This window comes from Pseudomonas fluorescens, assembly GCF_902497775.2.
Classification (GTDB): domain Bacteria; phylum Pseudomonadota; class Gammaproteobacteria; order Pseudomonadales; family Pseudomonadaceae; genus Aquipseudomonas; species Aquipseudomonas putida_F.
This window is the reverse complement of sequence record NZ_OZ024668.1, coordinates 2384195-2441865: the sequence shown is the minus strand read 5'-3', so window position 1 is coordinate 2441865 and position 57671 is coordinate 2384195. Positions and strand designations below refer to the sequence as shown.

Sequence of the window (57671 nt, the reverse complement as noted above, 5' to 3'; positions counted from 1 at the left end):
GCAAGTTGCACGCAGGCTTGGCCAATCTGCAAAACCTGCCGCCTGACCTCGCGGCCGTGCGCCTGCGCAAGGCCAAGATCTACCGCATGCTTGGGCAAAACGAGGCCGAGCCGTTGTATCGCAGTTTACTGGGCACTTGTCTCGCCGCCGAAGGGGAACACGGCCTGGGCCAATTGGCCGCCGCGCACACCGACACCGAGCAGGCGCTAAAGCATTTGCAGCGGGCCGCTCAACTCTCCCCCACTGACGAGAAGATTCGCAACGACCTGGGCGTGGTCTACCTCAAGCAACTGAAGCTTAAAGAGGCACGTTTTGAGTTCATCACCGCCATGGAATTGAAGCAGTCCGATCAGTTGGCGGCGGTCAATCTGGTGACCTTGCTGATTTATCAAGGTAACTGGAAGCAAGCCTCGGAATTGGTCAGTCGTATGGGCTTGAGCCCCGAACAAGTCAGCGAAGCCCAGGTACGCGCCGAAAAACTCAAAAGCTCGGCCAAGGCCGTAGCAGTGCCCAGTGATCGGGTAGCAACGGCGCTCGATCCGGCGCCATCCGGTGTCAATCCGCCAACAACGCAGAGGTAGTGATGAAACAGAACATACTCAGCTGCCTGGGACTGTTGCTTCTTCCCCTCGCAGCCCAAGCCATCGAACCCGGCCCTTCATCGCCACAACAGCAGGAAACCGAAGCCTGGTTACTGCTGCAGTCTCGCGGTCAGGTCGTTTCGCCTATCCCGCAAACAGCGGCGGCCATCGAGCGGGACCTGAGCCTGCAACGCTGGCTGGAGAGTTACAAACATGTCATCCCGCAATTCTACAAGGAATACTCCAGCTCAAATCGCAAGTAACCCATAACAGCATTGGGGCCTCTGCCCCCAGCGGGTTTGCCCGCTGGGGGCAGAGGCCCCAAGTCGCTGATGCTTACCCGCCTCTGCCTACAACTTCCCGAAGACCTTGAACACGCCAATGATTGCTGGGCCGATAGCCACCAGGAAAAAGCTCGGCCATAGGCAGAAAATCAACGGGAACATCAGTTTTGTGCCGATTTTTGCCGCTTTCTCTTCCGCCAACTGGGTACGCCGGTCACGAAACTCTTCAGCGTAGATGCGCAAGGTCGCCCCGACACTGGTACCAAAGCGAATGCTCTGCGCGAGCAAGCTGACCAGCCCGCGAATGTCTTCCAGGCCAGTCCGTTCGGCCAGGCGCTTGAGCGCTTCGGTACTGGGGATCCCCGCGCGGACTTCGGAATTGACCAGCGCCAGCTCCACGGCCAGATCGGGTTGGCTGACCGCCATTTCCTCGGATACCCGCTCGATCGCCTGGGGCAAGGCCAGGCCCGACTCGACACACACCACCATCAGGTCCAGGGCATCCGGGAAGGCGACGAGCAAACGGGTCATCCGTGCCTGTTTGCGCGCGTTGACATAAATGGACGGCAACAGCCATGCCACACCCAGCGTCACTAACAGCACGACCATACCGAGGAGTAGCGACAATTTCGGAATCAGCGGCAATGCCAGCACCGTAAGGCCCACCATGGCCAATGGCAGCAACAGGCGAATCGCCCAGTACATCTGCACCGCTGCGTGCGAACGATAGCCGGCATGGGTCAGCAGCGTTCGGGTCGCCGAAGGCTGGCCCTCCTCTACCGAAGAAAAGCGCTGGCCGACGTTCTCCAGCAACAGCTGCAGGTTGCTGGGCGTGCTTTTCCCGTAACTCTCCCCGCCATGACTGCGTTTAATCAGCAAAAGACGGCGCTGTACCGGGTCTTGCAACCCCTGCACCAGCAACACCACCGTTGCCAGCGCGAGCACTACGCTCAGGCCGATGGCCCCTGCGAACAACAGGCGCGCCAACTGCTCGTCGCCCACCACACTGTTGATCAGACTCAGCAGATAGTTCATGACCCCCTCCTTGACACCTGGCGATGTTCAAACCTGGATGCGGATAATTTTGCGGATCCAGAAAATCCCGATCAGCATCGCCACAAATGCCCCGATCACCATTTTCTGGCCCAGGGGCTCGTTGAGCAGCATGGGCAGGTAGGTCGGGCTGGACAGTACAATCGCCGCAGACAATACAAAAGGCACGGAGACCAAAATCCAACCCGACATGCGCCCTTCGGCCGACAATGTCTTGATCTTGCGTTGAAAACGAAAGCGCCCACGAATCAGGCTGCTCAACCGTTCCAGCACCTCCGTCAGGTTGCCGCCGGTTTCGCGGTGGATCAGCACCGTTGTCACCAGCATCATCACGGTCATGCTCGGCATGCGTTCGAGCAGGCCCAGCATGGCCCGACGCACATCGTTGCCGTAGTTGATGTCGGCGAACGTCAGGCCGAACTCATGGGCGACCGGCCCCTTATGCTCCTCGGCCACCAGCTGTAGGGTTTCGTTGAACGGATGACCGGCACGCAACGCCCGGCACATCGCATCCAGTGCATCGGGCAGGCCTTCCTCGAACTGGGCGAAGCGTTTGCCACGGTCGCGGGATATCTTCAGCACCGGCAGCCAGAACGCCAGGATGGCCGCAGGGACAGCCAACCACCAGAGTTGGCTGAACAGCCAAACCACGATTCCGGTTGCCACCGCCAGGACCAACCCAAGCAGCAGTACCCGGTAGGCGCGATAGTCATGCCCGGCTTGTTCAATCATCTGTGCCAGCGCCTCCATCGCCGGCAACTGCTCCAGACGGGCTTCCAACGGTGACAAGCGGCGCAGGTATTTCTGGCGCAGCACCGATTGCATGTTCGCCTGGTTGTTGGCGGTCTCCAGCAGGTTCAGACGGCTGCGGATACGTTTGCGCACCTTGCTGGCTTCTCCAAACACTGGAACCGCCAAGCCCTGACTGAGCAGAAACATGGCGGTGAACACCATGCCGAGGAACGCCAGAATAAATTCACCGGGGATTTGGCTCATGTCTATCCCTCCATCCAGTCAGGCCGAAACAGGCTGAGCGGCAGTTCGATACCGCGCCTGGCGAGCACATCGCGAAACGCCGGCACCATGCCGGTGGGGCGAAATTCGCCGAGGACTTCACCGTGCTCACCGATACCGTTGCGCACGAAGGCGAAAATCTCGGTCATGGTGATGATTTCTCCTTCCATGCCGTTGATCTCCTGGACGCTGACCAGGCGCCGTGTGCCATCCTCCTGACGCTCCAGCTGGACGACGACGCTGAGGGCCGAGGCGATCTGCTGACGCATGGCCTTGATCGGAAAGGTCGCACCGGTCATCGAGACCATGTTCTCGATCCGGCCCAGGGCGTCGCGCGCGGTGTTGGCATGGATGGTGGTGAGCGAACCGTCGTGTCCGGTGTTCATCGCCGTCAACATATCCAGCGCTTCGGCGCCACGCACCTCACCGATCACGATACGGTCAGGCCGCATACGCAGGCTGTTACGCACCAGTTCGCGCTGGCTCACCTCGCCCCTGCCCTCGATATTTGCCGGACGGGTTTCAAGGCGTACCACATGGGGCTGTTGTAATTGCAACTCGGCCGAGTCTTCGATGGTAACAATCCGCTCGTTGTGCGGGATGAAGCTGGACAGCACGTTGAGCATGGTGGTCTTGCCACTGCCGGTACCGCCCGAAATCAGCACATTCATTCGCCCACGCACGATTGCCTTGAGCATCAGGGCAATGGAGGGGGTCAGGGTGCCCATTTTCACCAGGCTTTCAGTGTTGAGCAGGTCCACGGCAAAGCGCCGGATCGACATGCTCGGCCCGTCGATGGCCAGGGGCGGGATGATGGCATTGACCCGAGAACCGTCCTTCAGCCGGGCGTCCACCAGCGGTGATGACTCATCAATGCGCCGGCCCAGGCTGGAGACGATACGGTCAATGATGTTCAACAGGTGGTGATTGTCGCGAAAATGCACATCGGTTCTCTGCAACTTGCCAAACCGCTCGACATACACCGAGTCGAACCCGTTGACCAGGATGTCGGACACGCTGTGGTCGGCCAACAGCGGTTCGAGGGGGCCAAGGCCAAGCACTTCGTCAGTGATCTGCTTGATGATCAATTGACGGCTGCTGGCACTGACCGGCGCCGAGTGCTCGTCGAGCAGGCGCAGACAGATCTCGCGGATCTGCCGCGTCGCTTCGGCAGGCTCCAGGGAATCGAGCAATGACAGGTCCATGACCTTGAGCAGCAATTGGTAGATCTTCTCCCGCCACTCGGTCTCCACCTGATTGAGCTTGGTCCGGGTTTCGTAGAGCACGTCCGGTATGGCGGCCTCCCAGGCCATGAGCACACTGACGCTGTTTTCACTGCCGGTCTGTACATCCTCTGCGTGCGCCGGAGCATTTTTGCCGGAATGCTGACGCAGGCGATTACGAAAGTCGCTGAGCATGGCTTACCCTCCGAACAAACGGCTAAAGGTACGTTTAAACAGCCCCCGCTCGCTGGCCACCACCCCGATCAGGTTCTGGTTCAGCTCACGCAAGGCTAAAGTCACGGCTGCACGTGGCGCGTGGACCTCCAGCGGTATACCGCTGTTCTGGCTTTCACTGACCACCGAATAGTCGTTGGGGAGCTTCTGCACGTCGGTGCAGCGCAGGGCCTCGGTAATGTCCTTGAGGCTGACCGGCGAGTTTTTGTTGTAGCGGTTGACCACCACCTGCAAGCGATTGCTCTGCACACCGAGGTCGTCGCGCAGGATGCGCGTCAGGCGTGTGCCGTCTTTCAGATGGCTGAGGCTCTGCTGCACCACGATGTAGATCCGGTCCGCCTGCTCCAGCGTGACGCCCGTGAGGTGGTCGATTTGCCGCGGCAAATCCACCACCACCCAGTCATAGGTACTGCGCGCCAGGCGCAACAGGCTTTCCAGTTGCTCCAGGCGAACATCCTGCGACAGGCACAGTTCACCCGTACGGCCGCTGAGGACATGCAGGGTCGGGCTGAAGTGGCTGCAGAAACCGCGCAAGGCGATGCCGTCCAGCTCGTCGACCTGCTTCAACACCTCCATGTGGCTGTGTGTCGGCAGCACGTCCAGGCAGTGGGCCACCGTGCCAAACTGCAGGTCCAGGTCCAGCAGCAGGGTTCTGCCACCGCGGATGCTGAGCTGATGAGCCAGATTGCAGGCCAACATGGTGGCGCCCGATCCGCCCTTGGCATTCATCACCGCGACCAGCTTGCCCCCTGTGCCCTGTTCGGCATGGACCTCCATCAACATACGGTTGATTGCCGCCTGCAGCTCGTCAGCCGCCACGGGCTCGGGCAAGAAGTCGCGGGCGCCGGCCTGCATCGCCAGGCGCATGCCTTCACGCTCATCCAACGGGCCGCACACCAACAATGGCGGCCGCTCTTTCAGCGGATGCTGCAGCAGGGCTGCCAGCTCTTCACGCCACAAGTGGCTGACCCGCAACAACAACAAATCAGGCATCTGCTCCAGCCCATACAGCGGGTCGGTGTGACCGTTGCTGACCAGGCGCGTGTTGACGTTCAGGTTGGGCAGGCACTGGCTCAACGCTTTCAGATGGTTCAACGCAGTCACGTCACGTCCACTGATCAATAGGCGCATGCCTGTTTTTTCAGTCACGCTGGCGACGGGAGCTTCTTTGGTATTTAGCATGGCGTAATCTCCGGGGTGACTCCCGCCTCGGGTTGCCGACCAAGGCTTTCACGCGGCACGGTCGACCTGTACACCGGCAGGGTGAACCCCCCACCGAACCCGGGGATCAACAGCTTGAAGGTGAAGTTGCTCAGTTGTAACTGGATGTAGCGAATGGCACGAAAGCCGCTGGCGCCGCTGAGGTCGCCGGGGCTTGCGACCACCGCACCGTCTTCGTCCAGGTAGACCAGGTTCAGGTTGGCCGTGGCCAGGTTGCCGATCAGACTGCTCGTACCACTGTTACTGGCCGCATTGAAAATGGCCCGACGCAAAATGACCGGGTCATGGATATCGCACACCGCCGCCAGGCGAGCACCGCGGCGAACGCTTTCATTCAGCGCGTTGACGGTGAAGTACAGCCGGCCCATTTCCAGCACGCCGAACAGCAAGATGAAAAACACCAGGCTGGTAATCGCGAACTCGACGACATACACACCGCGCATACGCTTGAGATTCATCATAAGGCCCTCATCACCACGGTAGAGGTCAACGTCAGGCCAAGCGGTACGCTCTGGCCATAGAACGCAGGTAGTGCGCTACCGATCACCGGCAAAAAGGTGTAGTTGATACTGACCTGGACGTGATCAGTGCCCACTGCCGCCACCGAGACATTTGCCGTGGTCAGCCCCGTTACCACCGCCGGGTAGCCATTGGGGTTGGCAGGCACGCCGTACACCGCAACGTTTTGGGCCTGGGTGCGAAGCGCGTCGCTCAGTTCGATCTTGCCCAAGGTTGCGTTCCAGGCCTGGCCAGCCACAAAGCGTCCGGCATCGCGACTGGCTTGCATCAGGCTGTTGTACTGGAACAACATGCGGCCGAACTCGCCGAAGGCGAACAGCATCAGCAACAGCAGTGGCAGCGTAATCACCATTTCCACCATCGCCAGCCCACGCTGGGCCTGCGGCGTCTTGCGTCCACGGTGTCCCATAAGGCCTCCTAAGAGTCGGTACTCGGTGTCTGGCTGTTATCGATATAGGTTTTGTACAACTGAATGATCTGCGGGCCTGCGTCGTTGACAGGATTAGGGCCGGGCACATTGTCGCCCTCGCACTGTTTGACGAACTGGCCGAATATCTGCGCCGAACTGCCCTGTTGATTTGCCGGTTGCAGCACGTAATAGCAGCCGAAACTCAACACCGGAATCGACGACGCCCCGTCGTTCTTGCCAGAGCAATTACCGATCACCACTTTCAGAATCCGCCGCTCGAACGCGCCGTTGCCCAGGCAGCCGCCGCCGGTGCCGGCAACACACGCGGCAGAGGCCCGTACCCAGTCGTTGTAGTCGTACAGGGCTTCACCACTGGCCGTGACCAGGTTGCCATTGGTGGAGGTGATGGCCTGATTGTTGTACTGGATCTGTTCCGGTGTACCGGTGTACGTCAACGACTTGTCGTTGACCGCAATCACCAGGTCCGGTGGATAGTCCGCAGCGCTGAGGCCACCCGAATATTGGTTGAAGCGCGTATTGAGGCCTTGAGAGGCAGGCCCCACAGTGTTGCCCGGTTTGGTCTGGACGTTGTCGCCGACGCTATTGCACTGATTGATTCCGCCCGCCAGGCCTTGCCTTACGGTGTTGCCACCCGCGCCGAAGTCGAGCAGCTGAAAATTGCCGGGGCCGATTGCCGAACTGTTGTTCGCCGCCGTTTTCAACACTTGCAAATCACCGTACTTGAACCCCCAGAACATCCCGGTAGCAGGGTCGTTCTTGCTCGGGTCGCCACACACCATCAGCGGTGTGATATCGCACGGGCTTGCAGGGCTGGGGCCGGCGGTGGCCAACGCCGCCACGGCCTTGTCCGGGGCTACGCCGTCGCCGATCGCCTTCAACATGCCCCAGAAAAAACCGCTCAGCGGGTAATTGGCGACCGATACCCGTACATAGCTCGCATTGGCCGGGCCCGGAAAGGAAAAAGGCCCATAGACACTGGCAGACAGCTCCACGGTGGCGAAGCCGGAAAGATTATTGCCAATCGCGCTGGCCAGTTCCTTGTTGCCACTGGCATTGGCATTAAGCGTCAGTGTGGCCAGGGCCGCGGCTTGCGTGAGGCTGGCGGCGCCGGTCGTGCCGTATACCTCGCTGAGCGTCTTGGCCCCGCTCAGGGCTGCGGCATCGACAGCATTTTGCAGGCGGGCCTTGTTTACCAACATATGGCCGCCGTCCAGCGCCAGCGCCCCCATCAACAAGATGGCGGCCATGGCGATCACGGCCAGCACCAGAATCGTTCCGCGCTGTTGCCCTGGAAATGCGCTGAGTGGTTGTTGGATACGCGCTCTCATCATCAAGCCCTCCAGAGTTCTGCCGACCTTGATCTGCAGGGTGCCGTCGCCCACCACCGCCAAGCGACGACGCTACCTGGCGGGCGATGCCTTCAACGGTTGTGCCTGTCAGCTACAGGGTGTTGACACGTTTGACTTCGATACCGCGGATCAGGGTGATACCACTTACGCCAGATCCGCCCTTGCGCTGAACGATCTGCTTGACCTGTGGCACTGGCGCAACCTGGGCCAGCTCCACCGGCTTGGCGACCGCGGGCAGTTTGTTGTTATCCAGTGGATTGCGCAGGGCCAGTTGCAGCTTCCCGTCCGTCATGCCCTTGACCAGCAGTTCTGCCTGATCGGGGGTCATTTCCAGGGTGACTGCACGTACGACCACCGGCTGGGTCTTGTCGGTACTGGCGGTCTGGTCCACTGCCAGTACCCGCAAGTCCTCCAGAATGGTGCGGGACTCGGCGTTGCCGCTGTTACCTGTCTGTTTGGTCGCCAGGACATCGACCCGATTGCCCGGCAAGAGGAACCCGCCCACCCCCACCACGTCATCCACGCGTACCGAAATTGCACGTTTGTTGGGTTCGATCAGCGAGGCCAGCGTACTCCCGCCCAAGTGCTCGGCCACACGTGCACCGCGCACGATATCGCCACTCAACATGGAGAATGTGGCGATCTTGCCAACGACCTTGTCGATGGCATCGAAGGCATCGTCGGGTACCGTGTCCTTGGGCATGCGCACCACTGTCACCTGCTGTGCCTCGACCATTTGCCCGAAAGCGATTTCCACGGTGGCCACCACCACGTTCTGCTGATTATCGTCGGGGCTGGCATTGAGTCGGGCACTGAGCCAGGTGTTGGCCATCCAGGCGGCGCCCAACCCCAGGATCACGGACAAAGCAATCAAGATGAAAGTACGAGAACTCATGGCGGTGTCTCCTTATCTATCCAAGGAAGTCGAGCTGTACGAAATAGTTGTGCCATGCCCACTCCAACTCCTGCGCAGACAACGGCCCGGTGCCGCCCAGGTAACGCTGGCGGTCGAGGGCCATGTTCAACAGGTCACGGGGGTGGCAAGGCACCAGCGGCATGTTTTCAACGCCGTAGAGTTCCTGCAGCACGTAATGCAGTAGCTGCGGGTCGTGAGAAATACCCAGTCGCTCGGTCTCCTGGCGCCAGATACGTTCGTATTCTTCGGGTTTCAGGTAACCGAACTGCAGCTTGTAGCCAATGCGCCGTAAAAACGCTTCGTCGGCCAGCTCCAGCGGATTGAGGTTGGTGGAAAACACCAGGATCAGGTCGAACGGCAGCTCACAATGCCGTCCACCGCCCAGGTTCAGGAAGTCGCGCTTCTCTTCCATCGGCACGATCCAGCGGTTCAGCAGCTCGGCCGGCGACATGCGTTGGCGCCCCATGTCATCGATGATAAACAGGCCATTGCTGGCCTTGAGCTGCAACGGAGCCTGGTACTGACGCGTGGAAGGGTCGTAGCGGACATCCAGCTGCTCCATGCACAATTCACCGCCGGTAATGATGATCGGGCGTTCACAGCGCAGTAGCCGCCGATCGACCCCTTCATCGAGCAGCAGACTGTTCTGCTGTTCATCGTCGCCACCCAGGCGCCGGTGTACCTGCGGATCGAAAATCTCGATCACCGCATCGTTGATTGCAATGGCATGCGGTACCCAGATGGTTTCATCAAACAGGCGTATCAAGCGGCTGCTGATATAGGTTTTGCCTGTGCCCGCCGGCCCGTAGATCATGATCGCACGGCCAGAATTGAGCGCCACACCCAGTTGGTCGAGCATGCTTTGCGCCAGGACCACCCCGCCAAAGGCGTGTTGCATGTCTTGGGCGTTGATACGACCGTGGTGAATGGTCTGCATTTTGAGCAGCGCACGATAGTGACTCACCGGAAAAGGTGCCGCACCGATATACCCGCTGCGCGCCAATGCATCACGGGCGGCGCTGCGACCGCGTTCAGTCAGCCCATAGCGCAGTGCTTGACCACCGTTTTGCCCCAGAATTTCGACCCGACCGTCCTTGCGCAGGAAGGTCAGTATTTCTTCGAGTACCGCGCCTGTCAGTGCCAGGCGTTCCACCAGCCGCGGCATGTCCAGCACACCGGCATCGTGCAGATGCTTGCAGACCAGATCACCGAGCAAGTTGTCCGCCAACCCGGTTTCACGGATGGTGCGTGGCTGTGGAGCCAGCCGCTGCACAACTTGTTCGCGCTCATCGTGAGAAACGCTGCTGTTGCTGATGGCGTACATAGTGTTCTCCTGACCTACTGGCCGAAGGGCAGCCAGAAGACACTGGTCAAAGTGCCGAGCAGGACTGCGACTGAATAGGGAAAGGGTTTGCCTGCCACTTCATCAACCGCTGGCGAGAAATAGGCCCTGGCTCTCAACATCAGCCAGTAGCGCCCCATGGTCTGCTGTACTTGACCACGCACGAGGACAATCAATATTCCGCATAGACCGCCGGCTATCAGGCTGAACAGCGCAGCCCACAGGGCGTCAAGCGGAGTAAGAAAGGCGCCAACCATGGCCATTAACTTGACATCGCCGGCCGCCATCCCCCCCAAGGCATACATCGGGAGAAAAACGGCAAAACCGATCAGCATGCCCAGCGCCCCATAACCGAACCCGATAACACCCAAGGTGTAAACCTGGCCGGCCAAGCCCAGACCCAAGCCCAGCAAGACCAAGAGGTTGGGAATGCGGTGACGGCGAAGATCGCTCAGCACCGCTATACCCAGCAGCCCCAGCAACGATGCAATAGCGACTGATTGCTCCATGCTCATGACTGCAACCCTCTGTGGACGGTGGGGTGTTAGCAAGTTTTACCGGTGACTGCACAGCCCAGGCTGGTAATGGCTGTTTTTACGTTAGTTCCCAGCGTGGTGAATGCGGTGACCGCACCCAAGGTGATCAACCCACCCGCCACCGCATATTCCACAATGGTCAGGCCATCTTCGTCTTTGAGGAACTTCACTACCGACGTCTTGATCGATTGCAGATTCATTTTGCTCACCTCATTCAGTTTGTTTTTTAGAGCAGCACTTCTCGTACTGCCTGGGTGAACATTAGTCAGAAGCACAACACAGGGGTTAGGAGTTTTTTGCTCAACGCTAGGAGTTTTTTGCGCGTTTTTTGCGGTATTACTCGCGCAAGAAAAAATACAAAGCGCCCCCGTGCTGAAACTAACGCACGCGATCAATAGTGAATAACTTACATAACATTGTGACCTTATCGCAGGCGAAACTCAGTCGCATCCCGTTACCCTGCAAAGAGCCGAAACAGCGCCAATGCACCGGAAAACAAATCTCGCCAATGCGGTCTAAGCAAGGGTTTTCTTATCAGGATTTGATCTGCGCGCAGGCAACACAACGACGATACTGGTCAACGAGGAAGAAATATCAGGAGCGGGGCCAGGACAGTGAAGTCTGACGCACCACGAGACTGGATTGTTGGGGGTGGCTCGGCACCCAGGGCTTTAGCCCGCGGCGCCGCGGCTGAGAAGACTCCACCTTGTCCGAACGGGATCATGGTTAACCAACCAGGCAGAGTCCATATGATGCGTTTTTATCCTCGCGCCACGTCCCTCACCCGCCACGACCCAGAGGCAAGCATGCCGCTAGCGCTCTGGTCGGGGCTGACGATGGGGGTTGGGGCACTAGCAGGTGGTGCCTTTGACGGCACAACCCAAACTGGTAATGGCGGTACTCACGTTCCCCCCCAGTGTCACGAAAGCGGCCACGGCACCCAGTGTAATCAAACCACCCGCTACCGCATATTCCACAATAGTCAGGCCTTCTTCGTCCTTGATGAATTTCAGCACCGACGTTTTGATCGATTGCAGATTCATTTTACTCACCTCATCTAAGTTCTATTGACCGAGGCGGAGACTTAGTGTGCCGCCTGTTTGAATCCTAGTCAGGAGACCTAACGAGGGGTTAGGAGTTTTTTATTGATTACTAGGAGTATTTTGCAGCACTGCCTGCCCGGCGAGGTTGAGAGAACGAGAAACAAGGAAGGAATGAGAAGATGAAACCTGAATCGGCCAACTTGCCATTTCTGCTGTGGTTCGATCTCACCCGGGATCGATCGGCCGAGGCGTTGGTCGCGCATTTTCGCCCGACCTGTGAATGTCGTATCGCCAAGAAAGCCGCGTTGTCCGAGCTTGCCGGTGAGCGCCAGCCAGACATGGTCTGCCTCCACTATGACCGCCCCGACATGCCAGGCCTCAACCTGCTGCTGGAGATCAAGCACAAGTCCCCCTCGATACCGATCGCCATGTTCACCGTACAGCACTCTGAAGAGCTTGCCGTATGGGCCATGCGCTCACGGGTCTGGGAGTACATCGTGCTGCCCCTGTGCAACAGCGAAAAAAGCCGCTTTCTGCACGCACTGCAGCAACTCTGCGAACTGCGCCGCAGCACTCACTTCCCCAGCAAGAAGCCACTGATCGAACATGGCCCGTCGCTGCCGGACAGCATCCGGCTGACCGCAGAACACCACAAGCACCAGGCACTCAGTAACATATTGCTCTACATCGACCAGCATTTACGCGACAGCATCGACCAGAAAGAATTGGCCAAGCGCTGTGGCATGACCACCTTTCGCTTCAGCCGCCTGTTCAAGGAAGTGAATGGCCTGGGGTTCATGGAGTACATCCTGAGCAAACGGATGGACTATGCCAGGGAGCTGCTCGACAACAGCCAGATGCCCATCACCAGCATCGGTTACGAAGTCGGATTCAAGGACCCTTCTTATTTTGCTCGTGCCTTCAAGCAATTCGTCGGGTGTACACCTAGCGAGTATCGCCAGCTGCCTCGAGCTGAAAGCTCCGGGGCAGAATCGTCATCAACGGAAGAGCTCTCGGAGGTCGTCGAAAGCCTGCGACTGGGTGCCAAAGGCTGACGAGATGGCTACGCGCCATTAGCCCGTTTGTGCTAATCGACCCCGCACTTTCCCGGCGCTATATTCCTCTTCACCCCCAGTGTTCCCCAGTGCCGCAGCGTTGCGGCGCGAGGGATCACCGTGTCTGCAAAAACACAACAACACCAAGGAAGAAGCGCCATGAAACCAGCATTCATCAAGATCACCCTGCTCAGCGCCCTGCTGGTCGCCATTGCCGGCTGCCAGACCATGAAACCCAACGAAGACCGTCTCAAGTCCACTGCGCAGACCACCATCGGCGAGCCGGTAACCAAGATTTCCAACGTGCGCAGCGACCACAGCTCCACCTATTACATCGCCAGTACCGCTTCGGGGGATTACAACTGCGAGCTGCCAAGCGGCGTCATGGTCGGCATCGCCTCCATGGGCATGGGCATGGGGGCGCAATGCTACAACAAGAACAGTGGCCGGCCGCAGAATCCGTTGCAGCGCTATTGATCCGGAGTCAAACCGGCTCTGTAGCAACCTCACGCAATGCCCGCAGGGTGGCGCGCAATTCCGCCGGGCGCACCGGTTTGGACAAAATGGCGATCTGGCGGTCGTGCAGGGCCGCCTGGATCTTCTCCACTTCATGCCCGGTGAGGATCAGCGCCGGCACCGCCCTGCCCCGTTGCGCGCGCAACTGGTCGATGCACTCGATGCCGGTGGCGTGGTTGCCCAGGTCATAGTCGGCGACGATGATGTCGCAGTCGCTGGCCAGGTCCTTGCCATTCAGCTCGGCCTGTACCTCACAGCCCCAGCGTTCGAGCAAGGCCTTGGTGGCCAGCAGCACGTTGCGATCGTCCTCCACCAGGCACACTTTCAAGCCAGTCAGCAGGCCGACCTGGCTCGCGTCTTCGCGGTAGACCTGGTGCTTGGGCGCGCCAACCTCGCGCAAACCCTCAAGACTCAAGGCGGTACCGTGGCCAACCCGAGAACGTATCGCCACCTGCATGGCCATCATCTGCCCCAGGCGCCTGACGATCGACAGGCCCAGGCCAACGCCCTCGACGTCCTTGTCGCGCAACTGGCGCACACGGTAGAACTCCTCGAACACCTTGGGCAGCTCGTCGGCTTCGATGCCACGCCCCTGGTCATAGATGACAATGGCCAGCCCGTCCCCACGCTTGCGTACGCCGATCAGTACCGGCCGCTGCGGCGCGTATTTGAAGCAGTTGGACAGCACGTTCTGGACCATGGTCGCCAGCAGCGCCGGGTCGACCTGTACCCAGTGCTCAGCGGCGCGCAGGCGCAATTTCACGCCGGCCCAGCGCGCCGCTTCGGCGTTCTGGCGCAGCAGGTCTTGAAGAAACTCGCCCAGTTGCACGCTCTGCAAGCGTGGCTGCAAGCGTCCGTTGTCGAGGGTGTAGAGGTCGAGAATCGAGCGAAACAGTTGCGAAACGTTGAGCAGTGAGCGGTCGATGTTGTCGACCAGCCGGCGCTCTTCTTCACCCAGGTGCGCTTCGCGCAAGCAGGCGGTGAACAGGCCGATGGAGTGAATGGGCTGGCGCAGGTCGTGGCTGGCCTGGGCCAGAAACCGCGACTTTTCCAGGTTGGCGGCGGTGGCTTGTTCTGAAGCCTTGCGCGTGCGTTCGAGCAACAGGTGCGCGTACATCGGGATCACCGTGCTGGTGATCATCAGCATCAGCACCATGAACGGTTGCGCTTGCCAATACGGTGTCAGCCGGTAGACGCACAGCAGCGCCACCAAGGCCAGGACGGTGGCGATCGCCAGGTAGCGCGAGCCGAAACGCATGCCGTTGCCCAGGTTGACCCAGACCATCACCGCGTACAGCGGCAGCGCCGCCTCGCCGCCCACCACCAGGCCGAAACAGGTGCCGGTGTAGTCCTGGACCATGCTGAAAATACGCCTCGCCGGATACACCCCCGGCCAGCGCACGATGACTTGGCGCAGGACCACCGACAGCAGCAGGAACAGGATGATGTAGATCACGATCGGCAGGTAGGTTGCAAAGCGCTGCCCGGGCAGAAAGCCCAGCGCGCTGATATAGACCACGGCAATGCAGGCGACAATGATGCGCAGGTTAGCCTGGTCGAGCTCGGAGTTTTTCTCGAACTTCATCGGAACATCCTTGTGCGACAGTCGTCATATCCAGCATGAACACCGGGCGGCGACCGTACCCGGTGGTAAAGTAGCACGCCCGTAAGGAACGCCAGGCCCAGGGAGGCACTCACCATGGCATACCGGATAATCATAGCCGACGACCATCCGTTGTTCCGCGAAGCAATGGTACGTACTGTCCAGCGCCTGTTGCCTGATGCCCTGAGCGAAGAGGCCGGTGATTTCGACCGCGTACTAAGCCTGATAGCAAGCGGCCCGGAGCCGGACACCCTGATCCTTGATTTACGCTTCCCGGGGCTGACCTGTATCAGCCAGTTGGTCGACCTGCGCCAGCAATTGCGCCGCACCACCTTGATCGTGGTGTCGATGGTCGATGACGAGGAGCTGATTGGCGAGGTGATGGCCGCTGGCATCGACGGTTTCATCGGCAAGAACATCGCCCCGGACGAGATTGGCCAGGCGATTCTGGCTATTCGTGAAGGTGAAGTGCTGGTGCGCTTTGCCCCCTCCGGGTTGCTGCCGCTGGATACCAGCGCCGTCGCCAGCACCCTGACCGCGCGCCAGCAAGAAGTGTTGCGCCTGATTGCCCAGGGCAAGACCAACAAGGAAATCGCCCGCGCGCTGGATATATCGCCGTTTACCGTGCGCATCCATGTGTCGTCGTTGTTGCGTACCCTCAATGTGCCATCGCGGGCGGCGGCTGCGGTGAAGTATTCAGGGGTTGCCTGAATACAACGATGGGGCCCCTAGCCCCCGACCAAGTGATCTTGAATTGCCACTTCGCTCTGCTAGCGTTAGCAGCGCAGCGCCGTGTTCACGGGGCTGCAACCGCTGCACAAGGACGATAGACCCTCTGCCAACAATGATTGGAGGCAACAATGAGCGCAGTCACCAGTTCGACCAACTTCGGTCACGGCTACCCTACTCCCGGTCCACAAACACCCAACGCCCAGAAGGTACTGGACCACGTGTTCTTTCTCTCTGAATCGGCCTGGAAACAGGTCCGCGAAGAGGAGCAGTTCGATTTCATCATTATCGGTACCGGCTTCTGCTCCCTGGCCTTCGCCGAGCGCATCCTGAGCAGCAACCCCAAGGCGCGGATCCTGATGGTCGAGCGCGGGCCGTTCTTCCTCCCCGAACACTTCCAGAACCTGCCGATCCCTTACCAGAAGACCCTCGGCGGCTTCTCCGAAACCTTCCCCTGGACCCTCTCGGCGCGTACTGCCAACCAGCCACCCGGAAACATCGGCTGGCAGCACGGCATGGTGCCGTTCTTTGGTGGCCGCAGCATCATGTGGAGCGCCTGGTGCCCGCGGCCGACCAAGGATGAAATGGCCTTCTGGCCCGAGCAGACCATCGCCGCTGCCGAAGCCCGGTTCGAGTCGGCCGAGAGGCTGCTCAACGTGATCCCGGCCGACAAGATCGATACCCAGCTCGACCCGCAAGTGCGCGCCCATGTCACCGAGCAACGCCCGGTCTATGGCGCCATGCAGCTTGAGCTGCAGAAAATGCTCGATCACAACATCGGCAAGATCGACTCGGCCACCCGCTGGTTGCCAGCGCCACTCGCCGCTGCCGCCGATCGTGCCGGTGGCGTGGACTTTGCCAAGTTCTCGACTCCGGCGTCAATCATGGAGCTGGCCGGCAAACAGGCCGACCTGGCCGCTGCCGGTGCTGGCAGCCCGCTGCGGATCATCACCGAGTGCATCGTCGAGCGCATCCACCAGCAAGATGGCGCGGCCACGGCGCTGCAAACCTCGCGCGGTGTAGTCAATATTGGTAACGCCAAGCTGATCCTGGCCATGGGCACCCTGCCGCCGGCGACTTTGCTGATGAACTCGTTCCCGCAAATCAAGCGTGCCGGCGATCGCTTCACCGCCCACTTCATCACCTCGGTGGTCGCGCGGGTGCCGCGCAAGGACTACCCGTTCGCCGGCAAACTGGCGGAGCTGGAGCTTGCGGCCATCTACCTGGCCGGCAAGAACAAGCAGAACGGTATGCAGTACCACGTGCAACTGTCAGTGCTGTCAGACCGGGAACCGGCGAAGAATGCGCAGAAAGCTGCGCGCTATATGCCTGATGTGGTGGCGACCGCATCAATGGCGCAACTGGAGTCGTCGAAGGACTACCTGGTGTTCGTCTGCGCCGTGCTCGGCGAGATTGACTTTCGCAACCCGGAAAACCACTTTCACCTCAACGGCCTGGACGACCCGACCACCAACGTCAACCTGCAGGTGCTGGCCAGCGAAACCGACCGGCAAACCTGGGACACCATGGATGAAGGCACCTTCCAGATGATGGAACGGGTCTTCGCCCCCGAAGGCAAGGTCGAGTACTGGCACGGCGACCCGAACCTGGGCCACTGGAACAGCCAACGGCCAAGCATTGCTGAGCGCCGGGTGGCCGGGCTGGTGCATGAAGGCTCGACCCTGTGGATCGGTGACAAGGACGAAGGCGTGGTGGGCCTTGATTACCGTCCCCATGGCGTGCACAACGTCTACGTCACCGGCGGTGCGCTGTGGCCGGCCAGCGGTTCGTGGAACCCGACCATGACCATGGTGGCGCTGGCCCAGGACCTGGCGGACCAGCAACTGGACAGCGTCAACGCCGCCAACCCGCCCACCTCGGACCTGACTGAAGTTTGACTGTAGAGGCTGCGCTACGGCTCGACTTGCCCCACGATTGGGTTGTCTTCATCGCGGGGCAAGACGAGTCATCGCCGTCAGGCGTTGCAGTGGTTCTCGCGAATCAGCTTCTTGTTGATCTTGCCGACGCTGGTTTTCGGAATCTCGCTGACAAACCGCACCAGCCGCGGGATCGCCCATTTGTTCAGCTGGCCGCTGTCGACGAACGGCTGCAGGTGCCGGGCCAGCGTGGGCTGATCCAGTTCGACACCGGCCACGCAGACCACCAGCGCCAGTGGTTGCTCGCCCCACTGTGCATCGGCGACGCCGACCACTGCTACCGAGTCGACCCCGCGGTGCTGGCTGATCAGGTTCTCCAGCTCCACCGAACTGATCCACTCGCCGCCGGTCTTGATCACATCCTTGATCCGGTCGCGGATCTGCACCACGCCGCGCTCATTGATGCAGGCCATGTCGCCGGTGTGCAGCCAGCCGCCGGCCCAGAGTGCCGCGCCCTGCTCCGGCTCCTTGAGGTAGCCCTGGGTCAGCCATGGCGCGCGCACGACGATTTCACCGAGGCTTTCGCCGTCATGGCTCACCTCCTCGCCCTGTTCGTCGACAATGCGCAGGTCCACCAGCGGGATCGGTACCCCAGCGTTGATACGCAGCGGCAGTTGCGCGTGCATGGGCAGCGCCAGGTCCTCAACGCTGAGGTGGGTGACGCTGAGCAGCGGGCAGGTTTCGGACATGCCATAGCCGCAGTGCACGCGAATGCCCCTGGCACTGGCCCGCGCCGCCAGGCCCTGGGTCAGGGCGCTGCCACCCAGCAGCATCTTCCAGCCGCTGAGGTCGGTGCGCTGGCCTTCGTCGCAGTCGAGCATCATCTGCAACAGGGTCGGCACGCAGTGCGAGAAGCTCACGTGCTCTTCACGCATCAGCCGCACCAGCTGGTTGGGCTCGTAGCGGCCGGGGTAAACCTGTTTGATACCCAGGGCCGTGGCCACGTAGGGCACACCCCAGGCATGCACATGGAACATCGGCGTAATGGGCATGTAGACATCCCCCGAGCGCAACAACGGCTCGCCCCCGCAAGCGGCGAAGGTGCCAAGTTCGTTGAGGGTGTGCAGCACCAGTTGGCGGTGGCTGAAGTACACGCCCTTGGGGTTGCCGGTGGTGCCGGTGGTGTAGAACAGCGTCGCCATCGAGTTTTCATCGAAATCGGCGAAGTCGAAGTGCGTAGCAGCGCCGGCCAGCAGCGTTTCGTACTCGCCCAGCAGCGGCAGTTCGTTGCGGGCATCAGCGCCGTCGCTCAGGCGCAGGTAACCCTTCACCGTCGGCAACTGGTCGCGCAACTGGGCCATCAGCGGCACGAAGTCGTCATGCACCAGCACCAGGTGGTCTTCAGCATGGTTCATGGTGTAGCGCACCTGCTCGGGCGACAGCCGCACGTTGACGGTATGCAGCACCGCGCCGAGCATCGGCACGGCAAAGAAGCACTCCAGCGCCCGGTGGCTGTCCCAGTCGAGCAAGGCCACGGTATCGCCGGGTTTCACCCCGGCTGCGCTCAACACATTGGCCAGGCGCTGAATGCGCTCAAGCAAGGTGGTGTAGCTGTAACGCAGCTTGTCGGCGTAGACGATTTCCTGGCCGGGTTGATAGCGCACGCCAGACAGCAGCAGGCGCTTGATCAGCAGCGGGTAGCCGTAGGCGCCGGGGGCCGGCGGCATGATGCGGGTGGTGGTCACGTGGGCGTCCTTCACAGTTGCTCGGCCTCCAGCAGATAGAGGCTGTGGCTGCCGGCCTTGACGCTGGCGCTGAGCGAATGGATACGTGGCAGCAGGCGTGCGAAATAGAAGCGCGCGGTGCCCAGTTTGCTCTGGTAGAACGCGCCATCCTGCTCCAGGGCGACATCGGCCATGCGTACCCACAGGTAGGCATACAGGGTGTAACCGAACACCTGCAGGTACTCCACTGCCGCCGCACCGATTTCCTGGGGGTTGCCCTGGGCGCGATCGAGCACCCAGGCCGTCAGGTCATCGAGATTGGCCAGCGCCAGCAACAACGGCGTCTTGAACTCGGCGCGCGAGGCCGCCAGGGCCTGGGCATAGGCCTTGATCTCCTGCGCCAGCGCCGCGTAGCTACGGCCACCGTCGGCGACCAGCTTGCGCCCGAGCAGGTCCAGGGCCTGGATGCCGTTGGTGCCTTCGTAGATCTGGGTGATGCGGCAATCGCGAATCAGCTGTTCCTGGCCCCATTCACGAATGTAACCGTGGCCGCCGAACACCTGTTGGCCGTGCACGGTGGTTTCCAGGCCCATATCGGTCAAGAATGCCTTGGCCACCGGGGTCAGCAGCGCCACCCGCGCCTCGGCCTGGCTGCGCTCATCGGCATTTTCGCTGTACTTGGCCAGGTCCAGTTGCAGCGCCACATAGGTGGAGAACGCCCGCCCGCCTTCGTTCAGTGCCTTCATGCTCAGCAGCATGCGCCGTACATCCGGGTGCTCAACGATCGGGTCAGCCACCTGCTGCGGGTTTACCGGGCCACTGGGGGCACGGCTCTGCCGGCGTTCGCGGGCGTAGGCCACTGCGTTCTGGTACGAGCGCTCGCCCAAGGCCAGGCCCTGGATGCCCACGCCCAGGCGTTCGTAGTTCATCATGGTGAACATGGCATTGAGGCCTTTGTTGGCCTCGCCCACCAGGTAACCCACCGCGCCGTCGAAGTTCATCACGCAAGTGGCCGAAGCCTTGATGCCCATCTTGTGTTCGATCGAGCCACAACTCACCGCGTTGGCTTCGCCCAGCGCGCCGTCTTCCTCCACCAGCACCTTGGGCACCAGGAACAACGAGATGCCCTTGGCGCCGGCCGGTGCATCCGGCAGTTTGGCCAGCACCAGGTGAATGATGTTCTCGGTCAGGTCCTGCTCGCCACCGGTGATGAAGATCTTCGTGCCGCTGACCCTAAAGCTGCCATCGGCCTGGGGTTCGGCACGGGTACGGATCAGCCCCAGGTCAGTGCCGGCATGGGGTTCGGTCAGGCACATCGAGCCTGACCAGCGCCCTTCATACATGGGCGGCAGGTAGCGCGCCTTGAGCGTCTTGCTGGCATGGTTGAGCAGCGACAGGCAAGCGCCGGCGGTGAGCATCGGGTACAGGGCGAATGACAGGTTGGCGGCGTTGAGCATCTCTTCAACCTGGGCGGCGATGACCTTGGGCATGCCCATGCCGCCATACTCGCTGGCCCCGGCCACGCCCACCCAGCCATCTTCGGCGTAATTGCGGTAGGCCTGGGCAAAGCCGTCCGGAGTCGTCACTCGGCCGGCATGCCACTGGCAGCCCTGCTCGTCGCCACTGCGGTTGAGCGGTGCCACCTGCTGGGCGATGAGCTTGCCGGCCTGCTCGAGAATCGCCCGTGCGGTGTCGGCATCGACCTGCTCGGCCAAAGCCGGAATCCGTGCCCACTGGCCAGGAATGTCGAAGACTTCGTTGAACAGAAAATCCATGTCGCGCAACGGCGGTAGGTAATCAGACATGCGATGAACACTCTGCTTTTTGGCTGTTGAGGTGCAGCCCCTCGACGCTTGTGGGGCTGGGTGAAGGTGCTCGCGCCTTGCTGGCGGGCAGGAGGAAGTGCGACAGCGCCGGGATCAGGATCAGTGCGCCGAGCATGTTCCAGAGGAACATGAAGGTGAGCAGGATGCCCATGTCGGCCTGGAACTTGATCGGCGACCAGGCCCAGCCCACCACACCGGCGGCCAGGGTGATGCCGACCAGGCCGACCACCCGGCCGGTAAAGGCCACGGCGTTGTTGTAAGACTGCGCCAGCGTCAGGCCCTGGCGCTGGTAATGCAGCTGCACGCTGAGCAGGTACAACGCGTAATCCACGCCAATGCCCACGCCCAGGGCGATCACCGGCAAGGTGGCGACCTTGACGCCAATCCCCATCATCACCATCAGCGCCTCGCACAACACTGAGGTGAGCATCAACGGCAGTACCGCCACCAGGGTCGCGCGCCAGCTGCGAAAGGTGATCAGGCAGAATAGCGTTACCGCCAGGTACACCAGCAACAGCATGGTGCGGTTGGCGTCGCGCACCACGATATTGGTCGCTGCTTCGATCCCGGCGCTGCCGGCAGCCAGGAGGAACTGGCGATCTTCGCTGCTGTTGGCCTGGGCAAAGCGTTCGGCAATCGCCACCACCTGTTCGAGGGTGTCGGCCTTGTGATCCTTGAGGTAGGCGATGACCGGCATCAGTGAGCAGTCGTTGTTGAACAGCTCCGGGGCGTTCACCGAGGCTTGCTGGGCGGCGTAGTTGAGCACGTCCTGGTTGCGCTGGATGCTGCTCAGCTTGGGGTTGCCCTCATAGGTGCCGGCGGTGATCTGGCGCACCGCATTGGTCAGCGACAAGGTGGTCTGCACCCCCGGGTTTTGTTGCAGCGCCCAGGCCAGGCGGTCGGCGAGCACCAGGGTCTGGTAGCGCAGGCAGCCCTCCGGGGCGGTCTTGATCATCACTGCAAAGGTGTCGCTGGACAGCGCGTAATGGCCAGTGATGTAGGCGTTGTCGCGGTTGTAGCGCGAGTCGGCGTGCAGCTCCGGGGCGCCGCTGTCGAGGTCGCCGATCTTCAGTTGCAGGCTCAGCCAGAAGCCGCCGGCACCGAGCAGTGCCGCCACCAGCACCGCGCCAGTGGCCCATTTGCGTTCGGTGAAGCGATCGAGCACGTCCCAGAGCTTGCCAAAACCGCGATGCTCGGCTGCGCGCAAGTCGATACACAAGGCCCGTTGCGCCGCCTTGCGACCGACGCCTACATACGACAGCGCCACCGGCATCAGCAGCAGCGAGGTGAAGATCAGCACCGCGACGCCGATACTGGCGGTAATCGCCAGGTCCTGGATCACCGGGATATCGATCAGCATCAGCACGGCAAAGCCCACCGCATCGGCCAGCAAGGCGGTAACGCCTGCGACGAACAGGCGCCGAAAGGTATAGCGCGCGGCGATCTGCCGGTGGGTGCCGCGGCCGATGTCCTGCATGATGCCGTTCATCTTCTGCGCTGCGTGGGATACACCAATGGCAAAGATCAGAAACGGCACCAGGATCGAATACGGGTCGATGGCATAGCCCAGCCAGGCGACGATGCCCAACTGCCAGACCACCGCCGTCAACGAGCACAGCACCACCAGCAAGGTACTGCGCACGCAGCGGGTGTAGAGGTAGATGATCAGCAGCGTGGTCAGCACCGCCAGGGCGAAGAACAACATCACCTGCAGCAGCCCGTCGATCAGGTCGCCCATCAGCTTGGCAAAGCCGATTACGTGCAATTTGTAGACGCCGCCCGCCTCGTAGTGCTCGCGCAACTGCTCAAGCTTGACCGAGAACCCGTGATAGTCGATGCCGGCCCCGGTCGCCGAAGCCTGGTCGAGCAACGGCACGATGAGCATGCTCGACGTGAAGTCACGGGCCACCAGGCTGCCGACGATATTGGCGCGCTCGATGTTCTGCCGTAGTTGCTGGATATTGGCGGCCGAACCCTGGTAGGCATCGGGCATCACCGGCCCGCCCTGGAAGCCCTCTTCGGTGACTTCGGTCCAGCGCACCGCCGGGCTCCACAGCGATTTCATCCAGGCGCGATCGACGCCCTGGCTAAGGAACAGCTCGTCGTTGATCTGGCGCAGGGTCTGCAGATAGGCCGGGTCGAAGATATCGCCCTGGGTGTTTTCCACCACCACCCGCAAGGAATTGCCCAGGCCGCGCAGCGACTGGCGGTTGTCCAGGTAGTTCTGGATATAGGGATGGCTCTGCGGGATCATTTTCTCGAAGCTGGGGCGCAGCTCCAGGCGGGTCAGGGCCATGTGGCCAAGCACCAGGGTCACCAGCAGCATGCACAGCATGAATGCCAGCCGATGGTTGAACACCAGGCGTTCGAGGCGATTGCCGGAGCGCGCATCGAAGTCGCTGAGGTTGCGGATCACCGGCAAAGTGTCTTGTTGGATGTCGGCCATCAGGGTTTTCTCTTGTTATGGCTGCTGCGGTTGTTCGAGGGCCAGGGTGCGAATGCCGCGCTCACCGACCAGCACCAGGTCGGTGCCGCTATCAAAGGCGGCGCCACTGACCGGCGCACGCTGGGCTTGGGCCACGGCGCTGAAGCTGGCGCCGTCATCAGCGCTTTGCAGCAGATCGCCGGCCTGGCTCGACAGCCAGAAACGCCCGCTGGCGTCGAGGCTGGCGGCGGTGATGCTGGTGTTCAGGTCAGTCTTGATCGTCTGCCACTGGCTACCGCCGTCGGTGCTGCGCAATACATGGCCGCGCAGCCCATAGGCCAGCAGCACCCCCGGTTTGCCGATAACACCGAAAAACGTGCCGGCATACGGCGTGCTCAGGCGTTGGAAGCGTTGGCCATCGGCGCTCAGCTTGAGCAGCAGGCCCTGCTCGCCGCTGATGTACAGCGCGCCGTCGACGCTGGCCAGGCCGGTCAGGTGCAGGCCCTGCGGGTTGTCGCTGCGCTCCAGCCACGGCGTCCAGTGCTGGCCGCCATCCACGGTGTGCAGCAGCAGGTTGAACACCCCTACCGCATAGCCGTGGCGGGCATCGGCGAACCACACGTCGAGCAACGGCTTGTCGGCGCCCTCTGCCACCAGGCGCTGGCCCTCGCCGACCCAGTTCGCCCAGGCCGGGTCGGTGGGCGCGGCCTGGGCTTTGGCCTGGTAATACGCCAGCACCTGATCGCCCAGCACCCGGCCGTCCAGTTGCTTTTCCCAGCTCAGGCCGCCATCGCGGCTGTGCAGGATCACCCCGTCGTTACCCACCGCCCACCCCAGCTCCGGCGTCGCGAAGCTCAACGCATTGAGGTCGGCGCTGACCGGCACCCGGGCCTGTTGCCAGTGACGGCCATGGTCATCCGAGTACAGGATGTGCCCGCGTGGCCCCACCGCGACCATCCGCGCGCCGGCGCGGCTGACATCGCGCAAGGCGCTGCTCGCTGCCAGCGCGCTGGGCAGCGCTGGCAGGTCGAGCACGTCGACATAGGGCTCGGCCTGCACCGCGCTGTGCAGCGCGGCCCAGGCCAGCAGCGTCAGGCTGCAGCGTTTGAAAACATCCATCCCTGATCCTCCTCGATGCGTGCTCAACGGGCTCAGCGAATGCCAGCCCCGGCCAGGGACTCGGGCGACCATTGGGTGCGCGACAGTGGCTCGATATAGCGAATACCGCCGTAGGCTCCGACCACGCCATTGAGGTTGTAGGTGCCGCCGATCAGGTCGTAGATCATGAACGGCGTGGCATCCGGGGTCTGTTTGTCGTAGCTCTGGCTGAGGAAGGCGAACGAGCCGCGGTACAGTTGGCCACGGGCGTCATACTGATCCGACGCCAGGGCAATCCAGCTGTCTTCGTCGAGGTAGAAGCGGCGCTTGTGATAGATGTGCCGGGCGCCGTCCTTGAGCTTGCCTTCCACTACCCAGACCCGGTGTTTTTCCCAGCGCACGAATTGCGGCGCGAGGTGATTGGCTGTGGTCAGTTGCTTGACGTCGGTGTTGTAGGTCAGGCGGTAGGTGTTGTACGGCACGTACATTTCCTGCTTGCCGACCAGGGTCCAGTCGTAGCGGTCCAGGGCGCCGTTGAAGACGAACACGTCATCGTAGGTGCCCGAGCCGGAAGTACCGGGGTTGGGCGTGTCGTAGGCCAGGTTCGGCGCCAGCTTGACCCGGCGCTGGCCCGGCAGGTACTGCCAGGCGCTGCGCGGCTGCACCAGTGGGTTGGCGGCATCGCGCAGCATCATTGCCTCACCGGCGCGCCGGGCCGGCGCGGTGTAGGTGAGCTTCATCTGGTAGTAGGTGTCCTTGGCGCCAATCGGCTTGGCCATGTCCTCGTAGATCGGGTAGCTGATGTTGGCCTGGCCGGTGGTGCTCAAGGTCGCGTTGCCAGCGGCATCGACGTTCCACGAGTCGTACTTGGCGGTCATGCTCACGCCCTGGTAACGCAGGAGGAAGTTCCACATGGCCTCGGCGCCGGTCTGCGGGATCGGGAACGGAATACCCGGCAGTACGTTGTCGAGCGCACTACCGCCTTCCTGGCTGCGGGCCCCCACGGCGTTCTTCAGGGTGTTGTCGAGCACCGGCTGCGGCAGCGCCACGGTGCGATGGGTGGGGTAGACATCGACGCGATAGCTGGGGAAGCGCTTGAGCAGTTCCTGGGTGGTGGCGGTCAGTTGCCCCTTGTACTGGTCGGCGTTCTTGCCATCGATGAGCAGCAGCGGTTTTTCTTCGGCGAACGGGTCCGGGCGCATGCTCGCGCCGCTCTTGAACGCCGCCGGCGGGGTCAGCAGGCCGCCCTGGTAGGCGGGGATAGAACCGTCGGCGTTGGCGGCCTTTTCTGCGCCAATCGGCGTCAGGCTGGTGCCCAGGCGCGCGGCCTGTTCGCTGGAGACAGCGGCGTGAGCCGGGTTCAGGGCAGCCAGCGACAGGCACGTGGCCAACAGGGTGTGCACGTAGTTCATGATGGTTGTTTTCCTGTGTGACTCAGAAGGTGGTTTTCAGGGTCAGGTACAGCGCGCCACGGTCCTCGGTGGTGGCGGCGCCGCCAGAGAACGCGGCGTAGCCGCCGCCGTAGCAGGTGTAGTCCTGTTCGCCGTCCAGGGCGTTGGGGGTGCTGCCGTCGGTCTGGCCGTCGTTGCAGGACTGGGTCTTGCCGAAGCCATCGACGTACTTGAGGTCGACGAAGTACTGGTTGTAGATCGCCGCGCTCAGGCCCACGGCGTAGTTGCCGGTGTTCTCGGCACCACCGCCCTGCACCGGCGATACGCCGTCCAGGCCGAGGTTGATCGACAGCGGCATGCTCAGGTCCATGCCCGCAAACACCTGATACCAGGTCGGGGTGAAGTTGACCGCGATCCCCCAGTTGTCGCGGGTCGGCTGGTCAATGCCGCGGTAGCTGCTCTTGCCCTTGTACAGGGCCTCGTTGTGGCTATCGAGCTTGAGCAGGTTGCTGTAGAACAGCTCGCCAAGCAGGGTCGCCGAATCGAACAGCGGCGTATCGCCAATGGTCATCAGGCCGTTGAGGGTCCAGTGCAGGGTATCGCCGGTGGCGCTCATGCTGTCGCCGTCGGATGGCACTTGGTAAACCACGCCACTGCTCGGCGAACGCGTCGGCAACAGGCCAAAACCTCCACCCAGGCCCGCCTGCCCCGGCGCACTGAGGATCGCCGGGATACTCGCCAGGGGCATGTTGTGGCGGATGTTCAGGTCGCTGCCGACGCTGATGCCGCCGACGTCCTTGGACAGGCTCAGGCCGTAGATATCGATGTTGTCGGCGTAGGCAAACTGGTAGGTGGTGCTTTGCAGCGAGTTGTAGAGGTTGCCTACCGCGCCCTGGGCACTGCCCGGCGGGCTGCCGAACGGGCCGTTGGCGACGGTCAGGCCGCGGGTATCAAGCCAGGCCTGGGGCATGATCTCCGAGGTCTTACGGTAGTAAAAACCAAGGGTGCCGCCCAGCCAATCCGGCGACCACTTGGCCATGACGCCCCAGTCACCGCGCTTGTCCGGGGTCAGGTCGTGGCCGCGGCGGATATTGGTCAGCGCGCCGCGCACCGGGATCAGCCCGGGGGTGCCGGTATGGCCGAGCAGAAAGCTTTGCGCGCCCTCGCCCACCAGGTCCGAGCCACCGTAATAAGTGCCCGCTTCCGGTAACCGTGCGGCGTCCCAGTCGAGGAAGTACTGCGCGCCGACGGTGAGCTCGGGATTGACCAGAAACGAGGTCGAGAGCTGATTGCGCGGCACGAACAGTTCTTTGGCTTCGGTGCCCGGCGAGGCGGCCAGTTTGGCCAGGTCCAGGCCGGACTGGCCGTAGCTCAGCGAATGCACCGGGTTGAGCAGGGTCTCGCCCCAGAACAGGTTGTGCTGGCCGAGCTTGCCGCTGATTTCCGAGGAATCGCCCACTTCCCGGCGCATGAACACAAAGGCGTCGAGCACTTCCCCGGACGGGCCGCTGTAGTAGCGCTGGGCGTAGTTACTCAGGTGCGAACTGCCCAGGGGCACGCCGGTGCCGGGCAAACCGTTGAGGCTGGGGTTGATACCCGACTGGCCGCCGTTGCCGTTGACGAACGGGTTGGCGTTGGAGCCGGTGTTGTCGTAGGCCTTGTCGTACCAACTGGCGGCGCTGACCCGAAAGCCCATGTTGCCCTGGTAGATCACATCCAGCTCGGTGAGCAGGTCGACACGGTTGGTCACCGTGGTCCCGGCCTTGCGGAAGTTGTAGTTGCCGTCGTTGTTGTTGGGGGTCGCCAGCAGGCGCTTGTCGGCGCTTTCGGTGCGCACGCCGTAGTTGTACTTGACCGTGTTATCCAGGCGCACGGCCCAGTCTTCACTGCCGGTATCGACCTCAAAGGCCTGGGCGCCGGGTAGCGCCAAGAGACCGATGGCGCAGGCCAACAGGCAGCGCTGTGGCTTCACAGCACGGTGAATGCGAGGGTTTGGCATCGCGATGACTCCACTTATTGTTATTGTTTTTTTTCGCTGCCCGTCGGTTACGGGCTTTGCTCAAGCGTCCGTGCGCTACTGCGGCATTAGCGATCCAGGGCCTGGATCAGGGTTTCGGCCTCGGGCCAGGGGCCAAAGCCTGCCGCCGGGTTGAGGTGGCCGACGGCGCCAAGTTCGAGCAACTGGCTGCCCCAGCCGCGGGCCATGCTGCTCACCGCCTCAAGGCTGGCCAGGTGATCATTGCTGCTGGCGGCAACGATGCTTGGGAACGGCAGCGGTGTGATCGGCAGCGGGCTCCAGCCGTTGGCGCGCAGGCTGTCAGGGCTTGGGTAGGCGGCGGGCCACGGCGCTTGCAGGTCTGGCGGCGCCGCCAGCAGCGCGCCTTTGATCGGCCGCTGATAGCACGCGGCCCAATGGGCCACCATCAGCACCCCGGCGCTGTGCGCCACCAGCACCACCTCGCCGTCGATCTGCTGCAGCGCCTGCTCGATGGCCTCGACCCGGGCATTGCAGTCCAGGCCGTTGCGCTGCAACGGTGGCACCGTATGGACCTTGGCCAGGCGCGCCGCCAGCAGGGTCTGCCAGTGTTCGGCAACGTGCTCGCGCAGGCCGGGGACGATCAGGACAGTTGCGCGGGTCTGCAGTTTTTCCACGTCGGCACCTATGCTCAAGACAGTCCGCTCGCAGGTAATCTCGAGCGCTTGCACAGCCACAGTAATCACCCGTCTGCGGCCACGCTTCACATTGCGCGTCAGTGACTTCTCATTTGATGACAAGGCTGCAAGCGGTCTTTTCCGGCAGCTTCTCATTTGACGACACACAGGCTATAAGAAACGACCCGCCACAGAAGCGGGACGCCCGATGACCCCGCGTGGAAAACAACAAAAATGACCGCCCTCGTACGTGCTGCAAGCCTGACCAACTACCTTGAGGTGTCTCGCCACCTTGGGCTCAACCCCCATGCCTTGTTGGCCCAGGCCGGCCTCAGCGCCGCCCTGCTCGACGACCCCAATCAGCGTATTGCGGTGTCCAGTGTGGTGGCCTTGCTGGAAGAGTCGGCGCGGGTCAGTGGCTGTGAAACCTTCGGCCTGCGCATGGCCGAGCTGCGCCAACTCTCGGACTTTGGCGAGATCAGCCTGCTGCTCAGCCATCAGCGCACCCTGCGCGATGCCCTGCAGGTGATCGTCCAGTACCGGCACTTACTCAACGACGCCCTGGCCATCCATATCGAAGAAGCCGGCAAGACTGTAATCATTCGTGAAGAAGTGGTCACCGACCTGCCCCACCGCGGCCGCCAAGCCACGGAACTGGCCATTGGCGTGATGCTGCGCCTGTGCGCCGCGCTACTGGGGGCTCACTGGCACCCGATCAGCGCCAATTTCACCCACGCCGCCCCGGCGGACCTGGCGATTCATCGGCGCATTTTTGGCTGCAAACTGGTGTTTGGTAGCGAATTCAATGGCATCGTCTGCCCGGCGACCGACCTCGACACCGCCAACCCCTTGGCCAACGAGGCCATGGCGCGTCTGGCGCAGCGTTACCTGGACACCTTGCAGGCCGGTGGCAAGTTGTCGCTGGAGCTGGAAATGCGCAAGACCATCTACCTGCTGCTGCCCATGGGCCGGGCGACCATCGAGCAAGTGGCGCAGACCCAGGGCATGAACGTGCGCACCTTGCAGCGGCGCCTGGAGGAATGTGGGGTGACGTTCAGCGACCTGATCAACGGCGTGCGCCGTGACCTGGTGATCCGCTACCTGGAAAACCCCAGCTATTCACTGGGGCGGATTGCCGACATGTTGGGTTACTCGATGCCCAGCTCATTTACCCGCTGGTTCATTGCCCAATTCGGCATGCCACCGGCGAGTTGGCGGACGCAGCATGACCGGCGCGACAGTCAACACTGACCTTTGTGGGAGCTGCAACTACAACCCCCAGTGCATCAACGCCAACACCAGCAGCACCAGGAACACCGTCTCACCCACCATCAGCGCAATCGGCTTGAAGCCCACCGCCGCCAGTTCCTTGAGCTGAGTCTTCATGCCCAGGGCACTGATCGCCACCACCAGGCACCAGCGCGACAGGTCGTTGACCCCGCCCTGCACGGCCGCCGACACCCAGCCGGTACTGTTGATGCACGCCAGCAATACGAAACCGACGGCAAACCACGGCAGCAATGGCGGCCGCTGCCCGCTGGCATCACCGCCGGCCCGGCGGGTAATCATCGCCGCACAGACAATCACCGGCAGCAACATGGCCACGCGCATCAGCTTGACCACGGTGGCTACATCGCCGGTCTCGGTGGACATGCTGTACCCCGCGCCCACCACTTGCGCCACGTCATGAATGGTCGCCCCCAGAAACACCCCGGCCTGTTGCGGCGACAATTGCAGCCAGCTGGCAATCATCGGGTAGACGATCATCGCCAGGGTCGACAACGCCGACACGCCAATCACGGTAAACAAGGTGGCGCGCTCTTTTTGCGGGTGATGGGGCAAGGCCGCGGCCAGCGCCAGGGCCGCTGAAGCACCGCAAATGGCCGTGGCACCGCCGGTGAGCATGCCGAACAAACGCTGAAAACCCAGGGCCCGGGCTGCCACCACCGAGACCAGGATGGTCACTACCACCAGAATCACCACCAGCGCCACCGGCTTCCAGCCCAGGCTCACGATCTGGCTCAGGGTAATGCGCATGCCCAGCAGCGCGACACCCAGGCGCAGCACCGTACGTGCGGTGAATTCGATACCTGCTTTGCAACGGCCATCGCTGGCAAGAAAGTTCAAGGCCATGCCGAGCAACAAGGCAAACAGCATCACCGGGGCATCGTAGTGCTCACTGAGAAAGCTGGCCGCCGCCGCCGCGATCAGGCTGACGATAAAGCCCGGTGCCAGTTCCCGGGTGCGGTGGTTGACGGCGGCAATTGCGATCACGCTCATTGGCCCGGTTCCTTGCACGCTAAAACAATGAACAGTTGCTCGCCCTGGCGCTCGACCGGGTAGCTGGCAACCTTGAGTTGATTGGAGTTGAGCAAGTAGCCGCTGGCCAGATCAAAGCGCAGGCCATGGGCGCAGCACTGGATGACCCGCCCGTCCAGGCGCCCGCCGCACAGCGAGGCGCCCTGGTGGGGGCAGCTGTCGTCGATGGCGTAATAGGTGTCAGCGACGTTGAACAGCGCCACGCTCTTGCCCTGCCATTCGAGCAACACCCGCCCGCCACGCGCCGGCACTTTGTCGGCCGCAACCCGATAGCGCTGACTCATGCCGGGACCCGCTCTTGCAGGGCCTCAGCCATGGCCTGCAGCAGCACCTCGACCGGCTGCGCTCCCGACACTCGCAAGCGCTGATTGAGACGAAAGCAAGGCACGCCATCGGCAGCCTGGTCATTTGCGCCAATGAACGGGCTGGCATCACCGCGCAGGCAATCGGCAACCTGTGCCGGCTCCAGGCCACAGGCGCGGGCGATGTGCAGTAAAGTGATCGGATCGCCCAGATCCTTGCCCTGCTGAAAGTAGGCGCAAAACAGCTTGGCCAACAGGGCTTCACCCTGCTCTGCCGTGCCCAACGCCACGGCGCGCTGCAGCAGACGATGGGCGTCGGCGGTATTGGGCATGCGACTGATGCGGGCAAAATCAATACTCACCCCGGCAGCCTCGGCAGCGGCGTGAACCTGCGCCTGGCGCAGGCGTACTGCCTCATCACTGCCCAGGCGCTTGCGGTAGAACGCCTCGAACGGCTGGCCGGTCCTGGCCATCTGCGGCAGCAGTTGCACGCCGCGTAAGTGGAGCTTGACCTCGACCTCGGGCTGTTCGCGGCGCAGTTGCTCCAGGGCCCGCTGCAGATGAGCCTGGCCGATCAGGCACCAGGGGCAGATAAAGTCAAAGAACACTTCGATCGACAACACGTGCTTCACGGTTTCAACTCCAGGCGGGCGATGTCACGGTGGTAATGACGCTTGGCAATGCAAAACACCGCCGCCGCAGCGATGCTGATCAGCGGCACCAGTTGGAAGGCAGCGTGCAGGCCGATCAGGTCGGAGACACGGCCGGTAATCAAAGGCCCGGTAGCCAGCCCGAGCAGGTTGTTGGCCAAGGTCAGGGTGGCAAACGCGGTGCCATGCACCGAGTAATGGGTGAGGTTGGCGACCATGGCGCTGGACGGTCCGTTGGTGCCGGCGGCGACCATCATCCCCAGGCAGATCAGCACCAGTTGCGCGGTGCCTGCAGGCAGCGCAAAGGCAATCGACAGCAACAGGCAGCTGCCCAGGCAATAGCCGATGGCCAGGCTGATCTTGCGGTCCGGGCGCTGGCGGCCGAGGCGATCACAGAGCATGGCGCAGAGAATCATGCCGATACCGCTGCACAGTACGATGATTGCCGCTACAACACCGGCCTGGTCGGTGCTCATGGCGTAGTAGCGGTTCAAGTAGCTGGGCATCCAGACGATCACCGTACCGCCAACGAACAACTGCAAGCCGCTGCCGACGTAAGCGGCGATCACCGAGGGGCTGGCGTATAAGGTGTGCAGTGGCCGGGCGATCTTGCAGGCGGTGGCGTTGACGCGTTGCGGAGCAATCTTCGCCTCTTTGACAATCAGCGGGTACAGCAGCGCCAGCAACAGGCCGAACAGGGCCATGCCGGCAAACGCCCAGCGCCAGCCAAAGTGCTGGGCCATCAAGCCGCCCAGGGCCATGCCCAGCACCGAGCCGAACATGCCGCCGGCCATGAAGGCCCCGGCCAGGGTGGCGCGCATGTCACGGGGGAACACCGCGACCACCACGGCAATCCCGACGCTGCCGTAGGCCGCTTCACCGACGCCGACCAGAAAGCGCGCGGCGAACATCTGCGGGTAGTTGTCGGCAAGCGCGCAGCCGAGGGTGGCCAGGCTCCACAGTACGGCCATCAGCACCAGGCTCCTGATCCGCCCGAAGCGGTCGGCCAGCAGCGACAAGGGAAAGGTCAGCAGCCCGACCATCAGCGCGACAATGCCGCTGAGCAGGCCCAACTGGCTGTCGCTCAACGCCCATTCGGCCTTGAGCAGCGGGAATACTGCATTGAGGACCTGCCGCGACATGTAGTCGGAAATCAGCAGGCCGAAGGTCAAGGCAAAGACAATCCAGGCATAGCGCCGTGGAATGCCCTGTGAAGTATTGGCACCATCGTCTGTGGCGCTGGCGAGATAGGCGGCCATGCTGCCTCCTTGGGATTGTCTGGCATGAGTCTTGTTTTTTTTATAAAAGCTGAAAAGCCCGACGGTCAGCGCTGCGCATTGGCGGCCCGGCACGCCTTGGCGTACCGGGCCTGGCCAATCAGGCGCGCTGCGGCACACCCTTCTGGCCCGGCTGGCGGTTAGGCGCCATGCCGTTGGCCTTGAGGGTCTGCTCGATGCTGCTGTACTGCTCGCCGATACGGTAGATGGCCCTCGCTTGCTTGCCGTTGGCGATCTCACGGCCCAGTTCATGGGCCACGCGCACGGTCTGCTGGATCTGCTGCACCGAACCGAAGCGCTTGCCGTGCTGGTCGATGATGGTGTCTTCGTTGCCGCAACGTGGGTGCAAGCCCATGGCCAGGGCCATGGTGTTGAACGGCAGCACGTTTTTCAGCAGCGATTCAGCGGTCAGGGTGCAGCCGTTGGGCGCACGGTGAATGAAGTTGAAGAAGTTGAACGGGTTGGGGCCATCGAAGCCGCCACCAATGCCGATCCAGGTCAGGTTCAGCGGGCCCATGTAGTCACCCTTGCGCACGATGCGTTCGAGGGTTTCCAGGGCGTGCATGCCGGTCAGTTGGAAGTGCGGCTGGATGTTGCTTGCCTGCAGGCGGCGCAGGTGTTCGCGAACCCAGGCCGGGCCTGCCGGCACGGTCATTTCGCTGTAGGCGGCCTGGATCGCCGGATTGGCCAGGGAAGTGCCTTCTAGATACTGCGGATACAGCAGCTCCATGATGTTCATCTGCGTGGTGTTGATCGCCACGGTGACCTGGTCTGGCTTGGGCGTAAGCTCGGCGAGCATGTGCCGGGTGTCATCGGACAGCCACTTGGCCGCTTCGCCATCGCTCTCCGGGGCGAACGAAATCGAGCCGCCGACCTGGATGATCATCTCCGGCACCGCTTCGCGCACGCCGGCAATCAGTTCGTTGAATTTCGACAGGCGCTTGGAGCCCTTGCCGTCCAGTTCGCGCACGTGCAGGTGGAGTACGGTGGCGCCGGCTTCATAGCAGTCGACTGCCTTTTGCACCTGTTCGTCCATGGTCAGCGGAATGTCTTCGGGAAAGTCCTCTGGCATCCATTCCGGGCCATACGGGGCGACGGTGATCACCACCTTTTCCATGTTTTCCGGGTGCAATGAATCGTCGAAGAATTGCATGCTGTAGTCCTCGGTCTTGTTATTGTCCTGGGGTGTTGCGGGCCTTCAGAAGGTGCGGTCGCCCTTGATCCCGGCCCGCTCCATCTTGCGGTGGCAAGGCGGGTAGTCCATCACCGCGTAGTGCTGGGTGCTGCGGTTGTCCCAGATCGCCACGCTGTTGGGCTTCCAGCGCCAGCGCACCTGGTACTCGGGCAGGTAGGCCTGGCTGATCAGGTAGCGCAGCAAGTCACTGGCACCGGGGTTGGCGTCCTGGCCGAAACGCACCCGCTGCGGCGTGTGGTAGTTGCTGAAGTGGGTGGTAAAAGCGTTGACGAACAGCACCTGCTCACCGGTGTGCGGATGGGTACGCACCACCGGGTGTTCGGCGTCGGGGAACTGCGCCTTGAGCGCCAGGCGCTTTTCCATCGGCATGGCGGCGCCAAAACTGGCCTCGATGCTGTGCCGGGCGCGCAGGCCCTCGATCTTGGCTTTTACGTCTTCCGGCAGGTTCTGGTACGCCAGGACCATGTTCGCCCACAGGGTGTCACCGCCTACCGGCGGGCATTCGACACAGCGCAACACGCAGCCCATGGGTGGCGTCTCGCGCCAGGTGGCGTCGGTGTGCCAGGCGTTCTCGTAGCGGTCGACGGGCTGGTCCGGGCGCTTGTAGATCTGCACCAGGCCCGGGTGCTCGGGATCGCTGCCGGCCACCGGGTGGTCTTCCAACTCGCCGAAGCGCCGGGCGAAGGCCACGTGCTCGGCGCGGCTGAAGGTCTGATCGCGCAAAAACAGCACACGGTGCTTGAGCAACTGCGCACGCAGTTGCTCGAACAGGTCGTCGTCATGAATCGCATCTGCCAGATTGACCCCGGTGATTTGCGCACCGATGGCGCAGGTCAGTTGTTCGATGTGCATGCTGTTGCCCTCTTCAGATGACGAAGATCGACGAGCCGGTGGTTTTGCGCGCTTCCAGGTCACGGTGGGCCTGGACGGCATCCTGCAATGCGTAGTGCTGGTTGATCTCGATCTTGATTCGCCCGCTGCTGACGTGCTCGAACAGCTCGCCGGCAAGATCGGCCTTCTCGGCCGGATCGGCGATGAAGTCGGCCAACGCCGGACGGGTCAGCTGCAACGAGCCTTTGATCGCCAAAATCTGCGGGTCGAACGGCGTGATGCCGCCGGAGGCGGTGCCCACGCAGACCATCAGCCCGCGGCGTTTGAGTGAGTCCAGCGAGGCCATGAAGGTGCTCTTGCCAACGCTGTCGAACACCACGTTGACGCCGACGCCATCGGTGAGCTCACGCACGCGCTTGGCGACGTCTTCATGGCTGTAGTTGATGATGTGGCTGCAACCATGGGCCAACGCCACTTCGGCCTTGGCCTCGGTGGACACGGTGCCGATCACCCTCAGGCCGAGCAGGCGTGCCCATTGCGCAACGATCAGGCCGACGCCGCCGGCAGCGGCATGCAGCAATACCGTGTCACCGGGCTTGAAGGCATACAGGCGGCGCATCAGGTAGGCCGAGGTCAGGCCGCGCATGGTCATCGCCGCGGCGGTCTCGAAGGCGATGGTTTCCGGCAGCCTGATCAACGCCGCTGCCGGGATCAGACGCTCGGTGCAGTAAGCGCCGAGGGTGTTGAGAAAACCGGTGTAGGTCACCCGGTCGCCGACCGCGACCTGGGTTACGCCCTCACCCAGCGCCTCCACCACCCCGGCGGCTTCGACGCCCATGCCGTTGGGCATCGGGATCGGGTAGGTGCCGTTGCGAAAGTAGGTGTCGGCGTAGTTCAGGCCCACCGCCACCTGGCGCAGGCGCACCTGGCCCGGGCCCGGCTCGCCGACCTCGGCCTCCTCGTAGCGCAGTACCTCGGGGCCACCGGTTTCATAGAAGCGTACGACTTTGGCCATGCATGTCACTCCAGTTATCCTGACGCAGTGCGTCAATTCTTGTTGACTGGACTCTATGCCCAACGCTTGCCGGGTGCTTCGCATCGGACGACACGCTGTTTTCATTTGATGACAAAAGCCCCCGGGCTGGCCGCCTGGCGGGCTTTCTCGTAGCATATCCAGGCCCTCCTCCGTGTCTGCGAGCCCTCGATGAAGTCCCCCGCCGGTTTGCTGTTTGCAGGTATCGACCTCAATCGCGACAGTGCTACCCCGCTCTATCGCCAGCTGTACCTGCAGATCCGCAAGCAGATCCTCACCGGCCGCCTGCAAGGGGGCATTCGCCTGCCGTCGACGCGCACCTTGAGCCAGGAATTGCAGGTTTCGCGCATCACCCTGCTCAACGCCTTCGACCAGCTGATCGCCGAAGGCTTTCTGGTCTCGCGCACCGGTGCCGGCACCTTTGTCGGTGACGAGTGGGAGCGCAGCACCAGTATCGAGCCGCCAGCAGCGACGCCACCGACGCTGTCGCAGTTGAGCCAGACGATGCTGTCGCTGCGCAGCGACCATTTTCGCGGGGTGTCCTACGCCCATTGCGGCGATCAAACCCCTACTTCGTTCCTGCCCAGCCATGGCGCTTTCGAGGCGTTTCCCCTGACCGTCTGGAAGCGTCTGCTCAATCGCCATACGCAAAAGCCGAGCAAGGCCCTGCTCGGCTACGGCGAATTGCAAGGCCTGGGTGAGCTGCGCCAGGCCATCGCCGAGTACGTCTTCGATGCCCGCGGCATCGATTGCAGCGCACAACAGGTGGTGATCGTCTCCGGCGCCCAACAAGCCTTCAACCTGCTGGCGATGCTGTTGCTCAACCCGGACGAGCCGGTGTGGATGGAAGACCCCGGGCATATCGCCGCGCGCATCGCCTTCCAGGCCCACGGCTGCCGGGTGGTGCCGGTGCGCATCGATGACCAGGGTATCGACGTGCAGCAAGGCATCCGTGACTGCCCCGAAGCACGCCTGGCCTTCACCACCCCTTCACGCCAGCACCCGCTGGGCATGACCTTAAGCCACAACCGGCGCCTGGAGTTGATCGACTGGGCGACAACGCGCGGCAGCTGGATCATCGAGGACGACTGCGACAGCGAACTGCGCTACGCCGGTCGGCAGCTGCCGGCCTTGTATGCCATGGACCAGAGCGAACGGGTGATCTACGTCGGCACCTTCAGCAAGGTGTTGTTCCCGTCCTTGCGCCTGGGCTATGTGATTCTGCCCCAAGCCCTGGTCGAGCCCTTTTGTACCCTGCGCGCGGTGCTCGACCGCAGCCCGCCGACCCTGCTCCAGGCAGTGACCGCCGACTTCATGAGCGAGGGCCACTTCATTGGGCACATCCGCCGTATGCGCGCGTTGTATCAGGCCCGTCAGCAGTGCCTGCTGCAAGTGCTCGAGCGGCGCCTGGGGGGCTTTTTCAAGGTCGAAGCGGTTGAGGCCGGCATGCACCTGATTGCCTGGCTGGCGCCGCACCTGGACGACCAGGCGCTGGCCCGGCAACTGGCGGAACAGGGCGTGCACACCTATGCCTTGAGCGACTACTGCCTTGAGCGCTACCTGCCGCCGGCGCTGCTGATCGGTTTTGCCGGCACGCCCCAGGAGCAGGCTGAAACCAAGGTCCAGGCGCTGGTCCTGGCGCTCAGGGCGTGTGGCCATCTACGCGGCTGAGCAGTGGCCTTATCAAATGATCCGTAATGGATCTATCGAGTGTTCCTTGCCGGCGCGATAAAGAAGGCGCCGGTAGAACCGGTGCCCGCACCAGGAACGACTCGAATGAATACCCTACAAGAACGCTTCGCTACGTTACTGAACCACAATGCGCAAGGTGCCGAGGCACCGCTGCTGACCCGCGAGCTGGCCACCCGCTTGCTTGCCCGCCTCGACCAGGCGCGGCTGTTTGCCCACGCCTACCCGCTGCTGAGCAACCTCACCCACGGCCGCGTGACGCCATTTGACCTGCTCGACTTCGCCTATCGCCATGAACTGGCCGGCCTGAGCCTGCACATGCTCGACGGTGAGCACAACAGCCTGGGGCAAATGAACACCACGCAACTGTGCGCCTTTGCTGACAAGGCCCGAACCCTGCAACTGGACGTGCACCTGGAGATCAGCAGCACGCGCAAGGTCGACGTCGATGCGGTGGTTGCCGTGGCCAAGGTCATCGGCAGCCGCAATATTCGTGTGTATTCACGCTATGAAGGCTTGCTGTCGCAGGTGATGGACCAGATCGGTGGTGACCTGCTGTACCTGGCTCGACTGGCCGACGCCCATGACCTGCATTTTGATTTCGAGCAGCACGAGGAGCTCAAGAGCGACGAGATCGCCCAACTGCTGCGCCAGGCCAACCATCCGCGGCTCAATGCCCTGTTCGATTTCGGCAACATGATCAATGCCTGCGAACAACCGCTGCAGGCTCTGCGCAACCTGGCCCCGCATATCCGCCAGAGCCACCTCAAGGGCGTGCGGGTGGTGGCCGAAGACCAGGGCTTTGGTCACTACGGCGTACTGCAAGGCAGCGCCGAGGACGACCTGCCCGGCGCGCGCATGCTGTTCGAGCTGCTGATGCTCGGTGAGCAGCAGCCGCAAGTGATCGCCTTCATCCTCGAACAGGAAAACCACTACGTCGCTCCGGCCTTCCGCCAACGCAACGAGCCGGCCGATCCGTTCATTGCCTACCGGGAAATGAGCGATACGCCCCTGCCCGCAGGCTTGACCCTCGAACAAATGCTGGCCGGTGAACAGCGCTGGGCCAACAACCAGGTGAGCTACGTGAAAACCTTGCTGGCCGAGTTTCGCACCCTCGCCGAGTTGGCGCTCGCCAGCCCCGCCAGCCTTTGAGCCCCTACCCCACTACGCCTGGAGAATAACAATGACTGCACACAACAAGGCCAAATGGTTCAAGTTCCTGATACTGATTCTGGGTGGCGGCACCGTCTACAAGCTGGCCAACCTTAAAGACGCGTTTTATGTACCCATGCAGGAGTTCATGGGGCTTTCGCATACACAAATCGGCTTGCTGCTCAGCGCCAACGCCATCATCGCCACCGGTTTGTTCGTGGTCGGCGGCATGCTGGCCGACCGTTACGATACCCGCAAGCTGATCCCGCTGGGCCTGATCGGCACCGGCGCCCTGGGCCTGTACCTGGCCACCTTCCCGCCGTTCAGCAGCCTGATGCTGGTGTTCTGCCTGCTGGCGGTGTGTGCCGACTGCATCTACTGGCCAGCGCTGCTCAAGGCCATTCGCGGCCTGGGCAATGACCAGGAACAAGGGCGCATGTTCGGCTTGCTCGAAGGCGGCCGCGGCGTGGTCGACACCCTGGTGGCGTTTTCTGCGCTGGGCGTGTTCATTGCCCTGGGCAGCGGCGAGCACGGCCTGAAAGCCGCTATCCTGTTCTACGCGCTGATCGACATCGGCGCTGGAGTGCTGACCTGGTTTTTGCTCAAAGGCAATCAGGCGCAAGCCCAGACCACCAGCAAGAACCCGCTGGCCAACCTCATGGAAGCGATCAAGGTCCCGGCGATCTGGCTGGTCAGCTTCAACGTGTTCATGGTGTACATCGTCTACTGCGGCCTGACCTATTTCATCCCTTACCTGAAGGAAGTCTATGGTCTGCCGGTGGCGCTGGTCGGTGCCTACGGCATCATCAACCAGTACATGCTGAAGATCTTCGGCGGGCCGGCGGGCGGGTTCATCGCCGACAAACACTTCAAGAGCCCCAGCCGTTACCTGAAATGGGCGTTTCTGGCGCTACTGCCAATGATGGCGATCATCTTGCTGGTGCCCAAAAGCCCGGGCTTCATCTACGCCGGCATGGCCGCGACGCTGTCGTTCGCCTTTATCGTGTTCTCCATGCGCGGGGTGTTCTGGGCGCCGATGGGTGAAGTCGGGATTGCCCCGCACATCACCGGTTCCGCGTTCGGCATCGGCTGCCTGATCGGCTATGCGCCGGGGATGTTCGCCTATGTCGGCTACGGCGCGATCCTTGATCATTTCCCCGGCCAGCAAGGCTACAACTCTGTGTTCATCGCCATGATGTTGCTGGCGCTGATCGGTTTTGTCGTCGCCAGCCGGCTGCAGCGCCTGGTGCGCAAAGCCGCTCCTGTCGGCACAGCGGCCACGGCGTAGCGCCAGGGTTACATTTCCACCTGGGTCCCCAGCTCGATCACCCGGTTCAGCGGCAGGTTGAAGTACTTGAGGTTGCTGTTGGCGTTCTTGAGCAGGAACGCGAACAGCGCCTCACGCCAGCGCGCCATGCCGATGCGCTTGGTGGGGATCACGGTTTCGCGGCTGAGGAAGTAGGTGGTGGCCATTGGGCTGAAGTCCAGGTCCTTGAGCGGACACAGCTGCAGCGCGGCTGGAACATCGGGCTCTTCGATAAAACCGAAGTTGAGATTGACCCGGTAGAAGCCTTCGCCAAACGCCTGTACCTCGAAACGCTGGGCCACCGGCACCCGTGGCCGATCCTGGGACACCACGGTCAGCAGCACCACCCGCTCATGCAGCACCTGGTTGTGCAACAGGTTGTGCAGCAAGGCATGGGGCACGGCATCGGCGCGGGCGGTGAGGAACACTGCAGTGCCCTGTACCCGGTGCGGCGGTTGCGCGGCGAGGCTGCTGATGAACAGCGGCAGCGGCAAGGCCGACTCGTCGAGGCGCTCGACGATGATCTTGCGTCCGCGTTTCCAGGTGGTCATGAGGATGAACAAGGCGATACCGGCAATGACCGGGAAGGCCCCGCCCTGGAAGATCTTCGGCGCGTTGGCGGCAAAGTACAGGCTGTCGACCAGCAAAAAGCCCAGCAGCAACGGCACCGCCAGCCAGCGCGGGGCCTTCCACAGCAGCAACACCACCGCCGACGACAGCAAGGTGGTGATCAGCATGGTGCCGGTCACCGCTACACCATAGGCTGCGGCCAGGGCGCCGGACGACTCGAAACCGATCACCAGCAGCACCACGCCGACCATCAGCGCCCAGTTCACCGTGCCGATGTAAATCTGCCCTTGCTCTTGGCTTGAGGTGTGCTGGATGAACATGCGCGGCACGTAACCCAGCTGAATCGCCTGGCGGGTCAGCGAAAACGCGCCGGAAATCACCGCCTGGGAGGCAATGATGGTCGCCAGGGTGGCCAGGGCGATCATCGGCAGCAGCGCCCAGTCCGGGGCCAGCAGGTAGAACGGGTTGCGCACCGCCTCGGGGTTGCCGAGGATCAGCGCACCCTGGCCGAAATAGTTGAGCACCAGGCCCGGCAGCACCAGCAGGATCCAGGCGCGGGCGATCGGCTTGCGACCAAAATGGCCCATGTCGGCATACAGCGCCTCGGCGCCGGTCAAGGCCAGCACCACCGCCCCGAGAATCGCCACGCCCATACCGGGGTGCACGATAAAGAAGTTCACCGCCCAGGCCGGGTTCATCGCCAGCAGCACTTCCGGGCGTTGGACGATGCCGTATACCCCCAGTGCGCCAAGCACGGTGAACCACAGCACCATGACCGGGCCGAAAATGATACCGATGCGTGCGGTGCCATGCTTCTGGATCAGAAACAGCGCCACCAGCACCACCACAGCCAAGGGCACGACCCAATGGTCGATGCCATCAAAGGCCAGTTGCAGCCCCTCTACCGCCGACAGCACCGAAATCGCCGGGGTGATCATGCTGTCGCCGTAAAACAGCGCAGCGCCAAACAAGCCGAGCAGCACCAGCACCCGGCTCAAGCGTGGATACGGCGCCGCCGCACGCCGGGCCAGGGCGGTCAGGGCCATGATGCCGCCCTCGCCCTGGTTGTCGGCGCGCAGCACGAACAGCACGTACTTGATGGTCACCACCCAGATCAGCGACCAGAACACCAGCGAGAGGATGCCGAGCACACCGTCATGATTGGCCTGCACGCCGTAGTGACCGGCGAAGACCTCCTTGAGGGTGTACAACGGGCTGGTGCCAATATCGCCATAGACCACGCCGGCGGCGGCGATCAACAGGCCAAGTGACGAGGTTTTTACGGGGGAATGGGCGCTTGCGGAAGTAGCGGCTTGGCTCACGATCAGACGTCTCGAAGAAATGCGCAGGCAGTATCCCTTTGTGCGTAACGCCTCATCGTAAAAAGTCCGTAAAATTTTCTTACATTTGTTCAGGCCGCACTGGCCTCATCGCGGGTCTCCCACCATCCCTGAGAATTCCGCCGATTCTGTGGGAGCCGGCTTTGCCGGCGATCGAGCGCGCAGCGCTCGTAACCCGGCCGACACGTTGATGCTGGTTATCCCCTCAGCACAGCGCTCAGGTCCAGCCCATGCTCGCCCATCGGCGGGCACCAGTAGTAGCCGCCGGTCAGCGGCCGGCTGAAGCGGTACAGGGCATCGACCACGCCGTCTTCCAGCCCGCTCATGCGCCGCAGTTGCACTTCAAACGCATCAAACGAATGCCCGAAGGCGAGGAACGCCAGGCCAGCACCACGATCGTCGGCCCAGGGCATCGAGCGACGGACGATAAAGGCCTCAGGGGCGAAGCTTTCCTGGGCGGTGCGCTTGACGTGGGCCGACTCCGGCGCGTCGTCGAGTTCTTCGTTGTCGGCCTTGCGTCGGCCGATGATGTCGTCCTGTTCGGCCTGCGGCAACGCCTTGAAACAACTCAGGTCATGGCGCCACAGCTGGAACGCCGCAAAGCTCGAGCCGTTCAGGCCCGGCACGTCGCTGGCGAGGATCGCCGCTTCAACGGCGGCGTCTTCCACCGGGTTCTCGGTGCCATCTTCGTAGCCGGTCAGGTCGTGGCCGCTCTTGTGGCGGAAGGCATCGGTGGCCTCGGCGAGTTTGAAAGCCGGGGCCAGCAGTTGCTCCAGCGCCTGGCTGAGCAGCCACAGGTCACCGCGGTCTTCCCCGCGCAGCCACAGCCACAGGTCGTGCTGGGTACAGGGGTTGTCGACTGCCGCGGTCAATTGGGGAAACCCGCGCAGGCCATCGATGCTGCCACCCAGGGCCTGCACCAGCGGCGCACCGAAACCGGCTACCACACGGCTGCCATCGACCTGTTGCAGCAGCGCATCGAGCACGCCTGGCAGTGCAGCGGGCGAGTGCAAGGTGAAGAACAGGTGGCGGGCCTGGGCGGGAACGGGGGCGGCAAGAATGCCTGGCTGAAACTGCATCGGGAATCGGGTCCTGGGGCAAAAGCGGCGATGCTACTGTTTGCCGGGTATAAACCGCAATATCTGTAATGGAACTTGAAATCCTTGCCTACACTGGCGGACATCGCCTTCTTACGAGTCCGTGCCATGACTGCATCGCCCTTGCTCAGTGCCTTCCTGCCCATTGCCCTGGGTTTCATTATGCTCGGTCTGGGGCTGACCCTGACCCTGGCCGATTTTGCCCGGGTGGTGAAATTTCCCAGGCCCGTGCTGATTGGCCTGGCCTGCCAGATCCTGCTGCTGCCCTTTATCTGCTTTCTGATCGCCAAGGGCTTTGCGCTGGCGCCGGCGCTGGCGGTCGGCCTGATGCTGCTGGCCGCCTCGCCGGGCGGCACCACCGCCAACCTGTTCAGCCACCTGGCCCATGGTGACGTGGCCTTGAACGTGACCCTTACGGCGGTCAACTCACTGATTGCGATCCTGACCATGCCGCTGCTGGTCAACCTGTCGCTGGCGCATTTCATGGCCGCCGACCAGGCCATCCCGCTGCAATTTGCCAAGGTGCTGCAGGTGTTTGCCATCGTATTGGTGCCGGTGGCCCTGGGCATGCTGATTCGCTATTTCGCTCCGGGTTTTGCGGCGCGCATGGAGCGGCCGATGAAGATTATCGCCGCGCTGTTTCTGGTGTTCACGATCGTCCTGGCCATGGTCAAGGACTGGCAGACGGTCGTGGACTATGCCCCGGTGGTAGGCGGCGCGGCGCTGTTGTTCAACCTGTTGAGCCTGTGCATTGGCTACTGGCTGCCGCGTCTGCTGAAAATCCCCAAGCGCCAGGCGATTGCCATCGGCATGGAGATTGGCATCCACAACGGCACCCTGGCGATTGCCCTGGCGCTGAGCCCTACCCTGCTGAACAACTCGACCATGGCGATACCGGCGGCGATCTACAGTTTGATCATGTTCTTTACGGCGGCGGGGTTTGGTTGGTGGGTGAGTCGGGGGCGCGAGCCCGTCACAGTAGGAGCGCAGTGACAAAGCTATCAGCCGGGGACTTTGCCCTGCGCCAGGCCGCGCGGTGGCGCGCCATAGGTGCGGCGAAACAGGCGGCTGAAATGGGCCTGATCGTAGAACCCCAGATCCAGGGCAACCGCACTCAAGGGCTGCCCTGCCAGCACCCGGGGCAAGGCCCGTTCCAAACGTAGTTGGGTCAACCATTGCTGGGGTGGCAAGCCGCAGTGATTGCGAAAGCGGCGCAGTAGTTGCCAAGGGCTCAGGTCGACGAATGCAGCCATTTCTTCCAGGCTCGGCGGCTGATCCAAGCGTGACTCAAGCCAGTCGCGCAAGCGCCGCCAACGCAGAGGATCAAAGCCATTGCTGTGCTCGCTCACCCTGAGGGTCGAGCCCAGCCCGAGCAGCAGCGCCAGGGTTTCCCACAATTGGCTCTGGAACGCCAACGGGTCGCGTTGTTGGTGCAGGCCGTCGAGCAACTGCTGCAGCTGCGGGTGGCGCAGTTGCAAGGCATTGAGGTTGGGCAGGCCTTGGCGGCCGTCGCTCAGGTCACGGCTGACCTCGGCCAGCCAGGCCGGGTCGAGGGTCAGGATGCGGATGCCGTAGCCCTGGTCATCGGCACTGGCACCGTCGTGCACATGCTCCGGGGCCATCAGCAGGATGTCCCCTGCCCCGGCCAGTTGGCGCGTGCCACCGGCAGCGTAACGCTGCTGGCCGGTGACAATCAGGCCGATGTGGTACTCCAGGTGAAAATGCCGGGGAAAGGCAAATTGCTGGTAACGGGCATCGATCAGGCGCACGCCTGGATGCCCGGGGGCCTGGTGCACAACGCTATCCAACTAGCAGGCCACCCGCCATTGGCGGATCTGGTCGTGGGTCGCGGTGACGCCACCACAGACGATAACCAGCACCTTCTGGTGACGCTTGAGCTCGGCCGTGGGCGCGTAGGCCAGGGCCAGGGCCGCGCCGCAGGCGGGCTCGACCAGGAGGCGATGATCGAGCAGGAACTGCTCACAGGCATCCAGCGCCGCCTGATCGCTGACCACATGGCTGTACACCGGCCGCTCCTGGCTCCACTCGAAGGCCCGCTGGCACACCTGCTTGGCCGCCAGCGAAGTGGCCACGGTATTGACGCTGTCCAGCGCCACCAGCTGCTTTTGCGCCATGGCAGCAGCCAGCGACGCGGCGCCGGTGGTCTCCACGGCAAACACCGGCACCTGGCCCCAGCCGTTGCGCGCCAGGCCTTCACACACCCCGGACAACAAACCACCGCCGCCGACCGCGACCACCACTGCATCCGGAATGAAAGCGCAGGCGGCAACTTCATCGATCATGCTCGCGTGGCCCTGCCACAGCAGCGGGTCATCGAAGGGATGGATATAGGCGGCATCGTCGCTCATCAGCGACAGCGCCAGGGCATTGGCCTCGTGCCAGGCCTTGCCATGCACGATCACCTCGGCTTGTTCCTGGCGAATCAGTTGCTTGGCCCGCTCAGTGGTGGTCTCTGGCACCACCACGGTCACCGGCAGGCCCAGAATGCGCCCGGCAACGGCCACGGCGATACCGGCATTGCCACCCGACGACGACACGAAGCGGCGCTTGCCCTGTTTGGCATAGGCTTCACAGGCCGCACCGACGCCGCGCAGCTTGAACGAGCCGGACGGCTGCAGCGCGTCGAGTTTGAGCCAGATATCCAGGCCACTGGCCAGGCTCAACGGACGCGAGGCGATCAACGGGGTTTCGATGTGCAGGCTCATACGTTTCTCCATGTGCAGAACACTACCACCTTACGCATGCGGCACCGGACAATCTTGTATGAAATTGCGCGCCTGCGGGTCAACCCCGGCGCCGCGCGCGCAATTGCTGCTTGATCTTGTGCATGGGCGGTGCATACAGGAACCCGAACGACACATTGTTATCCCGCCCCTTCAAGGCATGGTGAAGCATATGCGCGCGGTACAAACGCTTGAGGTAACGGTTGCGTGGCCGTGGCCGGAACGGCCAGTGCCGATGGACGATGCCGTCATGGACGATCACATAGATTACCCCGAAGGCCGCCACACCCGCCCCCACCCACTGCAACGGCGCATGCCCGGCCCGGCCCAGGCCGACCAGGGCAAAGGCGATCAGGGCCAGGGCCAGCAGGTAGACGTCGTTGGTTTCCAGCGCGCCAAGATGCGGTTCATGGTGCGAGCGATGCAGGAACCAGCCCCAGCCGTGCATGATGTATCGATGCGCCAGGTAGCCGATGCCCTCCATGGCCGTCAGGGTGCAGAGAAATACAGCGAGGTTGAGGATCATGCGGTCGAGCTTCGCGTGGCTGGGCAGAAACGCCACAAAGCCTACCACCTCGACCTTATTCGCGCACCGTCACCGTGGCCGTGGTGCCGGCCCGCAGGTTGGCCTTGCCGGCATAGTCGGGGTCGATCTCAATGCGTACCGGAATGCGCTGGGCCAGTTTCACCCAGGTATAACTGGGGTTGATATTGGCCAGCAGGCGGTTGCCGGGGGCGTTTTCGCGGTCGGTGATGGCATAGGCGATGCTCTGCACCGTGCCCTGGAAGCGTTCGCCGCTCATCAGGGCAATGTCGACCTTGCTGCCCTGGTGGATGCGCGGCAATTTGGTTTCCTCGAAATAGCCGCTGATATGGAACGAGCTGCTATCGACCAATGCCAGCAATGGCCCGCCGGCTGTGGCGTAATCGCCCTGGCGGGTCAGCAGGTTGGTCACATAGCCGCTGACCGGGGCGAAGATCCGCGTGCGCTGCAGGTCCAGCTCGGCCTGGGTCAAGGCGGCCGTGGCCAGTTGCACGTTGGCGGTGGCCAGGCTCAGGTTGGCCTGGCCGCGCATCAGTTCGGCCTGGGCCACGGCCACGTCAGTGCTGGATTTTTCCCATTCTTCACCGGAGATGGCAAAGCCCTGCTTCAGGGTACGCCGGCGTTGTTCTTCGCTCTGGCGCTGCTTGAGCAGGGCCTGGCTGGAGATGATCGCCGCCTGGGCCAGGCCTTCGCTGGCCCGCGCCACCTCGATGGCGCGGCGCGCATGCTCGACCGCCAGGGCGTAACGCTCGGGGTCGATTTCCAGCAGCAGCGCGCCTTTATCGACGTGCTGGTTGTCCGCCACCTTGAGGCTGACGATGCGCCCGGCGACATCCGCCGACAGTGTCACCACGTCGGCGCGCACCCGTGCATCGCGGGTCCAGGGCGCGCGGGTGTAATGCTCCCAGGCAAACCAGCCCAGCACCAGTGCCAGCACCACCACAACCAGGGTCGAAACCTGGGCCACAAGTTTGTTCAAGGTTCAGCTCCCCATGTACAGGATAATCAACGCGCACAGGCAGGCGTACAGCGCGCCTTCAAACAACGCCGGATGCCACACCCGCTGCATGACCCCGAGCTTTTGCAACAGCCAGAGCATGGCAATCAACAACGGTAGGGCCAGCAGCAACGCCTGGGCAATCGGCGGCAGGTAGACGCCGCCAATCTCGAAATCAATGGGCAAGGGCCGGGGCTCCTTCGCTAACGGGTTCAAGGTAGGGGCTGTAGTGGCGCAGGAAACCGGCGATCACCAGCAAGGCGACGCGGATCCGGAACAGCGAGCGCAACTGTTCGGCCGGCGCCTGCAGCTGTTCACCGTGCAGGTTGTCGAGGCTTTCACCCAGCGCCTGCAGGGTCTGCAGCAAGTCTGGCAGCACTACCGAGGTGCGCCCGGCAATGTAACGGCCGGTATTGCGCAGCACCTGTTCGAGCTGCGCGCGTATGGCCTCGGGCAGCAACGGGTTGGCCCTGCCCTGCTCCTGCAACTGACGCAAGGCCACGCCCAGGGCCATGCACGCCAGGTTGACCTCGAACAACCCCCGTGAGCGCTGGTCGTTGGTGGCTGGCAGCAGCCCGATAATCAGGGTCAGGCGATCGACCATGCGGCTTTCGAAGGCGAACTGGCGCTCGTCCGAGGCCGGGCCCTTGAGCAAGGCATACACCTGTTCGCGGGTTTCGCGAAACAGCCGTTCGATACGCAGTTGCGGGTTGAACGGGAAAATCCACGCATACACCATCAACGACAGCGCCGCGCCACAGACATAGGCACCGGCGAATTCGAACCACTGCATCGCGGTGTTCTGCCAGGCGCCGATGTTCTGCGGGCCGAACAGCAAAAAGCTCGACAGGCCCAGGCCCATGCCAATCCCGGCAGTCATCGGCCCGGACAGCCCCACCGCCACTACATAGAGCAGTGGCAACAGCAGCAACGCGAGCATTTCGAAGTCGACCACCTGCGGTATCAACCAGAACTGGTACAACGCCGACACCACCAGCGCCAGGCCCAGGCCACGGGCGTAGTTTTGCGCGGCCATGAGCGGGCGCGGAAAAGTCGCCATCAACGAGCACAGAATCCCTACCAGGATCATGCCGGCACGGGCGCCGTCCCAGGCGGTTTCGATCCAGATCAGCCCGGCCGCGACCAGGGCGATAAAGGCGCGGCTGGCGTTCATCGCCGCCAGGCGCCAGTCCAGGTGCAGGGGGTTGCTGCGCCCTTGGCGGTACAGGCAATCACCGGCACGGCCTTCCTGGATGGCATCGCTGAGTTCGAGCATTTCACTTAACTGTTCGAGCAGGCGTGCCTGCTCCCAGCGCAAGGCCCAGGCCAGCGAGCGCAGCGGGGTCGGCAGGTCGCTCAGTTGTTCGGCCAGCAGCGCCGCCTGATCGAAACGCCGCTGCAAGGCGCTGAAATGTTCGCGGGCGTGCGCTGGCAAGGCCCGGCCCTGTTGCGCCAGCAGGTCGAGAAAAGCCAGTTCGTCGGCCAGCAGGCGGCTGATGAATTCCGGGTAGCTGCCCTGCCAACGCTCGGCGATCATCAGCTTCTGGTTGCGCAGCACCGTCAGCCGCGAGCTGAGCAACACCAATTGGTTGCCCAGCAGTTGCACCAGGCCGTTGGCCCCGCGCAAATGCGGGGCGTCGAAGTACAGGTGCCGACGCAGACCTTCCAGGGCGCTGATCTCGCCGAGGATCTGCATCTGCCGCTTGCTGAACTCGGCTGCGCTCTCTTCACCGCGAATGGCCGCCGCAGCATGGCTGGCCATCAGTTTGATCAGGTTGTCGACCTTGGCAAAGTAGCCGCTGGCCACCGCCTGCGGCCGCGCACTGAGCAGGCTGACCACACACACGCAGGCCACTGCCAGCAGGGTTTCGGTGACCCGGGTAATCGCCAGCATCAGGGTGTTGTCCTGCTCGGGGATCGCCAGCATCGCCACCACCACGGCGGTAAAGCCGCTGAGCACAAAGGCATGCGAGCTGGTGTAGCGCAGCAAGGTACCGCCTGCGGTACACAGGGCCAGCCACAGGGCCAGGGTGATGATGAACGGCAACGGCGCCTGCGGGAACAGGGCCATGATCAGCACCGCCACCGCGGCGCCAAGGGTGGTGCCGAGCACCTGGGCGAAGCTGCGTTGCAGGGCCATGCCGCCCAGCGGCTGGCTGACGATGAACACCGCCATGACCGACCACTTCGGTTGGTCCAGGTCAAAGATGAACGCCAGGTACAGGGTCAACAGGCAGGCCACGATGGTCCGCAGGGCGAAGCGCAGGGTGTCGGCGCCGGGGTGGCGCACCAGCCGCCAGTAATTGATCAAAGGTTGCACGCAGGTCTCTCGAAAGTCCTTTGAGGGAAACAGTAGCTATTCAAGCGCTTCAGGGAAAGACAACGCGATGACCCTCAGCGTTGCAAATCTGGAACGATGCGCGGCTGATGCGAAAATTGTCATCTTTTTACCCTTGACCCTGCGCAGCCCGAGGGTTAGTTTCTCGCCCGCATTTTTGCATGCCTACACAGGAGTCCTGCATTGGACAGTAGCTCTAGTCGATTGCGACAGGTCCACACGGCGCGCTAGTTCAGCAGGTTCCTTCTGCCACTGGCACGCCGAACACGGCGGTTAGTGGCGATTCGCATCCCTTGCGGATGACAAATCCTCATTCTCCTTCCCGCACAGCTTGCACCTTCTCGGGTGTTGAAGGCTCGTGGCCCTGCGCATTCTCTTTGTTCACGTGCATCCCCCCAAGGGTCGATGCCAAAGCGGCGTATTGCCGTGGATTCGAGGTTTGCTATGGATTGGAAAGTATTTCTGCTGCGCGTCACCGTCGCGCTGGTACTCGGAGCGCTGATCGGCGCCGAACGTCAACTGCGTCAGCGCCTGACCGGCCTGCGCACCAATGCCCTGGTCAGCACCGGCGCCTGCCTGTTCGTGCTGATGACCCAGGCGGTGCCGGGCATGGCCGCCACCGACGCCTCCCGCGTCGCTGCCTATGTGGTCTCGGGCATTGGTTTTCTTGGCGGTGGCGTGATCATGCGCGACGGCCTCAACGTACGCGGCCTGAACACCGCCGCCACCCTCTGGTGCACCGCCGCCATTGGTGTGCTGTGCAGCCTGGGGCTGTTGCTGGAGGCGGCGCTGGGCAGCTGCGTGGTGCTCTGTGCCAATATCCTGCTGCGCGATATCGCCCAGCGCCTGAATCATCAGGACGTGCTGCCAGCCAACGAGGCCGAGCAGCGTTTCGAGGTGCGGATTACCTGCCGCGCCGAGGATGAAATCCAGGTGCGCAGCCTGATGCTGCACAGCTTCGGCAACGACGGCCTGCGCCTGCAGTCGCTGCACAGCGAAGACCTGGCCAACCCGGCCAAACTGGAAGTGCGCGCCGAGCTGATGGGCAGCCCCGATGCGCCCACCCAGCTGGAACGCCTGGTCAGCCGGGTGAGCCTGGAGAAAGGCGTCAGCTCGGTGCGCTGGCAAGTGCAGGAGCTGACCGCCGATTAACGGCGATCGTCCGACAGCGGCGTAGGCTGGTCGGGTTCGGGCAGGCGATCGTCGGCATCAGGGTCGTCGGGCACCCGCTCGACGTCCTGCGGCCGGTCGCGCCGCTGCGGGTCACCCGAGACATTCGGGTCGGTGACCGGATCGTGCTCACGCTGCGGGTTGTTCAGTGGATCCTTCCACAGCGGATCATCTTCGGGACGTTGCTGGCTCATGGCAGTTACCTCGCAAGAGCGGCGCAAGCAAATGCGCGCCGTACAGTTTCGAGGCTGTACCGCGGCCAGCAGTGCCGCCCAGGCGATCAACGGCACGCCCGCGAAAATATGCTCAATGACGAGCAAAATCCGCTGCAGCAGCGCGCCGCCGAGGGGGTATCGTGTAGCAAAATAATCAGCCAGAGGTGCACTGTGGCGTCCTATACCTTGCGTCAACTGAAGTATTTCGTCACCACCGTTGAATGCGGCAGCGTCGCCGAAGCATCGCGCAAGCTGTACATCGCCCAACCGTCGATTTCCACGGCGATCAAGGGCCTTGAAGACAGCTTCGGCGTGCAGCTTTTCATCCGCCATCACGCCCAGGGCGTGTCGCTGACCCCAGGTGGCGCGCGCTTCTATCGCAAAGCCCAGGAACTGTTGCGCATGGCCCGCGAGTTCGAGCAGAACGCCCTGGCCGACAACGACGTGGTCTGTGGCCAGATCGATATCGGCTGCTTCGAGACCGTCGCCCCGCTCTACCTGCCGCGCCTGATCGCCGGTTTTCGCGAGCGCTTTGCGGGGGTGGAGATCCGCCTGCAGGACGGCGAACAGCAGGAACTGGTGCAAGGCCTGACCGGTGGGCGCTTTGACCTGGCGATCTTCTACGAGCACGACCTGGACAGCACCATCGAAACCGAAGCCCTGACCGCGCCGCAACGCCCCTATGCGCTGGTGCCGGCCGGCCATCGCTTTGCCGGCCAGGCCCAGGTGTCGATCCGCGACCTGGCCCTGGAACCGATGATCCTGCTGGACGTGCAGCCCAGCCGAACCTATTTCGTCAGTATTTTCGAAGAGTTGCAGCTGAGCCCGAACATCGTCTTCAGCTCGCCGTCGATCGAGATGGTGCGCGGCATGGTCGGCCAGGGTTTTGGTTTTGCCCTGCTGGTGACCAAACCCCATGGCCATAGCACTTATGATGGGCAGGAAGTGGTCTGCGTGGAGATTGCCGAGGATGTAACCGGCTCGGCGCTGGTGGCCGGTTGGCTCAAGCGTGCGCAGCTGACCAAGCCTGCGCAGTTGTTTGTCGATTACTGCAAGGAGCAGTTTGCGGCCTGGCTGGCCTAACGGTTCAACAAGATTGCGGGGCAAGTCGAGGCGTCGCACCGCCGCTCCCACACTGTGGGAGCGGGCTTGCCCCGCGATGAATTCAGCGCGCCGCCCAGGCGTTGAAACGCTGCTCCAGCTCCTCGCCATGGTCGACCCAGAACTCGGCATCCACCGCCCGGGCGCCGGCAAGGTTGGCTTCAGCGGTTGGTAATTGCTGCTGGACGCTTGCCGGCAGCAGCTTCAGCGCCTCGCGGTGCACCGGTCCGTAGGGGATCTCTTCAGAGAACACCTTCTGCGTCTGCGGCTGGCTGGCAAAAGCGATGAAGTCCTCAGCCAGGGCCTTGTTCGGGGTGCCCTTGACCACCGCCCAGTATTCCGGATCGTACAGGCTCTGCGGCCAGACGATGCTGAGCTTCATGCCCTCCTTCTGCGCCGAGGCAATCCGGCCGTTGTAGGCAGCGCTCATGACCACGTCACCGGCAATCAACCACTGCGCCGGTTGCGCGCCGGCTTCCCACCACTGGATATTGCCCTTGATCTGGTCCAGTTTGGCAAAGGCGCGGCTCACCCCTTGCGGCGTACCGAGCACTTGGTACAGCTGCTCAGGTTTGACGCCATCGGCCAGCAAGGCGATTTCCAGGGTGTACTTGGCGCCCTTGCGCAAGCCGCGCTTGCCGGGGAAATCGGCGACATTCCAGAAGTCGGCCCAGGAGCTCGGCGCCTTGGTCAGCTTGCCGTGGTCATAGGCCATGACCATCGACCAGACGTAGGTCGCTACCCCGCACTCGCTCAGGGTGCCCGGAACGAACTGCGCCGGGTCGCCGAAGCGCGCCGGGTCCAGGCGTTCGAACAGGCCTTCGTCGCAACCGCGCAGCAACTCCGGGCTTTCGACCTCGACCACGTCCCAGCTGGTATGGCCGACATCGACCATGGCCTTGATCTTCGACAGCTCACCGTTGTACTCGCCGGCGACTACGCGTCCTGCGCCGCTGGCGTTGAAAGGTTGGAAGTAGGCCTTGTCCTGGGCCTGCTTGGTGGCACCGCCAAAAGAGATGACGGTGAGGTTCTGCGGTGTGGCCGACACCGCGCTGCACAGCAGAACCAGGGCAAAGGGAACACAGCAACGCAAGGATCTGGACATGAAGCGGTTCCTCTAATAGGCCGGCACGCCCGCGCGCGCCGGCCGCTTTGGGCTTACAGGCGACCGAATTCGCGGGCGGTACGGTCTACAGCGGTACGGGTCTTGTCGACCAGTTCGTCGATGTCGGCGTGGCTGGCCACCAGCGCCGGGGCCATGATCATCCGGCCCAGGGTCGAGCGGATGATCAGGCCCTCTTCAAAACCGAGGGTGCGGCAACGCCAGGCCATGTCGTTTTCGTTGGCAAAGCGCTTGCGGCTGGCCTTGTCTTCGGCAAACTGCAAGGCCGCGACCAAGCCTGCGCCCTGCACTTCGCCTATCAGCGGGTGCTTGCCGAACACTTCGCGCAGGCAGCGCTGCAGGTACGGGCCAGTCTCGTGCTTGACGCGGTTGACGATGCCTTCGTCGCGCAGGGCCTTGAGGTTGGCAATCGCCACCGCTGCCGCCACCGGGTGGCCGGAATAGGTCAGGCCGTGGGCGAACACCCCGCCCTGCTCCACCAGCACCTGGGCCATGCGTTTGGACAGGATCAGGCCGCCCATGGGGATGTAGCCGCTGGTCAGGCCCTTGGCGATCGACAGGGTATCGGGCTCGAAACCGAAGTGCTGGTGGGCGAACCATTCGCCGGTACGGCCAAAGCCGCCGATGACCTCATCGGCGCACAGCAGCACGTCGTACTGACGGCAGATGCGCTGGATTTGCGGCCAGTAGCTTTCTGGCGGGAAGATCATGCCGCCGGCGCCCTGGAACGGTTCGGCGACAAAGGCGGCGACGTTCTCGGCGCCCAGTTCGAGGATCTTCTCTTCCAGCTGACGCGCCGCGCGCAGGCCGAATTCGGCCGGGGTCAGGTCGCCTTCGTGGGCAAACCAGTACGGCTCGTCAATGTGCGCGACATCGGGGATCACCCCGCCCATGTCATGCATGAACTTCATCCCGCCCAGCGCCGTGGCGCCCAGGGTCGAGCCGTGGTAGCCGTTCCAGCGGCCAATCATGATTTTCTTCTGTGGCTTGCCGAGGATCTGCCAGTAGCGGCGCACGGTCCGGATCAGCACCTCGTTGGCTTCGGAGCCGGAGTTGGTGTAGATCGCATGGCTGTAGTGCGCAGGCAACAGGCTGAACAGCAGCTCCGACAACTCGACCACCGCCGGGTGGGTGGTGTGGAAGAACATGTTGTAGTACGGCAGTTGCTCAAGCTGTTGGCTGGCCGCTGCGGCCAGGTCCTTGCGGCCATAGCCGAGGTTGGTGCACCACAGCCCCGACATGCCGTCCAGGTAACGCTTGCCGTCGTTGTCCCACAAGGCCAGCCCTTCGCCACGCACGATCACCCGCGGCCCTTCGGCGTTCAGCGCCTTCTGGTCGAGAAATGCATGAATGTGGTGCGCGGCATCCGCTGCCTGGTAATCGCCGGTGCTACGGGCTGGTTTCACGTGAGCGGTCATTGTGAGTCTCCTTGCGGGTTGTTATCGGTTTGAGTGCCCAGCACGCTGTGCAGCGGCTCGGGCTTGAACAGTGGCTTGCCCATCACGCCCTTGATCCACAGCACGGCGATGATCGAGACGATCAGCAGCACCAGGCCTGCGTAGGCAAAAATCGAGAAGGTCATGTCCGGGCTCGGCGAGACGTTCCAGATCGCAAACAGCATGCCGGCGATGCCGAACAGCTGCGGCAACGGGTAGAACGGCGTACGGAACGGCCGCGCCACCTGCGGGTAGCGCCGGCGCAGGGCAATGACGTTGATGTGGGTGATGATGTAGGCCAGCAGCCAGGCCAGGGCGGCCGACAGCAGCAACTGGTTGATGGCATCGGCATGGTCGTGCATCAGCAGCAACGGCAAGCCGGTGACCGCAGAGATGAACAGCACCGCCACCCACGGCGCGCCGCTGCGCTTGCCCTGGCGCTTGAACACACCGAAAGCCTGGCCGTTGCGGGCCATGCCGAAGAGCATGCGCGGGATCGCCGCCAGCGAACTGTTGAGGGTGCTGCAGGTGGCGGTGATTGCGGCGGTGACCAAAAACACCTTGCCGGCCTCACCGAACACCGTGGTGGCGAACAGGTAATGCGGCAGGCCGTTGCTGGCCAGTTCCGCCTGTGGCACGGTGAGCAAGGCGCCCAGGCCATACAGGCTGATGATCACGAAGATGATGGTCAGGCCGAGCATCATCGACCCCGGGATGTTGCGCTCCGGGCGGCGGGTTTCTTCTACCAGCGGGCAGACGAACTCGGCGCCGACAAAGCCCCACACTGCCATTGCCGTCAGGGCGATCACCCCCAGGCCCAGCGGGTTCCAGTGGGCGCTGTCGAACAGCGCCGGGTTGGGCGCGACGATATCGCTGTTCATCGCGCTCAGGCCCATCACCAGCAACACCACGGTCATCACCACCGCCAGTACCGTTTGCAGGCGGGCGAAGATGTCGATGTTGAACAGGTTGAGCACGGTGAACAGCGCCAGTACCCCCAAAGCCACGGTCAAGGGCGGCATGGAGTGCGGGTAGACCTTGTCGATGATGAACTCCATCAGCAACAGCTCGGCCGACAGGGCGAACATCGCCACCACGATGTAGCCGGAAAAGGTCGCCAGGATCGCCGGGAACTGGCCGATGGCGACTTCGGTGTAACTGCTCAGGCTGCCAGCGCGGGGGATCATCAGGGCCAGTTCGGAAAACGAACAGGCGTAACTCAGGGCCAGCAGGTAAGCCAGGCCCAGCGGCACGATGAAGCCCAGGCCGGCGATGCCGACGCCCTGCAGCATCAGCACCATGACGCCCTGGGAGACCACCAGGCCGATGGCCACTGCCAACAGCGCGGTGAGGCCGAGTTTCTTGCGACTTGCAGGCGGCGCCAGGGCGCCGGTTTGCACGCTTGAATTGCTGTTCATCGGTTGCTCCGAGTTGTTTTTATTGGAAGAACAGTTTGGTTGCCTGTACTGGCTTCATCGCGGGTCAAGCCCGCTCCCACAGGCCCTCAGCCACGCAGCTGGATCCAGGTCGTTTTCAGCTGCGTGTACTTGTCGAACGAATGCAGCGACAGGTCGCGGCCAAAACCCGACTGCTTGCCGCCGCCAAAGGGCACGCTGACGTCCAGGGCATCGACGGTATTGACCGACACCGTGCCGGCATTCAGCCGCCGCGCAACGCGGTGGGCGCGGTTGAGGTCGTCAGTCCACAGCGACGCCGCCAGGCCATAGATGTGATCGTTGGCCAGGGCCACTGCCTGGTCTTCGTCGTCGAACACGCTGACCGCCAGCACCGGGCCGAACACCTCTTCGCGGGCCAGGGTCATCTCGGCCGTAACGCCGGTGAAAATCGTCGGTTCGATGAAGTTGCTCGAACCATCAAAGCTCAACTGCCGCCCGCCACAGACCAATCGCGCGCCTTCGGCCTGGGCCTGCTCGATGTAGTGCATGATCCGCTGCGCCTGGCGGCTGTCGACGATGGCCCCGGCCCGGCTCGCCGGGTTCAGCGGGTTGCCCGGCTGCCACTGGCGCGCCTTGTCGATCAGGCGCTCGATGAACTCATCGGCAATCGAACGCTGCACCAGCAAGCGCGCGTTGGCCGAGCAGACTTCGCCCTGGTTGAAGAAGATGCCGAACGCCGCCTTCTCGGCCGCCAGGTCCAGGTCCTGGCAATCGGCGAACACCAGGTTCGGGCTCTTGCCGCCGCACTCAAGCCACACTTGCTTGAGGTTCGACTGCGCGGCGTACTGCATGAAGTACTTGCCGACTTCGGTGGAGCCGGTAAACACCAGGGCATCGACGTCCATGTGCAGGCCCAGGGCGCGACCGGCCTCCTCGCCCAGGCCCGGGACGACGTTGAGTACGCCTTTGGGCAGCCCGGCTTCGATGGCCAGCTCCGCCAGGCGCAGCGCCGAAAAGGGCGACTGTTCGGCCGGCTTGAGCACCACGCTGTTACCGGCAGCCAAGGCCGGCGCCAGCTTCCAGGCGGCCATGTCAAGCGGGAAGTTCCATGGCACGACCGCACCGATCACCCCCAGCGGCACGCGGCTAATGGTGGCCAGGACGTTGCTGGCGGTGGGCGCCACCTGGTCGTAGAGCTTGTCGA

At 62.8% G+C, this 57671-nt stretch carries 53 protein-coding genes (2 of these 53 running past the window's edge); 13 read left to right on the top strand and 40 right to left on the bottom strand.

The features are described from left to right. Together F8N82_RS11140 and F8N82_RS11135 are read left to right on the top strand one after the other, a co-directional pair. Window positions 1–581, top strand: partial view of a tetratricopeptide repeat protein gene (locus F8N82_RS11140; protein ID WP_038995336.1) — the 3' portion only. It extends 157 nt beyond the left edge of the window; the window shows 581 of its 738 coding nt (coding positions 158–738); its start codon lies beyond the left edge, outside the window; it ends in the stop codon at window positions 579–581. Between the two features lie 2 nt (window positions 582–583). After that, on the top strand, window positions 584–844 hold the full coding sequence (locus F8N82_RS11135) for a DUF3613 domain-containing protein (protein WP_038995335.1): 261 nt from the start codon (window positions 584–586) through the stop codon (window positions 842–844). Window positions 845–931: 87 nt separating this feature from the next. Here the strand turns inward: F8N82_RS11135 and F8N82_RS11130 are convergent, their stop codons facing one another. From F8N82_RS11130 to F8N82_RS11075, 12 genes are all read right to left on the bottom strand, one after another. Then, on the bottom strand, window positions 932–1900 hold the full coding sequence (locus F8N82_RS11130; RefSeq protein WP_038995334.1) for a type II secretion system F family protein: 969 nt from the start codon (window positions 1898–1900) through the stop codon (window positions 932–934). Between the two features lie 27 nt (window positions 1901–1927). Beyond that, window positions 1928–2914, bottom strand: a complete 987-nt coding sequence (locus tag F8N82_RS11125) for a type II secretion system F family protein (protein WP_038995333.1) — start codon at window positions 2912–2914, stop codon at window positions 1928–1930. Between the two features lie 2 nt (window positions 2915–2916). Then, window positions 2917–4350: a CpaF family protein gene (locus F8N82_RS11120; protein WP_038995332.1), complete on the bottom strand. Its 1434-nt coding sequence runs from the start codon at window positions 4348–4350 to the stop codon at window positions 2917–2919. 3 nt (window positions 4351–4353) lie between these two features. Beyond that, window positions 4354–5571 (bottom strand): AAA family ATPase, encoded by a 1218-nt coding sequence (locus F8N82_RS11115; RefSeq protein ID WP_038995331.1) that lies wholly within the window; start codon window positions 5569–5571, stop codon window positions 4354–4356. Next, entirely contained in the window at window positions 5565–6068 is a 504-nt protein-coding gene (locus F8N82_RS11110) for a TadE/TadG family type IV pilus assembly protein (RefSeq protein WP_038999376.1), read from the bottom strand. The genes F8N82_RS11115 and F8N82_RS11110 overlap by 7 nt, the downstream gene beginning before the upstream one ends. Further along, entirely contained in the window at window positions 6068–6538 is a 471-nt protein-coding gene (locus F8N82_RS11105; RefSeq protein ID WP_038995330.1) for a TadE/TadG family type IV pilus assembly protein, read from the bottom strand. The genes F8N82_RS11110 and F8N82_RS11105 overlap by 1 nt, the downstream gene beginning before the upstream one ends. 8 nt (window positions 6539–6546) lie before the next feature. Continuing rightward, on the bottom strand, window positions 6547–7890 hold the full coding sequence (locus tag F8N82_RS11100) for a TadE/TadG family type IV pilus assembly protein (protein ID WP_038999375.1): 1344 nt from the start codon (window positions 7888–7890) through the stop codon (window positions 6547–6549). Between the two features lie 109 nt (window positions 7891–7999). After that, window positions 8000–8803, bottom strand: coding sequence for a Flp pilus assembly protein CpaB (cpaB, locus tag F8N82_RS11095; RefSeq protein ID WP_038995329.1), 804 nt, complete (start codon window positions 8801–8803; stop codon window positions 8000–8002). A gap of 16 nt (window positions 8804–8819) precedes the next feature. Further along, window positions 8820–10148, bottom strand: a complete 1329-nt coding sequence (locus F8N82_RS11090) for an ATP-binding protein (protein ID WP_038995328.1) — start codon at window positions 10146–10148, stop codon at window positions 8820–8822. 14 nt (window positions 10149–10162) lie between these two features. After that, on the bottom strand, window positions 10163–10681 hold the full coding sequence (locus F8N82_RS11085) for an A24 family peptidase (RefSeq protein WP_038995326.1): 519 nt from the start codon (window positions 10679–10681) through the stop codon (window positions 10163–10165). Between the two features lie 29 nt (window positions 10682–10710). After that, entirely contained in the window at window positions 10711–10902 is a 192-nt protein-coding gene (locus F8N82_RS11080; protein ID WP_038995325.1) for a Flp family type IVb pilin, read from the bottom strand. Between the two features lie 651 nt (window positions 10903–11553). Continuing rightward, the gene (locus F8N82_RS11075; protein WP_038995323.1) at window positions 11554–11745 is read right to left on the bottom strand and encodes a Flp family type IVb pilin; all 192 of its coding nucleotides are present in this window, start codon (window positions 11743–11745) and stop codon (window positions 11554–11556) included. 179 nt (window positions 11746–11924) lie between these two features. On the opposite strand from F8N82_RS11075, the gene F8N82_RS11070 reads away from it, so the two are divergent. Together F8N82_RS11070 and F8N82_RS11065 are read left to right on the top strand one after the other, a co-directional pair. Beyond that, a complete protein-coding gene (locus F8N82_RS11070; protein WP_038995322.1) occupies window positions 11925–12800 on the top strand; it encodes a response regulator transcription factor in 876 nt (291 codons plus the stop codon). A 159-nt stretch (window positions 12801–12959) separates the two neighbouring features. Next, window positions 12960–13277, top strand: a complete 318-nt coding sequence (locus F8N82_RS11065) for a hypothetical protein (protein WP_038995321.1) — start codon at window positions 12960–12962, stop codon at window positions 13275–13277. Between the two features lie 7 nt (window positions 13278–13284). Here F8N82_RS11065 and F8N82_RS11060 read toward each other — a convergent pair whose 3' ends face one another. Then, entirely contained in the window at window positions 13285–14901 is a 1617-nt protein-coding gene (locus tag F8N82_RS11060; protein ID WP_038995320.1) for an ATP-binding response regulator, read from the bottom strand. Window positions 14902–15015: 114 nt separating this feature from the next. Here F8N82_RS11060 and F8N82_RS11055 point away from each other — a divergent pair, with 114 nt between their 5' ends. Beyond that, window positions 15016–15630 (top strand): LuxR C-terminal-related transcriptional regulator, encoded by a 615-nt coding sequence (locus F8N82_RS11055; RefSeq protein WP_038995319.1) that lies wholly within the window; start codon window positions 15016–15018, stop codon window positions 15628–15630. 149 nt (window positions 15631–15779) lie between these two features. Then, complete coding sequence (locus F8N82_RS11050) at window positions 15780–17546, top strand: GMC oxidoreductase (protein ID WP_038995318.1); 1767 nt, start codon at window positions 15780–15782, stop codon at window positions 17544–17546. A 77-nt stretch (window positions 17547–17623) separates the two neighbouring features. On the opposite strand, the gene F8N82_RS11045 is transcribed toward F8N82_RS11050, so the two are convergent. The 7 genes from F8N82_RS11045 to F8N82_RS11015 form a co-directional block, all read right to left on the bottom strand. Next, on the bottom strand, window positions 17624–19252 hold the full coding sequence (locus F8N82_RS11045; RefSeq protein WP_038999374.1) for a fatty acid--CoA ligase: 1629 nt from the start codon (window positions 19250–19252) through the stop codon (window positions 17624–17626). 29 nt (window positions 19253–19281) lie between these two features. Then, the gene (locus F8N82_RS11040) at window positions 19282–21054 is read right to left on the bottom strand and encodes an acyl-CoA dehydrogenase C-terminal domain-containing protein (RefSeq protein ID WP_038995317.1); all 1773 of its coding nucleotides are present in this window, start codon (window positions 21052–21054) and stop codon (window positions 19282–19284) included. Beyond that, window positions 21047–23521, bottom strand: coding sequence for an efflux RND transporter permease subunit (locus F8N82_RS11035; protein ID WP_038995316.1), 2475 nt, complete (start codon window positions 23519–23521; stop codon window positions 21047–21049). Before F8N82_RS11035 ends, F8N82_RS11040 begins: the two co-directional genes overlap by 8 nt. Window positions 23522–23536: 15 nt before the next feature. Further along, complete coding sequence (locus F8N82_RS11030; RefSeq protein ID WP_038995315.1) at window positions 23537–24619, bottom strand: WD40/YVTN/BNR-like repeat-containing protein; 1083 nt, start codon at window positions 24617–24619, stop codon at window positions 23537–23539. 32 nt (window positions 24620–24651) lie between these two features. Beyond that, window positions 24652–26010 carry a DUF1329 domain-containing protein gene (locus F8N82_RS11025; RefSeq protein ID WP_038995314.1) on the bottom strand — a complete coding sequence of 453 codons (1359 nt, stop codon included), beginning with the start codon at window positions 26008–26010 and terminating at the stop codon, window positions 24652–24654. A 22-nt stretch (window positions 26011–26032) separates the two neighbouring features. Beyond that, the gene (locus F8N82_RS11020) at window positions 26033–27988 is read right to left on the bottom strand and encodes a DUF1302 domain-containing protein (protein WP_038995313.1); all 1956 of its coding nucleotides are present in this window, start codon (window positions 27986–27988) and stop codon (window positions 26033–26035) included. Between the two features lie 86 nt (window positions 27989–28074). After that, complete coding sequence (locus F8N82_RS11015; RefSeq protein WP_038995312.1) at window positions 28075–28641, bottom strand: RBBP9/YdeN family alpha/beta hydrolase; 567 nt, start codon at window positions 28639–28641, stop codon at window positions 28075–28077. Window positions 28642–28875: 234 nt separating this feature from the next. Between F8N82_RS11015 and F8N82_RS11010 the strand changes: the two genes are divergently transcribed. Beyond that, on the top strand, window positions 28876–29892 hold the full coding sequence (locus F8N82_RS11010; RefSeq protein ID WP_038995311.1) for an AraC family transcriptional regulator: 1017 nt from the start codon (window positions 28876–28878) through the stop codon (window positions 29890–29892). A gap of 18 nt (window positions 29893–29910) precedes the next feature. Here F8N82_RS11010 and F8N82_RS11005 read toward each other — a convergent pair whose 3' ends face one another. From F8N82_RS11005 to F8N82_RS10975, 7 genes are all read right to left on the bottom strand, one after another. After that, window positions 29911–30921 (bottom strand): YeiH family protein, encoded by a 1011-nt coding sequence (locus F8N82_RS11005; protein ID WP_038995310.1) that lies wholly within the window; start codon window positions 30919–30921, stop codon window positions 29911–29913. After that, window positions 30918–31244, bottom strand: a complete 327-nt coding sequence (locus tag F8N82_RS11000) for a Rieske (2Fe-2S) protein (RefSeq protein WP_038995309.1) — start codon at window positions 31242–31244, stop codon at window positions 30918–30920. Before F8N82_RS11000 ends, F8N82_RS11005 begins: the two co-directional genes overlap by 4 nt. Further along, entirely contained in the window at window positions 31241–31894 is a 654-nt protein-coding gene (locus tag F8N82_RS10995; protein ID WP_038995308.1) for a DsbA family oxidoreductase, read from the bottom strand. The genes F8N82_RS11000 and F8N82_RS10995 overlap by 4 nt, the downstream gene beginning before the upstream one ends. Then, window positions 31891–33171, bottom strand: coding sequence for an MFS transporter (locus F8N82_RS10990; RefSeq protein ID WP_038995307.1), 1281 nt, complete (start codon window positions 33169–33171; stop codon window positions 31891–31893). Before F8N82_RS10990 ends, F8N82_RS10995 begins: the two co-directional genes overlap by 4 nt. 118 nt (window positions 33172–33289) lie before the next feature. Beyond that, window positions 33290–34342 carry a 3-keto-5-aminohexanoate cleavage protein gene (locus F8N82_RS10985; RefSeq protein ID WP_038995306.1) on the bottom strand — a complete coding sequence of 351 codons (1053 nt, stop codon included), beginning with the start codon at window positions 34340–34342 and terminating at the stop codon, window positions 33290–33292. 45 nt (window positions 34343–34387) lie between these two features. Further along, on the bottom strand, window positions 34388–35236 hold the full coding sequence (locus tag F8N82_RS10980) for a TauD/TfdA dioxygenase family protein (protein ID WP_038995305.1): 849 nt from the start codon (window positions 35234–35236) through the stop codon (window positions 34388–34390). A gap of 13 nt (window positions 35237–35249) precedes the next feature. Beyond that, the gene (locus F8N82_RS10975; RefSeq protein WP_038995304.1) at window positions 35250–36230 is read right to left on the bottom strand and encodes a quinone oxidoreductase family protein; all 981 of its coding nucleotides are present in this window, start codon (window positions 36228–36230) and stop codon (window positions 35250–35252) included. A 189-nt stretch (window positions 36231–36419) separates the two neighbouring features. Between F8N82_RS10975 and F8N82_RS10970 the strand changes: the two genes are divergently transcribed. The 3 genes from F8N82_RS10970 (at window position 36420) to F8N82_RS10960 (ending at window position 40377) form a co-directional block, all read left to right on the top strand. Continuing rightward, window positions 36420–37919 (top strand): PLP-dependent aminotransferase family protein, encoded by a 1500-nt coding sequence (locus F8N82_RS10970; RefSeq protein ID WP_038995303.1) that lies wholly within the window; start codon window positions 36420–36422, stop codon window positions 37917–37919. A 105-nt stretch (window positions 37920–38024) separates the two neighbouring features. Next, on the top strand, window positions 38025–39089 hold the full coding sequence (locus F8N82_RS10965; protein ID WP_038995302.1) for a sugar phosphate isomerase/epimerase family protein: 1065 nt from the start codon (window positions 38025–38027) through the stop codon (window positions 39087–39089). A 31-nt stretch (window positions 39090–39120) separates the two neighbouring features. Further along, window positions 39121–40377, top strand: a complete 1257-nt coding sequence (locus F8N82_RS10960; protein ID WP_038995301.1) for an MFS transporter — start codon at window positions 39121–39123, stop codon at window positions 40375–40377. Window positions 40378–40385: 8 nt separating this feature from the next. Here the strand turns inward: F8N82_RS10960 and F8N82_RS10955 are convergent, their stop codons facing one another. Next, a complete protein-coding gene (locus F8N82_RS10955; protein ID WP_038995300.1) occupies window positions 40386–42287 on the bottom strand; it encodes a potassium transporter Kup in 1902 nt (633 codons plus the stop codon). 215 nt (window positions 42288–42502) lie between these two features. Next, window positions 42503–43384, bottom strand: a complete 882-nt coding sequence (locus F8N82_RS10950) for a Dyp-type peroxidase (protein ID WP_038995299.1) — start codon at window positions 43382–43384, stop codon at window positions 42503–42505. 126 nt (window positions 43385–43510) lie between these two features. Between F8N82_RS10950 and F8N82_RS10945 the strand changes: the two genes are divergently transcribed. Continuing rightward, window positions 43511–44395: a bile acid:sodium symporter family protein gene (locus tag F8N82_RS10945; RefSeq protein WP_038995298.1), complete on the top strand. Its 885-nt coding sequence runs from the start codon at window positions 43511–43513 to the stop codon at window positions 44393–44395. An 8-nt stretch (window positions 44396–44403) separates the two neighbouring features. On the opposite strand, the gene F8N82_RS10940 is transcribed toward F8N82_RS10945, so the two are convergent. The 6 genes from F8N82_RS10940 to F8N82_RS10915 all read right to left on the bottom strand — a co-directional run bounded on the left by F8N82_RS10940 (window position 44404) and on the right by F8N82_RS10915 (window position 50007). Next, window positions 44404–45210, bottom strand: coding sequence for an AraC family transcriptional regulator (locus tag F8N82_RS10940; protein WP_038995297.1), 807 nt, complete (start codon window positions 45208–45210; stop codon window positions 44404–44406). Beyond that, window positions 45211–46128, bottom strand: a complete 918-nt coding sequence (locus tag F8N82_RS10935; RefSeq protein ID WP_038995296.1) for a pyridoxal-phosphate dependent enzyme — start codon at window positions 46126–46128, stop codon at window positions 45211–45213. Window positions 46129–46207: 79 nt separating this feature from the next. Beyond that, window positions 46208–46672 carry a sterol desaturase family protein gene (locus F8N82_RS10930; RefSeq protein ID WP_038999372.1) on the bottom strand — a complete coding sequence of 155 codons (465 nt, stop codon included), beginning with the start codon at window positions 46670–46672 and terminating at the stop codon, window positions 46208–46210. Window positions 46673–46727: 55 nt separating this feature from the next. Beyond that, window positions 46728–47669 carry an HlyD family secretion protein gene (locus F8N82_RS10925; RefSeq protein ID WP_038995295.1) on the bottom strand — a complete coding sequence of 314 codons (942 nt, stop codon included), beginning with the start codon at window positions 47667–47669 and terminating at the stop codon, window positions 46728–46730. Window positions 47670–47672: 3 nt separating this feature from the next. Next, window positions 47673–47873, bottom strand: a complete 201-nt coding sequence (locus F8N82_RS10920) for a DUF1656 domain-containing protein (RefSeq protein WP_038995294.1) — start codon at window positions 47871–47873, stop codon at window positions 47673–47675. Continuing rightward, window positions 47863–50007 carry an FUSC family protein gene (locus tag F8N82_RS10915; RefSeq protein WP_038995293.1) on the bottom strand — a complete coding sequence of 715 codons (2145 nt, stop codon included), beginning with the start codon at window positions 50005–50007 and terminating at the stop codon, window positions 47863–47865. The genes F8N82_RS10920 and F8N82_RS10915 overlap by 11 nt, the downstream gene beginning before the upstream one ends. Before the next feature lie 462 nt (window positions 50008–50469). Here F8N82_RS10915 and F8N82_RS10910 point away from each other — a divergent pair, with 462 nt between their 5' ends. Next, window positions 50470–51177, top strand: coding sequence for an MgtC/SapB family protein (locus F8N82_RS10910; protein WP_038995292.1), 708 nt, complete (start codon window positions 50470–50472; stop codon window positions 51175–51177). Here the strand turns inward: F8N82_RS10910 and F8N82_RS10905 are convergent. Next, complete coding sequence (locus F8N82_RS10905) at window positions 51174–51389, bottom strand: hypothetical protein (RefSeq protein ID WP_038995291.1); 216 nt, start codon at window positions 51387–51389, stop codon at window positions 51174–51176. The two genes, F8N82_RS10910 and F8N82_RS10905, sit on opposite strands and share 4 nt — an antisense overlap. Before the next feature lie 192 nt (window positions 51390–51581). On the opposite strand from F8N82_RS10905, the gene F8N82_RS10900 reads away from it, so the two are divergent. Beyond that, the gene (locus F8N82_RS10900) at window positions 51582–52493 is read left to right on the top strand and encodes a LysR substrate-binding domain-containing protein (protein WP_038999371.1); all 912 of its coding nucleotides are present in this window, start codon (window positions 51582–51584) and stop codon (window positions 52491–52493) included. An 82-nt stretch (window positions 52494–52575) separates the two neighbouring features. Here the strand turns inward: F8N82_RS10900 and F8N82_RS10895 are convergent, their stop codons facing one another. The 4 genes from F8N82_RS10895 to F8N82_RS10880 all read right to left on the bottom strand — a co-directional run. Next, the gene (locus tag F8N82_RS10895; protein ID WP_038995290.1) at window positions 52576–53616 is read right to left on the bottom strand and encodes an ABC transporter substrate-binding protein; all 1041 of its coding nucleotides are present in this window, start codon (window positions 53614–53616) and stop codon (window positions 52576–52578) included. 53 nt (window positions 53617–53669) lie between these two features. Then, window positions 53670–55052, bottom strand: a complete 1383-nt coding sequence (locus tag F8N82_RS10890) for an aspartate aminotransferase family protein (protein ID WP_038995289.1) — start codon at window positions 55050–55052, stop codon at window positions 53670–53672. Next, on the bottom strand, window positions 55049–56488 hold the full coding sequence (locus F8N82_RS10885; RefSeq protein ID WP_038995287.1) for an APC family permease: 1440 nt from the start codon (window positions 56486–56488) through the stop codon (window positions 55049–55051). Before F8N82_RS10885 ends, F8N82_RS10890 begins: the two co-directional genes overlap by 4 nt. An 86-nt stretch (window positions 56489–56574) precedes the next feature. Further along, window positions 56575–57671, bottom strand: the 3' portion of a protein-coding gene (locus F8N82_RS10880) for an aldehyde dehydrogenase (protein WP_038995285.1). It continues 397 nt past the right edge of the window; the window shows 1097 of its 1494 coding nt (coding positions 398–1494); its start codon lies off the right edge, out of view — the gene reads right to left on this strand; it ends in the stop codon at window positions 56575–56577.

Coding starts and splice junctions, on each gene's coding strand:
- F8N82_RS11135 (WP_038995335.1), top strand. CDS start 584: ATGAAACAGAACATACTCAGCTGCCTGGGACTGTTGCTTCTTCCCCTC.
- F8N82_RS11130 (WP_038995334.1), bottom strand. CDS start 1,900: ATGAACTATCTGCTGAGTCTGATCAACAGTGTGGTGGGCGACGAGCAG.
- F8N82_RS11125 (WP_038995333.1), bottom strand. CDS start 2,914: ATGAGCCAAATCCCCGGTGAATTTATTCTGGCGTTCCTCGGCATGGTG.
- F8N82_RS11120 (WP_038995332.1), bottom strand. CDS start 4,350: ATGCTCAGCGACTTTCGTAATCGCCTGCGTCAGCATTCCGGCAAAAAT.
- F8N82_RS11115 (WP_038995331.1), bottom strand. CDS start 5,571: ATGCTAAATACCAAAGAAGCTCCCGTCGCCAGCGTGACTGAAAAAACA.
- F8N82_RS11110 (WP_038999376.1), bottom strand. CDS start 6,068: ATGAATCTCAAGCGTATGCGCGGTGTGTATGTCGTCGAGTTCGCGATT.
- F8N82_RS11105 (WP_038995330.1), bottom strand. CDS start 6,538: ATGGGACACCGTGGACGCAAGACGCCGCAGGCCCAGCGTGGGCTGGCG.
- F8N82_RS11100 (WP_038999375.1), bottom strand. CDS start 7,890: ATGATGAGAGCGCGTATCCAACAACCACTCAGCGCATTTCCAGGGCAA.
- cpaB (WP_038995329.1), bottom strand. CDS start 8,803: ATGAGTTCTCGTACTTTCATCTTGATTGCTTTGTCCGTGATCCTGGGG.
- F8N82_RS11090 (WP_038995328.1), bottom strand. CDS start 10,148: ATGTACGCCATCAGCAACAGCAGCGTTTCTCACGATGAGCGCGAACAA.
- F8N82_RS11085 (WP_038995326.1), bottom strand. CDS start 10,681: ATGAGCATGGAGCAATCAGTCGCTATTGCATCGTTGCTGGGGCTGCTG.
- F8N82_RS11080 (WP_038995325.1), bottom strand. CDS start 10,902: ATGAATCTGCAATCGATCAAGACGTCGGTAGTGAAGTTCCTCAAAGAC.
- F8N82_RS11075 (WP_038995323.1), bottom strand. CDS start 11,745: ATGAATCTGCAATCGATCAAAACGTCGGTGCTGAAATTCATCAAGGAC.
- F8N82_RS11070 (WP_038995322.1), top strand. CDS start 11,925: ATGAAACCTGAATCGGCCAACTTGCCATTTCTGCTGTGGTTCGATCTC.
- F8N82_RS11065 (WP_038995321.1), top strand. CDS start 12,960: ATGAAACCAGCATTCATCAAGATCACCCTGCTCAGCGCCCTGCTGGTC.
- F8N82_RS11060 (WP_038995320.1), bottom strand. CDS start 14,901: ATGAAGTTCGAGAAAAACTCCGAGCTCGACCAGGCTAACCTGCGCATC.
- F8N82_RS11055 (WP_038995319.1), top strand. CDS start 15,016: ATGGCATACCGGATAATCATAGCCGACGACCATCCGTTGTTCCGCGAA.
- F8N82_RS11050 (WP_038995318.1), top strand. CDS start 15,780: ATGAGCGCAGTCACCAGTTCGACCAACTTCGGTCACGGCTACCCTACT.
- F8N82_RS11045 (WP_038999374.1), bottom strand. CDS start 19,252: ATGCCGCCGGCCCCCGGCGCCTACGGCTACCCGCTGCTGATCAAGCGC.
- F8N82_RS11040 (WP_038995317.1), bottom strand. CDS start 21,054: ATGTCTGATTACCTACCGCCGTTGCGCGACATGGATTTTCTGTTCAAC.
- F8N82_RS11035 (WP_038995316.1), bottom strand. CDS start 23,521: ATGGCCGACATCCAACAAGACACTTTGCCGGTGATCCGCAACCTCAGC.
- F8N82_RS11030 (WP_038995315.1), bottom strand. CDS start 24,619: ATGGATGTTTTCAAACGCTGCAGCCTGACGCTGCTGGCCTGGGCCGCG.
- F8N82_RS11025 (WP_038995314.1), bottom strand. CDS start 26,010: ATGAACTACGTGCACACCCTGTTGGCCACGTGCCTGTCGCTGGCTGCC.
- F8N82_RS11020 (WP_038995313.1), bottom strand. CDS start 27,988: ATGCCAAACCCTCGCATTCACCGTGCTGTGAAGCCACAGCGCTGCCTG.
- F8N82_RS11010 (WP_038995311.1), top strand. CDS start 28,876: ATGACCGCCCTCGTACGTGCTGCAAGCCTGACCAACTACCTTGAGGTG.
- F8N82_RS11005 (WP_038995310.1), bottom strand. CDS start 30,921: ATGAGCGTGATCGCAATTGCCGCCGTCAACCACCGCACCCGGGAACTG.
- F8N82_RS11000 (WP_038995309.1), bottom strand. CDS start 31,244: ATGAGTCAGCGCTATCGGGTTGCGGCCGACAAAGTGCCGGCGCGTGGC.
- F8N82_RS10990 (WP_038995307.1), bottom strand. CDS start 33,171: ATGGCCGCCTATCTCGCCAGCGCCACAGACGATGGTGCCAATACTTCA.
- F8N82_RS10985 (WP_038995306.1), bottom strand. CDS start 34,342: ATGCAATTCTTCGACGATTCATTGCACCCGGAAAACATGGAAAAGGTG.
- F8N82_RS10980 (WP_038995305.1), bottom strand. CDS start 35,236: ATGCACATCGAACAACTGACCTGCGCCATCGGTGCGCAAATCACCGGG.
- F8N82_RS10975 (WP_038995304.1), bottom strand. CDS start 36,230: ATGGCCAAAGTCGTACGCTTCTATGAAACCGGTGGCCCCGAGGTACTG.
- F8N82_RS10970 (WP_038995303.1), top strand. CDS start 36,420: ATGAAGTCCCCCGCCGGTTTGCTGTTTGCAGGTATCGACCTCAATCGC.
- F8N82_RS10965 (WP_038995302.1), top strand. CDS start 38,025: ATGAATACCCTACAAGAACGCTTCGCTACGTTACTGAACCACAATGCG.
- F8N82_RS10960 (WP_038995301.1), top strand. CDS start 39,121: ATGACTGCACACAACAAGGCCAAATGGTTCAAGTTCCTGATACTGATT.
- F8N82_RS10950 (WP_038995299.1), bottom strand. CDS start 43,384: ATGCAGTTTCAGCCAGGCATTCTTGCCGCCCCCGTTCCCGCCCAGGCC.
- F8N82_RS10945 (WP_038995298.1), top strand. CDS start 43,511: ATGACTGCATCGCCCTTGCTCAGTGCCTTCCTGCCCATTGCCCTGGGT.
- F8N82_RS10935 (WP_038995296.1), bottom strand. CDS start 46,128: ATGAGCCTGCACATCGAAACCCCGTTGATCGCCTCGCGTCCGTTGAGC.
- F8N82_RS10930 (WP_038999372.1), bottom strand. CDS start 46,672: ATGATCCTCAACCTCGCTGTATTTCTCTGCACCCTGACGGCCATGGAG.
- F8N82_RS10910 (WP_038995292.1), top strand. CDS start 50,470: ATGGATTGGAAAGTATTTCTGCTGCGCGTCACCGTCGCGCTGGTACTC.
- F8N82_RS10905 (WP_038995291.1), bottom strand. CDS start 51,389: ATGAGCCAGCAACGTCCCGAAGATGATCCGCTGTGGAAGGATCCACTG.
- F8N82_RS10895 (WP_038995290.1), bottom strand. CDS start 53,616: ATGTCCAGATCCTTGCGTTGCTGTGTTCCCTTTGCCCTGGTTCTGCTG.
- F8N82_RS10890 (WP_038995289.1), bottom strand. CDS start 55,052: ATGACCGCTCACGTGAAACCAGCCCGTAGCACCGGCGATTACCAGGCA.
- F8N82_RS10885 (WP_038995287.1), bottom strand. CDS start 56,488: ATGAACAGCAATTCAAGCGTGCAAACCGGCGCCCTGGCGCCGCCTGCA.